At 62.9% G+C, this 55961-nt stretch carries 56 protein-coding genes and 1 pseudogene (1 of these 57 running past the window's edge); 20 read left to right on the top strand and 37 right to left on the bottom strand.

Annotated elements, in window-relative coordinates; translation table 11 throughout:
* The 3 genes in view from RA29_RS06410 to RA29_RS06400 are tightly spaced (at most 12 nt apart) and all read right to left on the bottom strand, a layout consistent with a single transcriptional unit that may run on beyond the window.
* Nucleotides 1-433: the 5' end (the start) of a F0F1 ATP synthase subunit gamma gene (locus tag RA29_RS06410; protein WP_039684185.1), read on the bottom strand. 440 nt of this gene lie to the left of the window's left edge; the window shows 433 of its 873 coding nt (coding positions 1-433); it begins with the start codon at nucleotides 431-433; the stop codon falls past the left edge of the window.
* A 12-nt stretch (nucleotides 434-445) separates the two neighbouring features.
* Entirely contained in the window at nucleotides 446-1987 is a 1542-nt protein-coding gene (gene atpA, locus RA29_RS06405; RefSeq protein WP_039684183.1) for a F0F1 ATP synthase subunit alpha, read from the bottom strand.
* Complete coding sequence (locus tag RA29_RS06400) at nucleotides 1988-2548, bottom strand: F0F1 ATP synthase subunit delta (protein ID WP_039684521.1); 561 nt, start codon at nucleotides 2546-2548, stop codon at nucleotides 1988-1990.
* Between the two features lie 427 nt (nucleotides 2549-2975).
* Between RA29_RS06400 and RA29_RS06395 the strand changes: the two genes are divergently transcribed.
* Nucleotides 2976-4520, top strand: coding sequence for a calcium-binding protein (locus tag RA29_RS06395; RefSeq protein WP_039684181.1), 1545 nt, complete (start codon nucleotides 2976-2978; stop codon nucleotides 4518-4520).
* Here RA29_RS06395 and RA29_RS06390 read toward each other — a convergent pair whose 3' ends face one another.
* A complete protein-coding gene (locus RA29_RS06390; protein WP_039684179.1) occupies nucleotides 4521-5264 on the bottom strand; it encodes an ATP synthase in 744 nt (247 codons plus the stop codon).
* 73 nt (nucleotides 5265-5337) lie between these two features.
* Here RA29_RS06390 and gloB point away from each other — a divergent pair, with 73 nt between their 5' ends.
* From gloB to RA29_RS06375, 3 genes are all read left to right on the top strand, one after another.
* Nucleotides 5338-6105 carry a hydroxyacylglutathione hydrolase gene (gene gloB / locus RA29_RS06385; RefSeq protein ID WP_039684177.1) on the top strand — a complete coding sequence of 256 codons (768 nt, stop codon included), beginning with the start codon at nucleotides 5338-5340 and terminating at the stop codon, nucleotides 6103-6105.
* 195 nt (nucleotides 6106-6300) lie between these two features.
* Nucleotides 6301-8622, top strand: coding sequence for an ATP-dependent Clp protease ATP-binding subunit ClpA (gene clpA, locus RA29_RS06380; RefSeq protein WP_039684519.1), 2322 nt, complete (start codon nucleotides 6301-6303; stop codon nucleotides 8620-8622).
* On the top strand, nucleotides 8622-9587 hold the full coding sequence (locus RA29_RS06375; RefSeq protein WP_039684175.1) for a M23 family metallopeptidase: 966 nt from the start codon (nucleotides 8622-8624) through the stop codon (nucleotides 9585-9587). Before clpA ends, RA29_RS06375 begins: the two co-directional genes overlap by 1 nt.
* Before the next feature lie 24 nt (nucleotides 9588-9611).
* On the opposite strand, the gene RA29_RS06370 is transcribed toward RA29_RS06375, so the two are convergent.
* The 3 genes from RA29_RS06370 to RA29_RS06360 all read right to left on the bottom strand — a co-directional run bounded on the left by RA29_RS06370 (nucleotide 9612) and on the right by RA29_RS06360 (nucleotide 13371).
* Nucleotides 9612-11558: a peptidoglycan -binding protein gene (locus RA29_RS06370; RefSeq protein WP_039684173.1), complete on the bottom strand. Its 1947-nt coding sequence runs from the start codon at nucleotides 11556-11558 to the stop codon at nucleotides 9612-9614.
* A gap of 2 nt (nucleotides 11559-11560) precedes the next feature.
* Nucleotides 11561-12766, bottom strand: coding sequence for a biopolymer transporter ExbB (locus RA29_RS06365; protein ID WP_052249509.1), 1206 nt, complete (start codon nucleotides 12764-12766; stop codon nucleotides 11561-11563).
* 74 nt (nucleotides 12767-12840) lie between these two features.
* Nucleotides 12841-13371 (bottom strand): gamma-glutamylcyclotransferase, encoded by a 531-nt coding sequence (locus tag RA29_RS06360; protein ID WP_039684172.1) that lies wholly within the window; start codon nucleotides 13369-13371, stop codon nucleotides 12841-12843.
* A 67-nt stretch (nucleotides 13372-13438) separates the two neighbouring features.
* Between RA29_RS06360 and RA29_RS06355 the strand changes: the two genes are divergently transcribed.
* Nucleotides 13439-14437 (top strand): DUF2125 domain-containing protein, encoded by a 999-nt coding sequence (locus RA29_RS06355; protein ID WP_039684170.1) that lies wholly within the window; start codon nucleotides 13439-13441, stop codon nucleotides 14435-14437.
* Nucleotides 14438-14494: 57 nt separating this feature from the next.
* Here the strand turns inward: RA29_RS06355 and RA29_RS06350 are convergent, their stop codons facing one another.
* The 4 genes from RA29_RS06350 to RA29_RS06335 form a co-directional block, all read right to left on the bottom strand.
* Nucleotides 14495-15262: an extensin family protein gene (locus tag RA29_RS06350; RefSeq protein WP_039684167.1), complete on the bottom strand. Its 768-nt coding sequence runs from the start codon at nucleotides 15260-15262 to the stop codon at nucleotides 14495-14497.
* Nucleotides 15259-16179, bottom strand: a complete 921-nt coding sequence (locus tag RA29_RS06345) for a prephenate/arogenate dehydrogenase family protein (RefSeq protein WP_039684515.1) — start codon at nucleotides 16177-16179, stop codon at nucleotides 15259-15261. Before RA29_RS06345 ends, RA29_RS06350 begins: the two co-directional genes overlap by 4 nt.
* Nucleotides 16173-17255, bottom strand: a complete 1083-nt coding sequence (hisC, locus tag RA29_RS06340; protein WP_039684165.1) for a histidinol-phosphate transaminase — start codon at nucleotides 17253-17255, stop codon at nucleotides 16173-16175. The genes RA29_RS06345 and hisC overlap by 7 nt, the downstream gene beginning before the upstream one ends.
* Nucleotides 17256-17499: 244 nt before the next feature.
* The gene (locus RA29_RS06335; protein ID WP_039684163.1) at nucleotides 17500-18537 is read right to left on the bottom strand and encodes an endonuclease/exonuclease/phosphatase family protein; all 1038 of its coding nucleotides are present in this window, start codon (nucleotides 18535-18537) and stop codon (nucleotides 17500-17502) included.
* A gap of 358 nt (nucleotides 18538-18895) precedes the next feature.
* Here RA29_RS06335 and RA29_RS21765 point away from each other — a divergent pair, with 358 nt between their 5' ends.
* Nucleotides 18896-19990 carry a Hint domain-containing protein gene (locus RA29_RS21765; protein WP_052249508.1) on the top strand — a complete coding sequence of 365 codons (1095 nt, stop codon included), beginning with the start codon at nucleotides 18896-18898 and terminating at the stop codon, nucleotides 19988-19990.
* Nucleotides 19991-20017: 27 nt separating this feature from the next.
* On the opposite strand, the gene RA29_RS06325 is transcribed toward RA29_RS21765, so the two are convergent.
* Nucleotides 20018-20500: a DUF2867 domain-containing protein gene (locus RA29_RS06325; protein ID WP_039684161.1), complete on the bottom strand. Its 483-nt coding sequence runs from the start codon at nucleotides 20498-20500 to the stop codon at nucleotides 20018-20020.
* Between the two features lie 131 nt (nucleotides 20501-20631).
* Here RA29_RS06325 and RA29_RS06320 point away from each other — a divergent pair, with 131 nt between their 5' ends.
* Entirely contained in the window at nucleotides 20632-21090 is a 459-nt protein-coding gene (locus RA29_RS06320; RefSeq protein ID WP_039684160.1) for a phage tail protein, read from the top strand.
* Nucleotides 21091-21156: 66 nt separating this feature from the next.
* On the opposite strand, the gene rpsD is transcribed toward RA29_RS06320, so the two are convergent.
* Nucleotides 21157-21777 carry a 30S ribosomal protein S4 gene (gene rpsD, locus RA29_RS06315; RefSeq protein WP_039684158.1) on the bottom strand — a complete coding sequence of 207 codons (621 nt, stop codon included), beginning with the start codon at nucleotides 21775-21777 and terminating at the stop codon, nucleotides 21157-21159.
* Nucleotides 21778-21966: 189 nt separating this feature from the next.
* Nucleotides 21967-22539, bottom strand: a complete 573-nt coding sequence (locus tag RA29_RS06310; RefSeq protein WP_152612951.1) for a DNA-3-methyladenine glycosylase I — start codon at nucleotides 22537-22539, stop codon at nucleotides 21967-21969.
* Nucleotides 22540-22660: 121 nt separating this feature from the next.
* Between RA29_RS06310 and RA29_RS06305 the strand changes: the two genes are divergently transcribed.
* The 5 genes from RA29_RS06305 to RA29_RS06285 all read left to right on the top strand — a co-directional run bounded on the left by RA29_RS06305 (nucleotide 22661) and on the right by RA29_RS06285 (nucleotide 27928).
* Entirely contained in the window at nucleotides 22661-23509 is an 849-nt protein-coding gene (locus RA29_RS06305) for an EAL domain-containing protein (RefSeq protein WP_039684156.1), read from the top strand.
* Between the two features lie 148 nt (nucleotides 23510-23657).
* The gene (locus tag RA29_RS06300) at nucleotides 23658-24833 is read left to right on the top strand and encodes an acetyl-CoA C-acetyltransferase (protein ID WP_039684153.1); all 1176 of its coding nucleotides are present in this window, start codon (nucleotides 23658-23660) and stop codon (nucleotides 24831-24833) included.
* A gap of 162 nt (nucleotides 24834-24995) precedes the next feature.
* On the top strand, nucleotides 24996-25718 hold the full coding sequence (phbB, locus tag RA29_RS06295) for an acetoacetyl-CoA reductase (RefSeq protein ID WP_039684151.1): 723 nt from the start codon (nucleotides 24996-24998) through the stop codon (nucleotides 25716-25718).
* Nucleotides 25719-26096: 378 nt separating this feature from the next.
* The gene (locus RA29_RS06290) at nucleotides 26097-27047 is read left to right on the top strand and encodes a transcriptional regulator GcvA (protein WP_052249507.1); all 951 of its coding nucleotides are present in this window, start codon (nucleotides 26097-26099) and stop codon (nucleotides 27045-27047) included.
* Nucleotides 27044-27928, top strand: coding sequence for an EamA family transporter (locus tag RA29_RS06285; RefSeq protein ID WP_039684149.1), 885 nt, complete (start codon nucleotides 27044-27046; stop codon nucleotides 27926-27928). The genes RA29_RS06290 and RA29_RS06285 overlap by 4 nt, the downstream gene beginning before the upstream one ends.
* On the opposite strand, the gene RA29_RS22365 is transcribed toward RA29_RS06285, so the two are convergent.
* The 3 genes from RA29_RS22365 to RA29_RS06275 form a co-directional block, all read right to left on the bottom strand.
* Nucleotides 27909-28073, bottom strand: a complete 165-nt coding sequence (locus tag RA29_RS22365) for a DUF465 domain-containing protein (protein WP_082029457.1) — start codon at nucleotides 28071-28073, stop codon at nucleotides 27909-27911. The two genes, RA29_RS06285 and RA29_RS22365, sit on opposite strands and share 20 nt — an antisense overlap.
* 114 nt (nucleotides 28074-28187) lie before the next feature.
* Nucleotides 28188-28931: a methyltransferase gene (locus RA29_RS06280; protein WP_039684147.1), complete on the bottom strand. Its 744-nt coding sequence runs from the start codon at nucleotides 28929-28931 to the stop codon at nucleotides 28188-28190.
* Nucleotides 28909-29124 (bottom strand): DUF2007 domain-containing protein, encoded by a 216-nt coding sequence (locus RA29_RS06275; protein ID WP_039684145.1) that lies wholly within the window; start codon nucleotides 29122-29124, stop codon nucleotides 28909-28911. The genes RA29_RS06280 and RA29_RS06275 overlap by 23 nt, the downstream gene beginning before the upstream one ends.
* Before the next feature lie 56 nt (nucleotides 29125-29180).
* On the opposite strand from RA29_RS06275, the gene RA29_RS06270 reads away from it, so the two are divergent.
* Nucleotides 29181-30179, top strand: a complete 999-nt coding sequence (locus RA29_RS06270; protein WP_039684507.1) for a polyprenyl synthetase family protein — start codon at nucleotides 29181-29183, stop codon at nucleotides 30177-30179.
* A 169-nt stretch (nucleotides 30180-30348) separates the two neighbouring features.
* Here the strand turns inward: RA29_RS06270 and RA29_RS06265 are convergent, their stop codons facing one another.
* The 4 genes from RA29_RS06265 to soxR all read right to left on the bottom strand — a co-directional run bounded on the left by RA29_RS06265 (nucleotide 30349) and on the right by soxR (nucleotide 35246).
* Nucleotides 30349-31149, bottom strand: a complete 801-nt coding sequence (locus RA29_RS06265; RefSeq protein WP_039684143.1) for a 4-(cytidine 5'-diphospho)-2-C-methyl-D-erythritol kinase — start codon at nucleotides 31147-31149, stop codon at nucleotides 30349-30351.
* Nucleotides 31139-32848, bottom strand: coding sequence for a tetratricopeptide repeat protein (locus RA29_RS06260; protein ID WP_039684505.1), 1710 nt, complete (start codon nucleotides 32846-32848; stop codon nucleotides 31139-31141). The genes RA29_RS06265 and RA29_RS06260 overlap by 11 nt, the downstream gene beginning before the upstream one ends.
* A 136-nt stretch (nucleotides 32849-32984) precedes the next feature.
* Entirely contained in the window at nucleotides 32985-34634 is a 1650-nt protein-coding gene (locus tag RA29_RS06255) for an electron transfer flavoprotein-ubiquinone oxidoreductase (RefSeq protein WP_039684503.1), read from the bottom strand.
* A gap of 147 nt (nucleotides 34635-34781) precedes the next feature.
* Nucleotides 34782-35246 (bottom strand): redox-sensitive transcriptional activator SoxR, encoded by a 465-nt coding sequence (gene soxR / locus RA29_RS06250; protein ID WP_039684141.1) that lies wholly within the window; start codon nucleotides 35244-35246, stop codon nucleotides 34782-34784.
* Nucleotides 35247-35339: 93 nt separating this feature from the next.
* Between soxR and RA29_RS06245 the strand changes: the two genes are divergently transcribed.
* The 3 genes from RA29_RS06245 to RA29_RS06235 all read left to right on the top strand — a co-directional run bounded on the left by RA29_RS06245 (nucleotide 35340) and on the right by RA29_RS06235 (nucleotide 37382).
* Entirely contained in the window at nucleotides 35340-35720 is a 381-nt protein-coding gene (locus RA29_RS06245; RefSeq protein ID WP_039684139.1) for a VOC family protein, read from the top strand.
* A gap of 176 nt (nucleotides 35721-35896) precedes the next feature.
* Nucleotides 35897-36367 (top strand): transcription elongation factor GreA, encoded by a 471-nt coding sequence (greA, locus tag RA29_RS06240; protein ID WP_039684136.1) that lies wholly within the window; start codon nucleotides 35897-35899, stop codon nucleotides 36365-36367.
* Nucleotides 36368-36371: 4 nt separating this feature from the next.
* Nucleotides 36372-37382 carry a hypothetical protein gene (locus RA29_RS06235; RefSeq protein ID WP_082029456.1) on the top strand — a complete coding sequence of 337 codons (1011 nt, stop codon included), beginning with the start codon at nucleotides 36372-36374 and terminating at the stop codon, nucleotides 37380-37382.
* Here the strand turns inward: RA29_RS06235 and RA29_RS06230 are convergent, their stop codons facing one another.
* From RA29_RS06230 to RA29_RS06205, 6 genes are read right to left on the bottom strand one after another with little or no spacing between them, the layout of a single operon-like run.
* Nucleotides 37383-37976, bottom strand: coding sequence for a chemotaxis protein CheB (locus tag RA29_RS06230; RefSeq protein WP_039684132.1), 594 nt, complete (start codon nucleotides 37974-37976; stop codon nucleotides 37383-37385).
* 39 nt (nucleotides 37977-38015) lie between these two features.
* Nucleotides 38016-39260 carry a gephyrin-like molybdotransferase Glp gene (gene glp / locus RA29_RS23820; protein ID WP_342666389.1) on the bottom strand — a complete coding sequence of 415 codons (1245 nt, stop codon included), beginning with the start codon at nucleotides 39258-39260 and terminating at the stop codon, nucleotides 38016-38018.
* Nucleotides 39247-40158 (bottom strand): hypothetical protein, encoded by a 912-nt coding sequence (locus tag RA29_RS23815; protein WP_052249506.1) that lies wholly within the window; start codon nucleotides 40156-40158, stop codon nucleotides 39247-39249. Before RA29_RS23815 ends, glp begins: the two co-directional genes overlap by 14 nt.
* A complete protein-coding gene (mobB, locus tag RA29_RS06215) occupies nucleotides 40155-40646 on the bottom strand; it encodes a molybdopterin-guanine dinucleotide biosynthesis protein B (RefSeq protein WP_039684129.1) in 492 nt (163 codons plus the stop codon). Before mobB ends, RA29_RS23815 begins: the two co-directional genes overlap by 4 nt.
* The gene (gene mobA / locus RA29_RS06210) at nucleotides 40643-41257 is read right to left on the bottom strand and encodes a molybdenum cofactor guanylyltransferase MobA (RefSeq protein WP_039684126.1); all 615 of its coding nucleotides are present in this window, start codon (nucleotides 41255-41257) and stop codon (nucleotides 40643-40645) included. The genes mobB and mobA overlap by 4 nt, the downstream gene beginning before the upstream one ends.
* Nucleotides 41254-42141 carry a formate dehydrogenase accessory sulfurtransferase FdhD gene (locus tag RA29_RS06205; protein WP_039684125.1) on the bottom strand — a complete coding sequence of 296 codons (888 nt, stop codon included), beginning with the start codon at nucleotides 42139-42141 and terminating at the stop codon, nucleotides 41254-41256. The genes mobA and RA29_RS06205 overlap by 4 nt, the downstream gene beginning before the upstream one ends.
* Before the next feature lie 49 nt (nucleotides 42142-42190).
* On the opposite strand from RA29_RS06205, the gene RA29_RS06200 reads away from it, so the two are divergent.
* The gene (locus RA29_RS06200) at nucleotides 42191-42901 is read left to right on the top strand and encodes an AzlC family ABC transporter permease (protein ID WP_039684123.1); all 711 of its coding nucleotides are present in this window, start codon (nucleotides 42191-42193) and stop codon (nucleotides 42899-42901) included.
* The gene (locus RA29_RS06195) at nucleotides 42898-43218 is read left to right on the top strand and encodes an AzlD domain-containing protein (protein WP_039684120.1); all 321 of its coding nucleotides are present in this window, start codon (nucleotides 42898-42900) and stop codon (nucleotides 43216-43218) included. Before RA29_RS06200 ends, RA29_RS06195 begins: the two co-directional genes overlap by 4 nt.
* Nucleotides 43219-43269: 51 nt before the next feature.
* Here the strand turns inward: RA29_RS06195 and RA29_RS06190 are convergent, their stop codons facing one another.
* The 5 genes from RA29_RS06190 to RA29_RS06170 form a co-directional block, all read right to left on the bottom strand.
* The gene (locus RA29_RS06190) at nucleotides 43270-43875 is read right to left on the bottom strand and encodes a hypothetical protein (RefSeq protein ID WP_039684118.1); all 606 of its coding nucleotides are present in this window, start codon (nucleotides 43873-43875) and stop codon (nucleotides 43270-43272) included.
* 57 nt (nucleotides 43876-43932) lie between these two features.
* On the bottom strand, nucleotides 43933-44067 hold the full coding sequence (locus tag RA29_RS06185) for an aa3-type cytochrome c oxidase subunit IV (RefSeq protein ID WP_039684116.1): 135 nt from the start codon (nucleotides 44065-44067) through the stop codon (nucleotides 43933-43935).
* A gap of 81 nt (nucleotides 44068-44148) precedes the next feature.
* Nucleotides 44149-44607, bottom strand: a complete 459-nt coding sequence (locus RA29_RS06180) for a DUF6173 family protein (protein WP_039684499.1) — start codon at nucleotides 44605-44607, stop codon at nucleotides 44149-44151.
* A gap of 23 nt (nucleotides 44608-44630) precedes the next feature.
* On the bottom strand, nucleotides 44631-45677 hold the full coding sequence (locus RA29_RS06175; protein ID WP_039684115.1) for an MBL fold metallo-hydrolase: 1047 nt from the start codon (nucleotides 45675-45677) through the stop codon (nucleotides 44631-44633).
* Nucleotides 45677-47383 carry an acyl-CoA dehydrogenase gene (locus RA29_RS06170; RefSeq protein WP_039684113.1) on the bottom strand — a complete coding sequence of 569 codons (1707 nt, stop codon included), beginning with the start codon at nucleotides 47381-47383 and terminating at the stop codon, nucleotides 45677-45679. Before RA29_RS06170 ends, RA29_RS06175 begins: the two co-directional genes overlap by 1 nt.
* Before the next feature lie 136 nt (nucleotides 47384-47519).
* On the opposite strand from RA29_RS06170, the gene RA29_RS06165 reads away from it, so the two are divergent.
* Nucleotides 47520-48455 carry an L-threonylcarbamoyladenylate synthase gene (locus RA29_RS06165; protein ID WP_039684498.1) on the top strand — a complete coding sequence of 312 codons (936 nt, stop codon included), beginning with the start codon at nucleotides 47520-47522 and terminating at the stop codon, nucleotides 48453-48455.
* Here RA29_RS06165 and RA29_RS06160 read toward each other — a convergent pair.
* Complete coding sequence (locus RA29_RS06160; protein ID WP_039684496.1) at nucleotides 48452-49003, bottom strand: YqgE/AlgH family protein; 552 nt, start codon at nucleotides 49001-49003, stop codon at nucleotides 48452-48454. The genes RA29_RS06165 and RA29_RS06160 overlap by 4 nt on opposite strands.
* A gap of 175 nt (nucleotides 49004-49178) precedes the next feature.
* On the opposite strand from RA29_RS06160, the gene RA29_RS06155 reads away from it, so the two are divergent.
* On the top strand, nucleotides 49179-49991 hold the full coding sequence (locus tag RA29_RS06155) for a protein-disulfide reductase DsbD domain-containing protein (RefSeq protein ID WP_039684111.1): 813 nt from the start codon (nucleotides 49179-49181) through the stop codon (nucleotides 49989-49991).
* On the opposite strand, the gene RA29_RS06150 is transcribed toward RA29_RS06155, so the two are convergent.
* The 4 genes and pseudogenes from RA29_RS06150 to RA29_RS23160 form a co-directional block, all read right to left on the bottom strand.
* Nucleotides 49988-53605 (bottom strand): efflux RND transporter permease subunit, encoded by a 3618-nt coding sequence (locus RA29_RS06150; protein WP_039684109.1) that lies wholly within the window; start codon nucleotides 53603-53605, stop codon nucleotides 49988-49990. The genes RA29_RS06155 and RA29_RS06150 overlap by 4 nt on opposite strands.
* The gene (locus RA29_RS06145) at nucleotides 53606-55072 is read right to left on the bottom strand and encodes an HlyD family efflux transporter periplasmic adaptor subunit (RefSeq protein ID WP_039684107.1); all 1467 of its coding nucleotides are present in this window, start codon (nucleotides 55070-55072) and stop codon (nucleotides 53606-53608) included. It abuts the gene before it with no gap.
* A gap of 96 nt (nucleotides 55073-55168) precedes the next feature.
* On the bottom strand, nucleotides 55169-55711 hold the full coding sequence (gene moaB, locus RA29_RS06140; RefSeq protein ID WP_039684105.1) for a molybdenum cofactor biosynthesis protein B: 543 nt from the start codon (nucleotides 55709-55711) through the stop codon (nucleotides 55169-55171).
* Nucleotides 55708-55961, bottom strand: a pseudogene (locus RA29_RS23160) (LysE family translocator); the annotation flags it as partial. The gene moaB and the pseudogene RA29_RS23160, both read right to left, overlap by 4 nt.

Genomic DNA, 55961 nt, shown 5'->3' with positions numbered 1-55961 from the left:
CGGTCATGTCGACGTGACCGACGAAGTGGTCCTCGTAGTCGCGTTTCAGCTGGTCGCGGCCCTTCTTGCCGACCGTCAGGATTTTGACCGTCTTGCCAGCGGCGATCAGTTCCGCCGCCTTGGCCTTGGCCAGCTTGGCGATGTTGGTGTTGAACCCACCGCAGAGACCGCGTTCGGCTGTCATCACCACCAGAAGGTGGGTCTGGTCCGAGCCTGTGCCCGACAACAGCTTCGGCGCGGTTTCAGAGCCCGCCGCAGAGGATGCCAGCCCTGCCATCACGGCATTGAACCGTTCGGCATAGGGGCGCGACATCTCGGCCGCTTCCTGTGCCCGCCGCAGTTTCGCGGCGGCCACCATCTGCATGGCCTTGGTGATCTTCCGCGTGGATTTCACGCTTTCGATCCTGTTTTTCAGGTCCTTGAGATTTGGCATTGCCCGATCTCCTTATGCGAAGGTCGAAGCGAACTCGTCGAGGACCGCCTTCATCTTGTCGACATTCTCGCCGCCCTTGAACTTGGGATCTTCGTCGGCGATCCACTTCAGGAAGTCGGCTTTCTGCGAGCGCAGGAAGGCCAGAAGGCCCGTTTCAAACTTGCCCACTTCGCTGACGTCGATGTTGTCGAGGTAGCCGTTGGTGCCCGCAAAGATCACGCAGACGATTTCCGCGTTGGTCAGCGGCGCGTATTGCGCTTGCTTCATCAGTTCCGTCAGGCGTGCGCCACGGTTCAGAAGCTGCTGGGTGGCCGCATCGAGGTCGGAGCCAAACTGGGCGAAGGCCGCCATTTCGCGGTACTGGGCCAGCGACAGTTTCACCGGACCCGCAACCGACGACATCGCGTCCGTTTGCGCCGAGGAGCCCACGCGGGACACCGACAGACCGGTGTTCACGGCGGGGCGGATGCCCTGGTAGAAGAGTTCCGTTTCAAGGAAGATCTGGCCGTCGGTGATCGAGATCACGTTGGTCGGGATAAAGGCCGACACGTCGCCGCCCTGGGTTTCGATGATCGGCAGGGCCGTCAGCGAACCTGCGCCGTTGTCTTCGTTCAGCTTGGCCGAACGTTCCAGCAGGCGCGAGTGGAGGTAGAACACGTCGCCAGGGTAGGCTTCGCGGCCCGGCGGGCGACGCAGCAGGAGCGACATCTGACGGTAGGACACGGCCTGTTTGGACAGGTCATCATAGATGATCAGCGCGTGGCGGCCGTTGTCGCGGAAGTATTCCGCCATTGCGGTCGCGGCGTAGGGTGCCAGAAACTGCATGGGCGCCGGGTCGGACGCGGTGGCTGCCACGACGATCGAGTAGTCGATCGCACCGGATTCTTCGAGCTTCTTCACCAGCTGCGCCACGGTGGACCGCTTTTGGCCGACGGCGACGTAGATGCAGTAGAGCTTTTTGCTCTCATCATCGCCGGCTGCGTCGTTGTAGGATTTCTGGTTCAGGATCGCGTCAAGCGCCACGGCGGTTTTGCCGGTCTGACGGTCGCCGATGATCAGTTCGCGCTGACCGCGGCCAATCGGGATCATCGCGTCCACGGCCTTGAGACCGGTCGCCATCGGCTCGTGCACCGATTTACGTGGGATGATGCCGGGCGCTTTGACGTCAGCCACGCGACGCTCGGACGCCTTGATCGGGCCCTTGCCGTCGAGCGGGTTGCCCAGACCGTCCACAACGCGGCCCAAGAGTTCGTCACCGGCGGGCACGTCCACGATGGAGTTGGTGCGCTTGACGGTGTCACCTTCTTTAATGTCGCGGTCGGAGCCGAAGATCACGACGCCGACGTTGTCGTTTTCGAGGTTCAGGGCCATGCCCTGAATGCCGCCGGGGAATTCAACCATCTCACCGGCTTGTACGTTGTCGAGGCCGTAGACGCGGGCGATCCCGTCGCCCACCGACAAAACGCGGCCCACTTCGGCCACTTCTGCTTCCTGACCAAAGTTCTTGATCTGGTCTTTCAGGATCGCAGAAATTTCTGCTGCTTGGATACCCATTTATCCGACCTCTTTCATTGCATTCTGGAGTGAAGCGAGCTTGGAGCGGATCGACGTGTCGATCATCTTCGAGCCCACTTTAACGATCAAACCGCCGATGAGGCTTTCATCGACGGAGGCATTGATGGTGACGTCCTTGCCCATGCGGGCCTTGAGCGTCTTGGCGAGTTTTTCGCTTTGCGTCTTGGTCAGCGCCTTGGCCGAGGTGACGTCGGCGGTCAGCTCGCCCTTGTCTTCGGCAATCACGTCGCGCAGCGCCTGCACCAGTTGCGGCAGCACAAACAGGCGGCGCTTTTCGGCCATGAGTGCCAGCGTGTTGGCCATCAGGTCCGTCAGCTTGGCTTTCTTGGCGATCGCGGTGATGGCGGCGGCCTGCTCTTCCCGGCTGTAGACGGGCGAGTGGATCAGGGCATTGAAGTCGCCGCTGTCGGCCATGGCGGCTGTCAGGGTATCAATGTCGCCTTCGAGGGATTTTACGGCTTTGCCATCCTTGGCAAGTTCGTAGACAGCAGTGGCATAGCGCGCGGCGATGCCTGTGGAGATCGAAGCTGGTTCGGACACGTCCACCCTTTCGATGTCTTGGCCCGGTTTGCTGCACACGGATGCGTGGCCCGGGGTGTTGGACCGCCCTGATTGTGGCCAAGGCGAGAAAATCAGGGGGGATGTAGCAGAGGGTTTGTCACCCCGCAACATGTGTTCGTGAGCATCGGTCTGGGTGCTTCTTGAGACTTTTCAATTGGTTAACAAAACTGCGACCTATTGGCTCGCAGGAATTGTAATAATTCAGTCACAAAACGTGCGTCTTTGCGGGCGATTCCTCCCAATTTGCAGGCAGAACAGCGACGATTTACGGCGCGTGCCCCAATTTAGGCCGTTGACCCCGATCGTTTCTGCATACGCAACAGTTTGGCCATTCTGTTGACTTGCGCCGGGATCGCATGCTGAAGTTTCCGGCATCGTAAAAGGATATTTTTTAGGGGGATTGGTTATGGGTGCATTGGCTTTGCTCGCCTTGATGAGCGGCGCGTTGATGCTGACCGCAGCGCATGACAATGACGCGCACGATGTTTCGGATTCGCAGACACCTGAGACCGATCCAACAGCCCCCCCTGAACCTGGCACCGGTGACCCCGTGCCCCCCGAGCCGGAAGACACCGGCGCAACCTTTGATTTCGACGACGCCGCGGGCACGATCACATTGGATGTCGGTGCGGATGAAACAGGCACCCTTGCCAGCATCTTTTACGTCGATAGCGAAGATAACCCCGACAATTTCTACGAGACGTATGAGGCCCGGTTCTATCTGGTACCCGAAGGCACGGACCTGTCGGACGCAGACTATGAACGACGCGGCGACATTCCCGGCCAACAGGCGTTTGGCGGGTCGCCGCTGGCCTATGAACTGGAGGATTTTGAACAGGTTCTTGGTCTACAGCTTTTGGGGACGGTCCAATTGGAGTTGCCAGACGACGGCGTCCCCCTGCCCGATCCAGGCAACATGCGGGATGTTTTGCCCGACATTCAGTCCAACGCCCCGGTCGCCGTTCACTATCTGGAAGCCAACACGGATGGTGATGAACTGGTCACCTTTCTGAACGAAGACTACGTCGTGACACGACAAGGCGTGACCGAACAGGTGGTTACGGAGAGCACGACGGGGACCAACGGTACGGACTGGTTGACAACGGGCACCGAAGGGCTCGCGTTGGATGGTGGGGATGGCGACGACATCCTGTTTGCCGATCATGCAGACACAACTCTGACAGGCGGTGCAGGTGATGATCTGCTGCAGGGTGTTTTCGTGGAACGCAGCCAAGGATCGTTCAGCATCAACGGCACTGAGCCGGCCATCGTCATCGACGGTGGCGACGGTAACGACACAATAACCTCTTCAAACGCGACCATCGACGCAGGCACGGGCGACGACAGTGTGAGGCTGTTCGGGGGCGAGGTGCGCGGTGGTGAGGGCGACGACCGTTTGAGCGCGCAAGGCGACGGCGTCGCTACGCTTCTGGGGGAAGCGGGCAATGACCGTTTGACCATTGGCGGCGCGGGATCCGAAGCCTATGGCGACGATGGGGACGACTTTGTGAGCGTGGACACCGGCGCGCTTGGCTCTGGTGGTGCCGGCAATGACAGGCTTAACATCAGCGCGGGCGCAACCGGCCTGGGCGGTGCTGGCGATGACGAGATCACCGTCTTTGACTTCTTCAACAATGAAGACGGTCCCGCGACGGTCACCGGCGGCGAAGGCGCCGATACGATCGAAGCCCTGATACGAAATCCGTTCGGCGATACCGAGGTTCTGTTTTTTCAGATCACTGATTTCGATCCCAGCGAAGATGTCCTGCAAATCAGCTCGTTCAACGGCGCCGAAGTCGAGGATATCGAAATCGTAGAGGACCCCGGTGGTGCCTTCACTGATGTGCGTGTGACCTTTCCACCCCTGAATGGCGTTGAAACAGGTATCACCGTGGTCCGGCTTGAGGGCACGCCCGGAATCACCGAGGATCAAATCGTCCTGACGGCGTGACTAGACCCGTCCCGCGACCGGGGCTGTGACGCCCTGCGGCACGGTTTGCCGCTTGGCCTTGGAGCGGGCGACCTTGCCCTTGGGCGGGTAGACCAGTTTCGAGGCTTCGACCATGAATGCGCCGCCTGCGACCATGCCCGGCATGAGCCGCCCCACCTTTTCGAACATAGCGGCCGATTTCATCCACACCCGCCGCCCCGAGGGCATCTGGTACAGCGCGCCCACATGCCGTTCGGGCAGGAACTGGTGTTTGCGCAACTGGGTTTCGAGCTGACTTGCGGAATAGGGTCGCCCGTAGCCAAAGGGCGTGCGGTCCCGGCGGCTCCAGAACCCGGCGCGGTTGGGCACGATGAACAGCGCCTTGCCCCCCGGCCCCAGCACGCGCCACGCCTCTTCCAGCAGGTCGTAGGCCCGTTCGGATGTTTCCAGCCCGTGCAGCATCACCAGCTTGTCCACGTGACCGGTTTCAATGGGCCAGAGGGTTTCTTCGGTCAGGACCGAGACGTTGTTCATGTCCGCAGGCCACGGCATCACCCCTTGAGGGCCCGGCATCAGCGCAATCACCCGCCGCGCATCGGCCATGTAGGGACGCAAGAGCGGCGCGGCAAAACCGAAGCCCGCCACCGTCTGCCCCTTGGCCTCGGGCCACAATTCCACCAGCCTGCGCCGCAGCGAGGCCTGCGCCGCCCGCCCCAGCGCACTGCGATAGTAGAAGTTGCGCAGGTCCTGCACGTCGAGATGCATGATCGTCCCTTGTCCATCTGGCCCTTTGGGACCACCTTGAACCCTAACAGTAAGCACAAAGAGCCGAATTGCCATGCCCCTCGACATCCGCACGATCCCCTGCCTGAGCGACAATTACGCCTTTCTCGCCCATGATGCGGCAACTGAATCCACCGCGCTGATTGATGCGCCCGAGGCGGCACCCATCCTTGAGGTGCTGGACGAGACCGGCTGGCGGCTGACCGACGTGCTGCTGACCCATCACCACTACGACCATGTGGACGGGCTGGCCGCGATCCTGGCCGCCCACCCTGCCCGCGTTGTCGGTGCCGCTGCGGATGCGGAGCGTTTGCCTGCGCTGGATGTGAAGGTGGTCGAAGGTGATACGATTTCAGTCGGCGACGAGGTGGGAACGGTCATCGACGTCTCTGGCCACACGGTCGGGCATATCGCCTTTCATTTCGCAGGATCGAAGGCCGTTTTCACCGCCGACAGCCTGATGGCCCTGGGCTGTGGCCGCGTGTTTGAGGGCACCAAGCCGCAGATGCATGAGAGCCTGCAGAAGCTGGCCGCCCTGCCCGGCGACACGGTGGTTTACTCGGGCCACGAATACACCGCCGCCAACGGGAAATTCGCCCTGACCATTGATCCCGAAAATCCCGATCTTATATATCGGGTCCGCGAGGTGGCCGAAAAACGCGCATCGGGCACCCCGACCGTTCCATCGCTTTTGTCCGAAGAACTGGCCACAAATCCATTTCTGCGCGCCCATGATCCCGCCATTCAGGCCCATTTGGGCATGAAAGGTGCCAACGCCGCCGACGTGTTTGCCGAAATCCGCACCCGGAAGGACAACTTCTGAGACGGACAGGTCCACCAACACGCCCAAAACGACACCATCGTAACGTCACTCACGGACATTGTGAGGGTCAAGGCGTAAAAAGTCCTTGAAGCCGCGCGATCTTCAACCAAACTTAAACACATGAGGCCATGGTTGGTACGGGGCCTCGACATTCCTTGGCGCCCCCACCCGACCCCGATCGAAAGGAGCACGCTCGTGCCTTCATTCTCGACGACACTCGAAAAAGCCATCCACCAGGCGCTTGCGCTGGCCAACGAACGCCGGCACGAATTCGCAACGCTCGAGCACCTATTGCTGTCTTTGATCGACGAACCCGATGCACGCCGTGTCATGCAGGCCTGTTCGGTCGATATTGATGAACTGCGCGGCACGCTTGAGGAGTTTGTGGACGACGATCTGTCGAACCTGGTCACAGACATTGACGGCTCCGAAGCGGTGCCGACTGCTGCCTTCCAGCGCGTGATCCAGCGCGCGGCGATCCACGTGCAATCGTCGGGCCGCACAGAGGTCACCGGCGCCAACGTGCTGGTCGCTATTTTTGCCGAGCGCGAATCGAACGCGGCCTATTTCCTGCAGGAGCAGGACATGACCCGCTATGATGCCGTGAACTTTATTGCACATGGCGTGGCGAAGGACCCCGCCTTTGGCGAAAGCCGCCCTGTTTCCGGTGCGCCGGAGGCCGAGGAAGAGCCGCAGGGCGTGACCGAGGGCGAGAAGAAAGAAAGCGCGCTGGCCAAGTATTGCGTGGACCTGAACGAGAAGTCGCGCGAGGGAGATATTGACCCGCTGATCGGCCGGTCCGACGAGGTCGAGCGCTGCATTCAGGTGCTGTGCCGCCGCCGGAAGAACAACCCGCTGCTGGTGGGTGATCCCGGTGTGGGCAAGACAGCCATCGCCGAGGGTTTGGCGCGCAAGATCGTGGCGGGTGAGACGCCGGAAGTGCTGTCTGGCACGACCATCTATTCGCTCGACATGGGCGCGCTGCTTGCTGGTACGCGGTATCGCGGTGATTTTGAGGAGCGCCTGAAAGCCGTTGTGACCGAGTTGGAAGAGCACAAGGATGCTGTTCTGTTCATCGACGAGATCCACACCGTGATCGGTGCTGGTGCCACCTCGGGTGGTGCGATGGATGCATCGAACCTGCTGAAACCGGCCTTGCAGGGCGGCAAGCTGCGGACCATGGGCTCGACCACCTACAAAGAGTTCCGCCAGCATTTCGAGAAGGACCGCGCGCTGAGCCGTCGCTTCCAGAAGATCGATGTGAATGAGCCTTCGGTGGAAGATGCCACCAAGATCCTCAAGGGCCTCAAGCCCTATTTCGAGGATCACCACGGCGTCAAATACACCTCGGATGCGATCAAGACCTCTGTCGAACTGGCAAGCCGCTACATCAATGACCGCAAGCTACCCGACAGCGCGATTGACGTGATCGACGAAGCGGGTGCGGCCCAGCATCTGGTCGCCGCCGCCAAGCGTCGCAAGACCATCGGCACCAAGGAGATCGAGAATGTTGTGGCCAAGATCGCCCGCATTCCTCCGAAAAACGTGTCCAAGGACGATGCCGAGACCCTCAAGGACCTCGAAGTGTCATTGAAACGCGTGGTGTTCGGTCAGGACCCGGCGATCGAGGCGCTGTCCTCGGCCATCAAACTGGCGCGCGCAGGGCTGCGTGAGCCTGAAAAGCCCATCGGCAACTACCTCTTTGCCGGGCCGACGGGCGTGGGGAAGACCGAAGTGGCCAAGCAACTGGCGGACACCCTGGGTGTGGAAATGCTGCGCTTCGACATGTCGGAATACATGGAGAAGCATGCTGTTTCGCGCCTGATCGGTGCCCCTCCGGGCTATGTCGGCTTTGACCAGGGTGGTCTGCTGACCGATGGCGTCGATCAGCATCCGCATTGCGTGCTGCTGCTGGACGAGATCGAAAAGGCGCACCCAGATGTCTACAATATCCTGTTGCAGGTCATGGACAACGGCCAGCTGACCGACCACAATGGGCGCACGGTGGATTTCCGCAACGTGATCCTGATCATGACGTCGAACGCCGGTGCCTCGGACATGGCGAAGGCCGCTGTCGGCTTTGGCCGCGAGCGGCGCGAGGGCGAGGATACCGCCGCCATCGAGCGCACGTTCACGCCGGAGTTCCGCAACCGTCTGGACGCGGTGATCAGCTTTGCACCGCTGAGCAAGGATGTGATCCTGTCCGTGGTCGAGAAGTTCGTGCTGCAACTGGAAGCGCAGCTGATGGACCGCAACGTGACCATCGAATTGACGAAGCCTGCTGCCGAATGGCTGGCCGACAAGGGCTATGACGACAAGATGGGCGCGCGCCCCTTGGGCCGCGTGATCCAGGAACATATCAAGAAGCCGCTGGCCGAAGAATTGCTCTTTGGCAAGTTGATGAAGGGCGGCGTTGTCCGCGTGGGCGTCAAGAATGGCGAGTTGGACCTGAAACTTTCTGGTCCGGACAACCCGCGCATTTCGGGCGACAAGCCCCCGCTTCTGACGGCGGATTGATGCGCGCAGCCCTTGCTGCACTGATCCTGTCCCTCGCTGCGCCAGTCGCTGCGGGGGATATTTCTTTGAGCCTGCCCATTGACTGCGATCTGGGGCGCGACTGCTTTATCCAGCAGTATGTAGACCACGATCCGTCGCGCGGAGCGATGGATTACCGCTGCTCCAGCCTGAGCTACGACACGCACCAGGGTACCGATTTTGCCCTGCGGTCACTGGACCAGATGCGGCGCGGTGTTGATGTGATCGCGGTAGCCCCGGGCGTTGTTGCTGGCACACGGAACGGGATGCAGGACCGGCTCTACCGCAAAGGTGACGAAAACCGCGTCGATGGGCGCGAATGCGGCAACGGTGTCCGGATTGAACATGAGGGCGGGTGGAGCACGCAGTATTGTCACCTCAAACGCGGCAGTGTGACTGTCAGGAAAGGAGACCGTGTCGAAACCGGAACCGTGCTTGGGCAGATTGGCCTGTCGGGGCGGACGCAGTTTCCCCATGTCCACATGACGCTGCGCAAGGATAATCTGGTCGTCGATCCCTTTGATCCCGACGGACAGATTGAATGCGGCGCGCCCAGCACCGCGACCCTATGGACGACACCGCCCGCCTATCGCCCCGGCGGGATATTGGAGGTCGGGTTTGCAGACGCGGTCCCCGAATATGATGACATCAAGGCAGGCGCGGCGGCCGCGCCCCAGATGCCGGTGGATGCCCCGGCTATCGTGGTTTTTGGCTATGCCTTTGGCGGCAAGGCGGGTGACAGGATGCAGTTGCGCATTGATGGGCCCGGCGGTGAATTGATTGAGCAAACTGTTGAGCTTGATCGCAATCAGGCGCAGTTTTTCCGTGCGGTGGGCAAGAGGCTAACGACGGCAAGCTGGCCCACGGGCCGCTATACTGGCACGGTGATCCTGCGCCGCGATGGGCGCGAGATTGATCGCGTGCAGGGGACCACGACGGTGCGCTGATCGTAAGGCGCACCCTGGTGCGCCCTATTTCTCGGTGAATTTCAACTCAATCCGGCGGTTCTGGGCGCGTGCATCGGGCGAATTGCCCGCCGCGATGGGCTGGTATTGCCCAAACCCGTTGGCCGACAGCCGGTTCGGCGGCAGGCCGAGGGCGCTGACCATATAGCGCACGACCGACAAGGCCCGCGCCTGGCTGAGTTCCCAGTTGTCCGCAAATTCTCCAAATCCGGACAGTGGCACGTTGTCGGTGTGCCCGTCCACCTGAAGCACCCAGTCGATCCCTTGCGGGATGTCGTCGGCCACCCCGCGCAGAATGTCGGCGATCTTGGCGATTTCGCCGCGCCCCTCGGCCGACAGGTCCGCGCCACCGGGCGGGAACAGAACCTCGGACGAGAACACAAAGCGGTCGCCCACGATCCGCACGCCTTCCTGTGCGCCGAGCACGTCACGCAACTCGCCGAAGAACTCGGACCGGTAGCGTTCCAGATCCTGCGCCTCGGCTTCGAGCCGCTTGCGCTCTTCCTCTTCCAATTCGCGCCTGCGCCGCTCTTCGAGCGCTGCGCGGGCGAGTGCGGTGTTCAGGTCGCGCCCGAGCGTGCTGAGTTGCACGTCCTTGGCCGCATCGCGCGACACCGCATCATCCAGCAGGGCCTGAAGCTGGCCCAGCTGGGTGCGGAGGCTGGCGACCTGCTGGTTCAGGAGTTCCGTCTGGCGCTGCGCATCTTGCGTCGCAGCTTCCTCTGCGCTCAGGGCCTCGCGCGCGGCGGCCAGGAGGGCGGCGCGCTCTTCGGTGGCGGAGGTCTGGGTGGCCAGTGCGTCTTCGGCCTGCGTCTTTTCGGCCAGTGCCGCCGCGAGTGCTGCGCGCAATTCTTGCGTGTCGGCACCGAGGCTTTCCAGATCGGTCTCTGCCGCCAGTTTGGCTGCGAGGGCCGCCGCCAATTGATCGCGCACCTCGGCATTGGTGCTGCCTGCCGCCTCTGCATCCGCGAGGGCCGCATCCCGTTCCACAAGGGCAGCGGCAAGTTGCGCGCGCAGGTCGGCCAGGTCGGTGCCCTGTTCTGCCAATTGCGCTTCCGCCGCCTCGGCCGCTTCCGCAGCAAGCAGCGCCACGGCAAGGCGGTCGGTCAGATCCTCTTCCGCTGCGCGTGCTGCGGCCAGCAGGGTGAGCGTGTCTTCGGCCTCTTGCCGCTGGGCTTCGAGTGCCAGCGTCATCGCGGTCAGTTCCGCATCCGCGTTTTCCAGCCGGTCGCGCAGCGCCTGTGCGGCGGCGGCCTCGGCGAGGCGCGCGGCCTCTTCTTCGGTCAGTGCCTCACGCGCGGCATTCAGATCGGCCTGCAGCGCTGCCGTCTGGTCGGCGTTTTCGGCGTTGCGATTGCGCAGGTCCGTGATCAGCGCCTGCAATGCCTCTGTGCGGGCCGCTGCGAGGCGCGCCGTTTCTTCCTGTGCGCTGACCTCGTCGCGCGCGGCGGCAAGGGCGAGGTTCAGCGCCTCTTGCTCGGACAAAAGCCGTGTCTGTTCGGCCTCGAGCCCCGCCACGGTGTCGAGCGCTGCGTCGCGATCCGCGATCAGGGCGGCCACCTGAGCCTCAAAGCTGGTGATGCGCGTTTCGGCCTGCGCGAGAGCTGTGGCCTGCGCATCGCGCTCTGCCGTCAGGGCAGCAATTGTGGCTGATTGCTGGTCAAGCTGTGCCCTTGTGTCCGTCAGCGTCGTGTTCAGTTCCAGAAGGCGCGCATCAAGCTCGTTCGCGCGCCGTTCCTCAAGCCCCAGAGCCTGGGCCAGTGCCGCCACCTCGCCCGCAAGCTGATCCAGTTCGTTTTCCTGGCCCGAGATCGTCTCGCGCAGCACGAACTGCACGATCATGAAAATCGTGAGTACGAACATCAGCACCAGCAAGAGGCCTGTCATCGCATCGACAAAGCCCGGCCAGATCGAGGCCTGGAACCGTTGTCCTGTGCGACGGGACAGCGCCATGATCAGCTATCCCCTGCCGGTTGATCCTGCCGGTTGCGGCCCCCGCCTGCCCTGCGGTTTTGCCCACGCGGCTGGCTAAGGGCTGTGGCCAGCGCCGAGATGTCGGTGCGCAGCTCGGCCATGCTTTCCTGCCGGCCCGCGCTGATTTCCTCAAGGATGCGCAGCATCTGCACGTCGATGGAGCGCAGGCGCATTCGGCTTTCGGCATCGATCCCCTCGCCCGTGCCCTGCCGTTCGATCACCTCGATCAGCCGGTCCTGCCCTTCGGCCACGCGCATCAGGGCGTCATTGCCGCCCCCCTGCGCCTCCAGCCGCGTGGTCATCCGGTCCACCGCATCGGCCAGCGTGCCCAGCTTTTCATCGACCATGGCGCGGCTGATGTCGGACTGCGTGAACATGGTTTGCAGGCTTTCCATCTGCTCCGCCAGATGGTCAATCACACCCGCCATGGCACTTTGATCGGTGCCGCCCTCAGCATCGGTGAGCCCGACGCGGGTGATCGAACTCAACCACTCCTCAAGCTCGCGATAGAACCGGTTCTGGCCGCGGCCCGCGAACAACTCCAACAGCCCCACGATCAGGGACCCGGCCAGACCCAACAGGGACGAGGCGAAGGCGACACCCATGCCACCCAACTGCGTTTCCAGGCCGGTCATCAGCCGGTTGAACACCTCGACCCCGCCTTCGCCCTCTTGCGGCGCGAGGCTGCGGATCGTGTCGACCACGGCGGGCACGGTGGTGGCGAGGCCATAGAATGTGCCCAGAAGACCCAGGAAAATCAGCATGTTGACGATGTAGCGCGTGATGTCCCGCACCTCGTCAATCCGTGTGGCCACTGAGTCCAGAATGGAGCGTGTGGAGGTCGCCGACAGCTGCATCCGCGCGCCACGCGACCGCAAGAGCGAGGCGAGTGAGGCCAGAAGCTGCGGCGCCTGCGTCTGAGCGTCCGCCCTGTCGCTCGCAAACTCCTCGATCCAACGTACGGAAGAGATCAGCGAAAACACCTGCCAGAAACAGGCGATCACGCCGATGAAAAAGACCACGAGGATGAACCCGTTCAGATAGGGGTTCGCCTCGAACACAGGCAGGACGCGCGGCAATGCGATGATCGCGCCAAAAAGCGATAGGCCCAGCACAAAGACCATCGCGAAAATCTGTTGAACGGGCTGGGAAAAATGCGGCTGCGCGTCGGGTGTGGTCCGTGCCATGCGGTGGCTCCTGACCCCTGCTCTGTTTTGCTTTCGCAGCAGCCTATCGGCTTTTGTGCAAAAGCGCCAAGGATTTATCCCAGGATTGCTGCAACGCGGCGCGACAGCCAGTCAAGGTCGGGGTCGGCCACGCCCAGTGCGCTCAGATGCTGGGCGGTATTGTAAAGATATTCGCTGTTGGGACCGCGCCCGCCACGGGCATGGGCGATGATCTGCGCCTGCTCTTCCAGCGGCAGGCCGCCGCAATATTGCACGTGATCCGGGTCGATGACGTAGGTCACCGCCGTGACCTGCCGCCCATCGCTCAGCCCGACCTGCAACATCCGCTCAAGATAAGCCGACGAAATCAGCTCGCGTTCACGCAGGTAGTCCAATGTCGCATCTTCGGTCCCCGGTGCGACGCGCAGGGCCACGCCGTCACACGCCGCCTGCGCGGCGGCATCAAGCGCCAGCACGAGGCCCGGCTCGGTTTCAGATCCGCGGTGGTGGATTGACCGCATGCAGAATGACCGCGCCCAGCCCGGCAGGGTCCCGCGCACCGACTCCGCAACCTCGAAGCCGGGGTTCCAAAGCAGGCTACCATAGCCGAACACCCACATGGTCATTGTTTACTGGTCCTCTCGTTGCCGGGTGGGGTAGACCCGATTTGACCGCAAAGGGAAAGGGGCGCGTATGCGCAAGCTGATGTGGATCGTTGCACTGGCTGTTCTGGCCTGGTGCGGATGGTGGTGGGCCGCATCCTCCGGCCTGCGCGGCGGCCTTGCCGCGTGGTTCGATGCCCGCGCTGCCGAAGGCTGGCAGGCCGAGGTGCAGGACGTGACCGGCGGCGGCTTTCCCATCACGCTGAAGGCAGGTCTGCGCGATGTAGCCCTCGCCGACCCGGACGCGGGCCTCGCGATGCGCACGCGCGCGCTGGACATTTCCGCGCCTGCCTATTGGCCCGGCGACGTGTCAGTGGCGCTGGACAGTGAGCCGATCCTGATCGCCTCGCCCTTTGGCCGGTCCATGCTGACCATGGCCGACGGCGTCATGGCCCTGAACCTGCATCCCGGTACCGCGCTTGAACTTGAGGCGCTGGGATGGACGGCGGGCGCGTGGCAGGTGGACGATGCTGAGGGTATCGTGGCGCAGGCCGATGATCTGACCCTAACCATGGTGCAGACCGAAGGGGCCACATATGCCCTGACCACGACCGCCAATGCCTTTGCCCCCGGCAGCGCCGCCCGGCGTAACTTGCGCCTGCCCGACACGTTCCCCAGCGCCTTTGACAGCCTGCAAATGCGCGCCGACATCACGTTCGACAAACCGTGGGATCGGCGCGCGCTGGACCAGCGCCGCCCGCAACCGCGCGTCATCGACCTGCGTCTGGCCGAGGCGATCTGGGGCGATCTGCAATTCAACCTGAGCGCAGATCTGACGGTCGATGCCCAAGGGATGCCCGCGGGGACAATCGCTGTTCAGGCCGAGAACTGGCGCACGATGCTGGATCTGGCCCAGAATGTCGGTGCCCTGCCCGTTCAACTGCGGGGTCAGGTGGAGAGCGTGTTTCAGGCTTTGGCCGAGGCCTCCGGAAATGAGGATACACTGGATGTGGAATTGACCGTCCGCGATGGTGCTGTTCGGCTGGGCTTTATCCCGCTGGCCCCGGCCCCGCGCCTGATCCTGCGCTGATCCCCTTCATCTTGCCGGATAAACTCCGGGGTCTGGGGCAGCGCCCCAGTCCATCGTCTATCGGCAATACGCACCGCTGCGATACCGCGCCGTATCGAAATGGAAGTGGTCCCGATGGAACCGGTCCGACTCTGGCCCAAGCACGGTACCAAACGGGCCGCATGCCGCCTTGTGCATCTTCCGCATCGCGCGGCGGTGGCGTGAGTTCCAGTCGTTCAGGACCGTCAGGCTGGTGCCGTCCTTCAACTGAAAGCCCGAGATGTCGATGGCCCGCCCCTTGCCATGTTCCGAAATCCGCGCGCCGGGCCGGTTGTTGCGGGTGCGGCACGCGTAATGCGCCGCCACGCGGTAGCCGACCAGCCCGCCGCCCGTTCCGCGCAGGGCGGGCTTTGCCCCCTTTTCCGTCCACTGTTTCAACGCCTTGGCGGTGGTGCAGTCCATCAAAGCCGACTGGCTAAGCGTTACGCCCGAAACGGAACGGAGCCGCACAGCCTCTTGAATACCGCAGCCACTGATGCGACCCGGGACATAGCCCACCACGTCCCCCTGCAGGTCCGGGTCACCGCAGACTTGTCCGCGCCGCCGCTCCGCCCGGCGGGCCATGGCCCGTTCAATGATCGCCTTGGGGCGCAGAAACGGGCGCAGGGATATGGCCGGTTCCGGCAGGGTCGCGGCAAAGGCCATGGAGGGGCCTGCCGGGATCACAGTCGCAATATCCGCCGTGCCCGCATCGGCACTCGCGCGCGCGACGGGTCGCTTCGACGTCTCCGGCGCGGCAGAGGCGACGCCGGCAAACAGCATCAAGCCCAGCGCCAGCCCTCTCATCGTGCGGCCCCACGGCCGAAGTCTGGCGCGTCGGTGTCCTGCCCCGCCTCGATGATGCCGCGTCGGATCGCGCGGGTACGGGTGAAATAGTCGAACAGATGGTCGCCATCGCCGGTGCGAATGGCGCGTTGCAGGGCAAAGAGCTCTTCGGTGAAGCGGCCCAGGATTTCGAGCGTCGCGTCCTTGTTCGTCAAGAACACGTCGCGCCACATGGTTGGATCGCTGGCCGCAATCCGGGTGAAATCCCGAAAACCCGCGGCAGAGAATTTGATGACCTCGCTGTCCGTCACGCGGCGCAGGTCGTCGGCCACGCCGACCATCGTGTAGGCAATGAGGTGGGGGATGTGGCTGACCACGGCGCAGACGCGGTCATGGTGTTGCACGTCCATCTGGTCCGTCATCGCTCCAAGGGCCGCCCAGTATTGCTCAACCTTGTCGACAACGCTTGCATCCGCGCCCTCTAGCTTGACGATCAACGTCCAGCGGTTGTCGTAGAGCTCGGCAAAGCCAGCCTCGGGTCCGCTGTGTTCGGTCCCCGCCATGGGGTGCGTGCCGACAAAATGCACGTTATCCGGCACGTGCGGCATGACCTCATCAAAGACGGACTGCTTGACCGAACCGACGTCGATCACGGTCGCCCCGGGTTTGAGCGCGCCCTTGATCTCGGCCATCACCCCGCCCATCGCGCCGACCGGGACGGCCAGAACGACAAGGTCTGCGTCCGCCACAGCCTCTGCCGCGGTATCGGTGACCACATCGCAAAAGCCGAGACGCCGGGTCGTTTCGCGCGTCGCATCAGACCGCGCATAACCGCTGATCGTAGTTGCCGCCCCGGCACGCTTGGTGGCCCAGGCCATGGACCCGGCAATCAGGCCCAGCCCGATAAAGGCGATCTTGTCGTAGATGAGACTCACGATGCGTTCCGCCATTCTGTCAGCGCCGCGATCACACGCTCGGTCTGTTCAGCATTGCCCACGGTGATGCGGATGCCCTCAGGAAAGCCGTAGCCCGCAACCCGGCGCACGAGGATACCATCGGCGTTCAGCGCCGCCTCTGCCGCGTCAGCCTCAGCCACCGATGCTGCGCGGGCCAGCACGAAATTCGTGTCGCTGTCATCGCAGGCCAGACCCAACTGACGCAGGGCCCCGGTCAGACGCGCCCGTTGATCGGCATTGAGTGCGGCACACTCCTCAACCCATTGGATGTCGCGCACCGCCGCCTCGGCGGCTGCAAGCGCAACGGTCGACAGGTTGAAGGGCTGGCGGATGCGCGTCATCACGTCGATCATGTCCTTGGGACCGTAACCCCATCCGACGCGCAGCCCACCCAGACCGTAGATCTTGGAAAAGGTGCGTGTCATCAACACGTTGGGCCGGGTTTCAGCCAGCGACAGCCCGCCATCATACCCTTCGGCATATTCGGTATAGGCCCCGTCGATTACAAGGATCACGTGTTCCGGCAAGTTGTCGGCAAGGCGCACAATCTCTTCATCCGGCAGACGTGTACCCGTCGGGTTGCCCGGGTTGGTGAGCAACACGATACGGGTGCGTTCGGTCACGGCATTCAGGATCGCATCGACGTCTACAACCCGGTCGGCCTCCGGCACGCAAACCGGCGTGGCCCCCGCCATGTTGGCGAGGATCGGGTACATGGAAAAGCCATGGGCGGTGTGGATGATCTCGTCCCCCGGACCGGAGAAGGCTTGGGTTACGAACTGCAACACCTCGTCACTGCCGACGCCGCAGATCACGCGGTCGGCGTCCACGTTCCAGACCTCGGCAATGGCCGTGCGCAGGGCGGCGTGGTCGGTGGAGGGATAGAGGTGCATGTCGCGGGCCGCCTGGCTCAGCGCATCAATGGCGGCGGGCGGCGGACCGGCGGGGTTCTCGTTGGATGACAGTTTCAGAACTTCGCTCACACCGGCCAGATGCGACGCCCCGCCCTGGTAGAGCGCGATGTCCATGATACCGGGTTGCGGTGTGATGCGTGTCATTGGTCCTCTCCATATGTCAGAGAGGTTTTAGGGCTGCAGCGCCGGAGTGGCTAGGGGCAAAAGCGCGCGTGTCCCCAGCCGGTCCAGCGGCGGACCGTGGGCTGGCGCTCCAACGCTGAAACAGTGCGGTTTATTGTGGTCATTTGCCTAAGACGCCAATGTTGCGCACAAACGGCAATGTAGCGGCAGCCCGCCGGGACGGTCCGCCGCTGGACCGGCGCCTTCGGCTTGATTCCGGTCCGGTCTAGCTGGTCGCCCCCGACGCAGGCTTCCATTTGAACCCCACCCGGATCACACCGTGATCGTTCGTGCCGCTTTCCTTATGGTCATCAAAATTCAGGTGGTCGTTCTGCACCACCATCTCGTCAAATGCCCACTTCCGGCGCTTGGAATTGTCATAGAACTCCTGACTGAACAGGATGTGATCCAGGCTCTCGCGCTGCCCCTGGAACACATGGGTGTAGTATACATCCCGGACCGACCGGTATTCCTGTATTGTCTGCGCAGTATACAGCGCGTTGTCCCCACCACCCGAGGACAAGGGCGACAGGTAGGTGGGCTGTTCCGACAGGATGTTCAGCGTATTGCTGTTCTTGCCGTCGTTCATGTCGCCGATGACGACAACCGGCGTATCGGTCTTTTTCGTCAGCTTGGTGATGATCACTCGTAGGGCAGCCGCCTCTGCCGTGCGGCGCACGGTCGATATGGCGTAGCCAAGGGCCGTGGCGTGGGGCCCGTGCACCTCCTTTTCGTACCAGCTCCGCTCGCGCCAGATCTGCGTCGGGCGGCGCGATTTGAAATGGCACACAAAGACGTGGATGACGGGCGTGCGGTCGTCGGGCTGGACCTGAAAGTGCAGCACGGGGCGGGAAAAGGTGCTGAGGTTGACCTCAAGATAATCCTGTTGTGGATCGTCGCCGCCGGTCTTCAGCACGTATTCATCGGGGAAATCGACGATCCACTCCGGTTCGCCGACCAGCATCCCCTTGCGTACCGCAGCGGCACAGACGATCCCGTTGCCGTTATGATCGGGTGGCACGAGGGGATCGAAATCGGCGGTCATCCCCGCCTCCTCCAGCACGTGGTCCAGCGCCTCGGTCGCCCACAGCTCTTGCAGGCCCACCACATCGGCATCAAGCCGTCCCATCACGCTGGCGGTAAAATCGACCTTGCGCTGGTAGATGACCGGGTCCCAGCCGTCAGTATCGCCGTAAATGGCATCACCGGGGGTTTGCAGATTCAGCAGGTTGAAGCTCGCAAATGAAATGTCGCGGGCGCCCATGGCAGTCTCCAATTCTCATCAATCAATGCAGAGAGGCTACCACAGGTTGTCGAAGATACAGGTGAAATCTTCGCAACAAGTCATTGATACGCATAGAGCCGCAGGGCAGAGCCAAGCCGTTCGGCGGGTTACCTCTGACGACAGGCTGACCGCGCTACTGGCCATGCATAGCGCCAAGCCTGCCCTGAACTGCCCTTGAAACGAGCAAAAAACAGCCATACTGCGCGGTCAAACGCATTTTCCGAGCGGAAACGGTGTGTTTCCAGACTAGAGTGCCGGTCGCGTAGGTAAATTCCCGCTCCGCGTGTATTATTCAACTTCATCCTGCAGAATGCAGTCCTCATTGGGAGTGGCGCACATGCCAAATGGTGGATCCATCACCGGGTTCCTGTTTCAGGACTTCACCTTTGTGAATGACAACAATCAGTTGACCCCGGGCCAGAACGGGCCGTTTTCCCTGCCTAGCAACGCACAGGCGACGCTGGCGAGCGGGGCGACGACCATCGACATCAACGTAACCGACGATGACGCGGAATTCGATGACGGCTTTCAGGACGATCCGAACGGGACAGCCCTGAACCAGATCCTGCGGGACGACATCAACACGACCGATGCGTCCGGAAACCCGATCCAGATCGGTGCGGGTGCGGTGCTTGAGGTTGAATTCACCCTGACCGCCACGCCCGTGGGCGGGGGTACCCCCATCGACCTGCTGTTCGTTGCGGCAGGTCCGGGCGAAAACCAGGGCAATCTGACGCTGGTGGTGTCCACGGCACCGCTGGTCCCGGGCGCGACCTACGACATCGCCTTCAAGAATGACGGGGGCGGCACCCCTTATGGCGAGATTGTGTGTTTTGCCCGCGGCACCCTGATCCGGACACCGGCGGGTGATGTGCCGGTGGAGACCTTGCGCGTCGGCTCTCGCGTGCTGACGCTGGACGAAGGGGCGCAACGCATCACCTGGGCCGCCCAACGGATGATCCTGTTTCCCAAGGGGGACGATGTGCCCGTCTGGGTCGCGCCGGACACATTTGGTCCGGACAAGCCCTATGCACCGACGGCGCTGTCCCCGCGCCACTGCCTGCTGCGCACGGATCCGGCCTTCCAACTGATGTTCGACACATCCGAGATCCTCGTTGCCGCACGGGACTGTATAGATGGCGACGCCATCACGCAGGACCTTGATGGCAAGGCGATCGAGTATTTTCACTTCATGGTCGATGGCCACGGGTTGATCTGGGCCAACGGCATGGTGGCCGAGACCTTCTATCCCGGTCCCGTGGCCCGCAAGAGCCTCGATCCCATGGCCCGCGCGCGGCTGGTCGCGAAATACCCGAGCCTGGCCGACCCGGATGCGCCGGCACCCTTCCCGCGCGCGCGCAGGCGTGTGCGCGGATATGAATTGCGTGCAAGCGGACCATCGCGCAGCCAGGCAACGCTGACCGCGCTGTGATCAGGCCCCAGTGACCAGACAGAGTGATCAGACAGGATGCGGCGGTGTCTGCGGTGCTCGCGCCACACGCGCCAGTGCATTGCGCGCGATCAGGATGTGAAACGGCATGATGGCCGCCAGGTAGATCCGCCCACCCACATTGTGCGGATGCACCCATGTGGCCAGTGACACGGTCCCGTTCTCCGAGCGCACCGACACCCGAAAGTCGAGATGCTTGTCGTCAAACCCGGCGATCAGCTCGGTCCCGGTGTCGCTTTCCACCGGGAACGGGCCCAGCTTGTCCGCCGCCTCCGGCCCGTCCTGCGACAAACCGAAGGGGGATGTGATCAGCCCCCGCAGCTTGACCAGAACCTGCGCCCAGCCGGGAAAGGCCGTGATGATCTGGGCCGCCGTGCGTGGGCTGGCGGCGTTGGCCACGGAATAGCAATCCAGAAAATCGCCCCGCCCCATTCTGTTATGCAGAACGCTGTCGGACGACAAACGGGTGGCGGTGACACGCGGTGCGGACATGGGACACGCTCCTTTGGCAATGCGGTATCAGCTTAGTGGCGCGCGCGGCGCCTGCCCCTGTGACATGAAATCACAAGCGGGGGTCAAACCCTGCTATACTCGTACATAACCACCTTTGCAGGAGCCGCGACATGGCAGACGACAATTCCCCCGCATCACAGGCCGTATGGCCCGTTCCTGCATTCGCGTTTCGCGTAACAATCGCGGGCGAAGAGGTTACGTTTCAGGAGGTCAGCGGGTTGGACATCGAAACGGAGGTCATCGAGTATCGCGCTGGCAATTCCAAAGTGTTCTCGACCATCAAAATGCCCGGCATGGTCAGCTCTGGACACGTCACGCTCAAACATGGCGTGTTCGCGAGGCAAGGCGCATTCTGGGACTGGTTCAGCGGCATCAAGATGAACACAATGAAGCGCACGGATGTGGCTATCGCGCTGGTGGACACGACCGGCGCGCCGACCATGCAATGGACACTCAAGAATGCGTTTCCGACCAAGATCACCGGCACAGACCTGAAAGCCGAAGGCAACGAGATCGCTGTCGAGACTGTCGAACTGGCCTACGAAGGGATCACCATCGACAACGCATAGAAAAAGGCCGCCCCGGATCGGAGCGGCCCTGTAACGTCTGGTGCGCGGGCCCGAAGGCCCCCGGCTTTAGTTCTTGGCGTAGAATTCGACGACCAGGTTCGGTTCCATCATCACCGGGTACGGCACATCGCCCAGCGTGGGGGTGCGGGTGAAGGTGGCGGTCATTTTCGAGTGGTCGGCGTCGATGTAGTCGGGCACGTCACGCTCGGGCAGTTGCGTGGCTTCCAGCAGGACAGCCAGTTGCTTCGACCGGTCGCGGACCTCGATCACGTCGCCTTCCTTCACGCGGTAGGAGGGGATGTTGACCTTTTTGCCGTTCACTTTGACGTGGCCATGGTTCACGAACTGACGGGCGGCAAAGACGGTCGGCACGAACTTCGCGCGGTAGACGACGGCGTCCAGGCGACGCTCTAGCAGGCCGATCAGGTTTTCACCGGTATCGCCCTTGACCCGCTCCGCTTCGGCATAGATGCGGCGGAACTGCTTTTCGGTCAGATCGCCGTAGTAGCCCTTGAGCTTCTGCTTGGCGCGCAGCTGGATTCCGAAGTCGGACAACTTGCCCTTGCGGCGCTGCCCGTGCTGGCCGGGGCCATATTCACGACGGTTGACGGGGGATTTGGGGCGGCCCCAAATGTTTTCGCCCATGCGGCGATCAATCTTGTACTTGGCAGACGTGCGTTTGGTCACGGCTGATCTCCTTCGGTTTGAACGGCTCGTCAGGCTCGGTTGAGCCTTCCTCGCCATGTTGAAGGGCGTTGTCCTTTGCCGATGGCGATGCAAGCTCAGAGAGCTTGAAGAGCCATGGCCGACAGGCGTCCGCTCGCGCGGGCCACCAACACCAATGAAGCCGCGCTTATACGCCGGGATTCGCCAGAGTCAACGACCCATCGCTGCACATTCCGTATGGCGGAAGCAGGGCGTGATATGATCGTTGACCAGCCCCGTCGCCTCCATGAAGGCATAGACAATCGTGGGGCCCACAAACTTGAACCCCCGCGCACGCAGATCCTTGGACACCTGTTCGCTCAGTTTCGTCTTGGGCGGCACCTGATCCCGACTGGAAAAATTCGTCTGAAGCGGCTGGCCATCCACATAGTTCCATAAGAATTTATCGAACCCGATGGCCTCGTTAACCTCGAGATAGGCGCGGGCGTTGGTAATCGTCGCCTCGATCTTGCCCCGGTGGCGGATGATGCCCGGGTCGGCCAGCAGCCGCTGCACATCCGCCTCGCCCCAAGTGGCGACGACCGCAGGATCAAACTCGGCAAAGGCCGCGCGAAAGGCGTCACGCTTCCTCAGGATCGTGATCCAGCTCAATCCCGCTTGAAACCCATCCAGGATCAGCTTTTCCCACAAGGCGCGCGGATCATATTCCGGCACACCCCATTCGGTGTCGTGATAGGCCACGTAGTCGGGCGCATCGCCCTCCCATCCGCACCTGTGCACCATGCGAAATCCCCCGTTTTGGTTAACAGATAAAATTGGAACAAAATGCAAACATTAAGACTGCTTTTACGGCTTTAACGCAAAGGTGACCATAGATTTCGAACACAAGGGTCGCTGCCAGCCCATGAAGAATAAAAGGTTCCAAAACGTGCCCGCGGGCGCTGACAATCCTTTGAATGCCGCCGTCTCAGCCCGCGACCGAAGCACGCTGCAGATGGTGGAACAGGCCGTCAAACATCAACAGACGCTGCTGGCATTCCAGCCAGTCGTGATCGCGAACGATCCCAAGCGCGTCGGCTTTTACGAGGGGCTCATTCGCGTCATGGACGACACCGGCCGCATCATCCCGGCCAAGGATTTCATGCCCGTCGTCGAACGGGCAGAACTGGGGCGCGAGATTGATGTGGTGGCGCTCAATATGGGGATGCGTACGCTCTACGAGCATTCCAATATCCGCCTCTCTATCAACATGTCTGCCCGCTCCATCGGGTATCAGCGCTGGATGCAGACCATGAACCGCTGGCTGAAGAAGGATGCCAACATCGGCGAACGGCTGATCCTTGAGATCACCGAGGGGTCCGCCATGGACCAGCCCGAACTGGTTGTCGATTTCATGGACCGGCTCAGCAACCGCGGCATCTGCTTTGCCCTTGATGACTTTGGCGCGGGCTACACGGCGCTGCGCTACTTCAAGGATTTCTTCTTCGACGTGCTCAAGATCGACATGGAGTTTTGCCATGGCATCGCAGACGACCCCGATACCCAGGCGCTGACGTCGGCCATCATCCAGATCGGGCATCATTTCGACATGCTCGTCGTCGCGGAAGGCGTCGAACGGCAGGAGGATGTCCGCATGCTGACGCAGATGGGGGCCGACTGCCTGCAAGGCTTCTATTTCCAGGCCCCGCAAGTCAGGCCGACATGGTTGATGGACAAAAGCAAGACGGCAAAACGGGCAGGCCAGCGGGCCTGAGACATAACGTCAGTTGCCGCACAGCAGCGAATCCGGTACGCCACACGCGACGCGGGACCATTCTGAGGCCCGCACAGGCGTGCAGCGCCTTTAGACGTGCGAAGTCTCGGAGTGGTCCTCAAGGTAACTGACAGAGGACCCGACCCCCATGACCAACATCGTCATCGCTTCGGCCGCCCGGACTGCCGTCGGCAGCTTTGGTGGCTCTTTCGCCAACACCCCCGCCCATGACCTTGGCGCAACCGTGCTCGAAGCGGTGGTGGGGCGCGCAGGGATCGACAAATCTGACGTATCCGAAACCATTCTCGGCCAGGTGCTGACCGCGGCACAGGGCCAGAACCCCGCCCGTCAGGCGCACATTAACGCCGGTCTGCCCAAAGAATCTGCCGCCTGGTCCATCAACCAGGTCTGCGGTTCCGGCCTGCGCGCCGTGGCCCTCGGCGCACAGCACATCGCCCTTGGTGACGCCGACATCGTCGCCGCCGGTGGCCAGGAAAACATGACGCTCTCGCCCCACGCCGCAGCCCTGCGCGCCGGTCACAAGATGGGCGACCTCAAATACATCGACACGATGATCCGCGACGGGCTGTGGGACGCCTTCAACGGCTACCACATGGGCCAGACGGCAGAGAATGTTGCCGATCAGTGGCAGATCACTCGCGACATGCAGGACGAATTCGCCGTGGCCAGCCAGAACAAGGCCGAAGCCGCCCAGAAGGACGGCAAGTTCGCCGACGAAATCACCGCCTTCACCGTGAAAACCCGCAAGGGTGACATCGTGGTCGACAGTGACGAATACATCCGCCACGGCGCCAACATGGAAGCCATGCAGAAACTGCGCCCCGCCTTCACCAAGGACGGGTCGGTCACGGCCGCCAACGCCTCCGGCCTGAACGACGGCGCTGCCGCCGCTCTGCTGATGAGCGCCGAGAACGCCGAAAAGCGCGGGATCGAACCGCTCGCACGCATCGCCAGCTACGCCACCGTCGGCCTTGACCCGTCGATCATGGGCGTCGGTCCGATCTATGCCAGCCGCAAGGCATTGGAAAAAGCCGGTTGGAAGCCCGAAGACCTCGACCTCGTCGAAGCCAACGAAGCCTTCGCCGCCCAAGCCTGCGCGGTGAACAAGGACATGGGTTGGGACCCGGCAATCGTGAACGTCAACGGCGGCGCCATCGCCATCGGCCACCCCATCGGTGCCTCGGGCGCGCGCATCCTCAACACCCTGCTGTTCGAAATGAAGCGCCGCGACGCCAAGAAAGGTCTCGCCACGCTCTGCATCGGTGGCGGCATGGGCGTTGCCATGTGCCTCGAACGCGACTGATCGGTCCCAGCGTCTGACACATATCAAGGCGGCGCATCCCAGCGCCGCCTATCTTTTTTCCACCAGACCAAAGACAGCACCAAAGTAGGCGCGTAATAATGTTGCGCTCTGACCGCATTTAAGCGAAACAATGCGAAACATACCCCAGAAGGAGTCTCCCCCATGTCCCGTGTAGCCCTCGTCACCGGCGGTAGCCGTGGTATCGGTGAAGCCATTTCCAAAGCCCTGAAAGACGCAGGCTATACCGTCGCCGCCACATATGCGGGCAATGACGAAGCTGCGGCCAAGTTCACGGACGAAACCGGCATCAAAACCTACAAGTGGAACGTCGCTGACTACGACGAATCGAAAGCGGGTCTGGCACAGGTCGAGGCTGACCTCGGCCCCATCGACGTGGTCGTCGCCAACGCGGGCATCACCCGCGACGCCCCCTTCCACAAGATGACGCCGGAGCAATGGCACCAGGTCATCGACACGAACCTCACGGGCGTGTTCAACACCGTCCACCCGCTCTGGCCCGGCATGCGCGAGCGCAAGTTCGGCCGCGTCATCGTGATCTCGTCCATCAACGGCCAGAAGGGCCAGTTTGCGCAAGTGAACTATGCCGCGACCAAGGCTGGCGATCTGGGCATCGTCAAATCGCTGGCCCAGGAAGGCGCACGCGCAGGCATTACTGCCAACGCGATCTGCCCCGGCTACATTGCCACCGAAATGGTCATGGCCGTGCCGGAAAAAGTGCGCGAGTCGATCATCGGCCAGATCCCCACGGGCCGTTTGGGTGAGCCGGAAGAGATTGCACGCTGCGTCGTCTTCCTCGCATCCGACGATTCGGGCTTCATCAACGGCTCGACCATCTCGGCCAACGGCGCTCAGTTCTTCGTCTAAGCACCTGAAATTGCTCAGGGGGTGCACACCCGGTGTACGGGGGGTGCACAAGGGGTGTACGGATGTCACCCCCCTGTTTCGAACAAAAAGGGCCGGTGCGTTGCTGCACCGGCCCTTCCTTTATCCCGTAAGATGGCGCGCGCCCATCAGCGGGAAGTCTTGCTCCCAAACAGCCAGGTCCAGGCGCCAGCAAGTGCTGCGCCGCGCTCTGCGTGGGCGCGTTCCAAACCCTGGCGGATGGCGGGATTTGCGGATGTCTCGAACATATGCGGTATCCTCTTGGATCAGTGTTTCTGGATTGACCCAAATATGCACCTTTGCATGGCAGCCAACAAACGAGACTTTCCAAGCCTTCACTTAAGCTGTACTTAAGTGACCATGCCAGACCGCCTACCGCCCCTCACCGCCTTGCGCGCCTTTGACGCCGCTGCCCGGCACATGTCCTTCGCCAAGGCGGCAGAGGAACTGCACGTCACCCCCGCCGCCCTCAGCTTCCAGATCAAATCACTGGAAGAACACTTGGGCACACAAGTCTTCCGCCGCCTCAACCGCGCCGTGGAACTCACCGAGGCAGGCCGCGCCATGGCGCCCGGCATGGCCGACGGCTTCCAAACGCTCGCCGCCGCGTGGCGCGCAGCAGAGCGCACTTTGGACAATGAAACACTAACGGTGACGGCAGGTCCGGCCTTCACCGCCAAATGGCTGGCACCACGCCTTTACGAGTTTGCGCAGGCGCATCCAGAGATCGAATTGCGCTTTTCGGCGACCCTGAAACTGGTGGACCTGACACGCGACGGGATTGATGTCGCCATCCGCTTCGGGACCGGCACGGACGAAGGCGTCTACTCCTATCCGCTGCCCGCCGATGAATGGGTCTGTCCGGTGATGACACCCGAAATGGCCGCACGTTTTCCAACGCCGGACAGCCTGCGTGACGCAACACTGATCTTTGACGACAGTATCGCTTTCCTGAAACCACCGGCCAATTGGGACACATGGTTCCGCATGATGGACATCGACTTCGCGCCCAAGGCCGGGCCCCGCTTCAGCCAGGCGGATCACGCCATCGACGCTGCCCTGGCGGGGGTTGGCGTGGCGCTGGGACGGCGCTCTGTGGTGATCAAGGATCTGGACGACGGCCGCCTTATCGCGCCCTTCCCCCATGCACTCGACACCGGCGTGCGCTTCCGTTTTCTGTGCAACCAGGGCGCCGAAATGCGCCCCCAGATCGTGGCCTTCCGCGACTGGATCCTGACCGAAATCGCCAAGACCGAACACATCACTGACCGCATGATCCGCCAACCCTCATCGGACTTTCAGCCCGAATGACACGCCGCACAGCCACCCTGATCGGCTTTGTCGCCGTACTGCTGTGGGGCGTGCTGGCCTTGCTGACGGTGGGGTCCGCGCCGACGCCGCCCTTTCTGCTCAATGCGCTGTGCTTTGCCATCGGCGGCACGTTGGGGCTGATCTGGACGGCGTTGAGCGGCGGGCTGGGACAGCTGCGCACCGTGCCGGTGCACGTCTATGTCATGGGAACGCTGGGGCTCTTTGGCTACCACGCGCTGTATTTCTCGGCCCTGCGCCTTGCGCCAGCGGCCGAGGCGAGCCTGATCGCCTATCTATGGCCCCTGCTGATCGTGCTGTTCTCCGGCCTCTTGCCGGGAGAGACCTTGCGGGCCGGTCACATCTTGGGCGCGTTGATCGGATTTGCGGGTGCGGCCCTGATCGTGACGGGCGGCTCGGCTGGATTTGATGGGGATGCGCTGCCCGGCTACCTGCTGGCCATGGCCTGTGCGCTCACGTGGTCCAGCTATTCCGTCCTGTCACGGCGCTTCGGCACTGTGCCCACCGCCTCTGTCGCGGTGTTTTGCGTGGCGAGCGCTGTGCTTTCGGTGCCATTACATATTGCATTAGAGGAAACGGTTTGGCCCGTGGGCCACCTGGCGTGGATCAGTGCGATCCTGCTGGGGCTTGGCCCTGTCGGCCTTGCGTTTTACGTCTGGGACATCGGCGTCAAACGCGGGGATATCCAGATGTTGGGCACCGCGTCCTACGCGGCGCCGCTCTTGTCGACTGTGGTATTGGTGGTGGCTGGCGTTGCCGTGCCGACATGGTCATTGGCCCTTGCGGCCCTGTTGATCACGGGCGGTGCGTTGCTGGCAGCCCGCGCCAGCCTGAGGGTCAGCCTCAACTCGAAAGTCGGGTAATTTCCTCTTTCAGCTTCAGCTTCTGCTTTTTCATGGTGGCCACTTCCATTTGATCGATGCCGGGCGATCGTTGGGCCATATCGACCTGATCACTCAGGCTCTGGTGCTTCTTTTTCAACTCTTCGAGATGGGCAATGACGCTCATTCGGGTCCTCCTTGCTGATAAAGTTGCAGCCACAGCCAAGCACAGCTTTGTGTACAAGTCACGCCGCAGGCGCAGCATGTGGATAAGCTAAATGTAGGAGCGGTTAATGGCCCATTAAAGGTGCAGAGCCGCTCCTTCGCGCAAAATCGCTTGGATTTCAGGCGTGTAGCTTTCGGCGTCCCGTTCATGTCGCGCACCTTCATGTAGAATAATCGGAAAATGCAGCCTAAAATCCGCCCGACCGTTCTTGCGCGCCCGGAAAATCACCAGCTCTGCCGGTTTTCCGACCCGTGGACAAAGCGGCCAGATCTCCGGGCTGCCCAACCGGCCCGATGCAGCCGACAGCAACTCTGGCACCCGTTCGGCCCGGTGAATGATGTGCAGATAGCCCTTGTGCCGCAACCGCCGTGCTGCCGCATCGATCCATGCGGCCACCGGGGTCTCTACCCCGCGCCCGGCCTCGCGCCCAATGTCGGACGCCACATGTCCCGCCCCGCGATCAAAGAAGGGCGGGTTCGCCAGCACATGATCAAAGCTGCGCGCCTTCAAAGCCTCGGGCAAGTCCGCCAGATCAGCGGCGAAAGTCTCCAGCCCGTTGCGTTGCGCCAGCGCCGCGTACTCGGCCTGCCGCTCTACGCCCACCAATTCCAGACCGGCCACCCGCGCCCCCAGACACAATGCCGCAGTGCCCACCCCACAACCCAAATCCAGCACGGATTGGCCAGGTTTCGCAGGCACCGACGCTGCCAACAGCACTGGGTCAACACCCGCGCGATACCCCAAACGGGGCTGCCATAGGTGCAACCGTCCGCCCAGAAAGGCATCGTGGGTCAGATCAGCGTCCAAGGTCGATATCATTGTCCGTCATCACCCGCAGGGCCGCATCATAATCATCCGTCCGCACCATCAGGCGACGGGGGAAAATTCCGATCCCACCTTCAAGGACGCTCATATTTACGTCCATCTGAAAGCAGTCTATATCCTCGCCTTTAAGAAGGGCAGAGGCAAAGGCGATGATCGTCGGGTCAGTCGTGCGCAAAAGTTCCTTCATATCATGGATGTAGGGGCACACCGGCCTACGTGTCGAGGGGTGCTATGGGGAAAGTGATGGACGCGTCCACAATCGCAAAACCGCATGACCGTCTGGCTGCCTATCTGGCAGAGGATCTGGAGGGCGTGAACGCCCTGATCCGCGAGCGCATGGCCTCAGAACACGCGCCCCGTATCCCCGAAGTGACACAGCACCTCGTGGAAGCAGGCGGCAAGCGGTTGCGCCCCATGCTCACCCTCGCCTCAGCGCAAATGTGCGGCTATCCGGGCCCCTATCACGTACATCTCGCCGCCACGGTCGAGTTCATCCACACCGCCACCCTGCTGCATGACGACGTGGTCGACGAAAGCGCCCAGCGGCGCGGGCGGCCCACGGCCAACCTGCTCTGGGACAACAAGTCGTCGGTGCTGGTGGGCGACTACCTCTTTGCCCGCTCGTTCCAGTTGATGACGGAGACCGGCAATATGGACGTCCTGCGCATCCTTTCGGACGCGGCTGCGACGATTGCCGAAGGTGAAGTCCTGCAAATGACCGCAGCCCAGGATCTGGCCACCAATGAGGCCATCTACCTACAGGTGGTGCGCGGCAAGACGGCGGCGCTGTTCTCCGCGGCGATGGAGGTCGGCGGTGTGATCGCAGGCAAGGATGCGGCGACGACGCAAGCGCTCTTCGACTACGGCGACGCGCTCGGCATCGCGTTCCAGATCGTGGACGACCTGCTCGACTACCAGGGCCAATCCTCGGCCACCGGCAAAAACGTTGGCGACGATTTCCGGGAACGCAAACTTACGCTCCCAGTGATCAAAGCCGTCGCGATGAGCAACAGCGAAGAGCGCGCCTTCTGGTCCCGCACCATCGAAAAGGGCCAGCAAAAGGACGCGGACCTCGACCACGCCCTGTCGCTCCTGCACAAACACGGCGCACTTGAAGCAACCAAGGCAGACGCCATCGGCTGGGCGAACAAGGCCAAGTCGTCTCTCGCCACACTGCCCGCACATGACCTGCGCGACATGCTGATTGACCTCGCCGACTACGTGGTCGAACGGATCAACTAACCGTGCCAGCGGCTGCCCGCGGGGGGCCGCACCGACACTCGTTCCAAGCGATTTATGCCTGTCATTTGCCTATGACGCTCGTGTGGCGCGCATTGGCTGGCGTAGCGGCCGCCCGGTGGGGCGGGCAGCCGCTGGCACGGCGGGCTGACGCCCTTGATTCCGTGCCGGGCTAGGCCCCGACCGTTTGCACCGCCCGAACCCACCAGCGCGGCTGGCTTGCGGCGATTTGGTCTGCTGCAGCCCGCGCAGCAGCAGCATCCGGATAGACACCAAAACACGTCGATCCCGAACCGGACATGCGCGACACCTCTGCGCCTTTCAAGGCAGTCAGCGCCGCAGAGATTGCCGGATTGCCAGATGCTGCGGGCGCTTGAAGATCGTTACGCTGTGCCCTCAACCAGTCCACGAAACCGGCGCGACCCGACCAGCCAAGCTTGCTGTCCATCCCGGAATTTTCTTTCTGCCGCAAACGCTTGAACACATCGGGCGTCGGTACGTGAACGCCCGGGTTGACCAACACCATGTCCAGCGCAGGTACACCACCCACAGGCGTCACATCCTCGCCAATCCCCCGCATTCGTTGCGGTAGATCCAGCAGGCACACAGGCACATCCGCACCCAGCGCAAGCGCATGCGCCTCCGCCCCCATCAGCCGCAGCACAGCCGCGGCATCTGACGATCCGCCCCCAATCCCAGCCCCATGGGGCAAATTCTTTTCAAGGGAAAACTGCCCCGTGACACCCGCCAGCACAGCGGCGCGCCAGATCAGATTTCGGTCATCGTCAGGAACCCCGACCGAGAATGGCCCGGACACTTCAATCTGCATCGATGGGGCCAGAACAAACCCGATCCGGTCGCCCACGTCGGCAAAAACCACAAGGGAATCAAGAAGATGATAGCCACCATCTCGCTGGCCAGTCACATGCAGGGTCAGGTTGATCTTGGCGGGCGCAAAGGCCTCAATTGTCATTCGCCACCTGCAGGGGCTCCGCACCTTCCTCGGCCAGCACAGCGTCCAAGCCCACTTCCAACTTGCGGCGCATCCGGTCAGGATCAGCCTCGCCATCCGTATCGGCCGGATCAACAAAGCTCAGCGCGCGCATCCACTGGAACCGCGCCTCTCGCTCGCGTCCCACGGCCCAATAGACGTCGCCAAGATGATCGTTCACAACCGGATCGACCGGCATCAACTCCACCGCGCGTTCCATATGCTCGACCGCTTCGTCATAGCGGCCAAGGCGGTACAGAACCCATCCGAGGCTATCGACAATGTAGCCGCTGTCCGGGCTGGCCGCGACGGCCTCTTCGATCATCTCAAGCGCTTCATCCAGCTTGATCTGCTTTTCAACCAGCGAATAGCCAAGGTAATTCAGCACCTGCGGCTGGCCGGGGTTCAGCTCAAGCGCACGCCGGAAATCAGCCTCCGCCTGCGGCCACTCCTTCAGCCGCTCATAGGAAATCGCGCGGGCGTAGTGCAGGAACCATGCCCCCCGCGCCTCCGGGTCCGTCAGCTCCAGCGCCCGATCATAGGCAGCAACGGCCGCTTCGAAGTCGCTTTGCTGACGCAAGACATCGCCAAGCGTAGAGTGCACAAGGGGCAGATCGCCAAAGCGCTTGGCCAATTGTTCCAAGACCTCGATCGCCGCGTCGGGCTTGCCGGATTCGCGCAACGCCGCCGCCCGGCCCAGTTCAGCTGCATGGAATGCCGGATGATCCGCGGGCACCTGCTTGTAGGTCGCATTGGCAAGATCATACTGCTCAAGCGTTTCCAAAAGATCCGCGTTCAACAGCAGCGCGTCTACGTGATCGGGCCGCAAGTGCTTTGCGAGGCGCCCGTAGAGCAGCGTGTAATCCGCCCCGGCATCCTGCCGCAACGCACCGGCCAGCGAATAGAACACCTCCGCCATCCCGTCCCGGGCCGACGTGATATGGGTAAAGGCCAGCGTCTCTCCCGCCTCTAGCGCCAGGTGCATGGCGTCAAGCTCCGGGTCCGTCACGGTGCCAAACGCAGCATCAAGCGACGCCGCCGCTTCCTCGTTCCGGCCAAGCTGCGACAGCACCTCAGCCCGTGCCATGGCGCCACGCCGTGTCTGTTGCAGGGGGCCGGAGCCATCGCTCTCGAAAATCTCGCTGGCCTCTTGGAACTGGCCCAGACCGGCCAGGGCCATCGCCTTGTGATACATGGCGAACCCGCGCACGCCGCGCTGTTCGGACACGGCATCGAACCCGGCCATCGCCTCATCCACGCGATCTGCGCCGACCAGTGCCCAGGCGTTCAGCAGCCCATCAACCAGCGGTCCGATGCCCTGGGTGTCCGCATCACGTTCAAGGTATCCGGCATAGTCTTCCTGCGCGAGCATGTCGGCGATGATGACCATATGCGCGGCCTGACTGCGGGCCTCACGCTCTTCAATGGCCTGCGCGATGGGCAGGGCTCGGTCAATACGACCCAGCGCCATTTGCGCGACGATGGCATCCTCCATCAATTCCACATTGCCGGGATCACGCGCCAGCGCTTGGGTGTAATAGCGGGCCGCCGCCTCGAAATCGCTGGTCATCGCGGCTTGCCGCGCGGCCAGGTACGACCCTGCAACCGACTGGGCTGCCGCGATATGCGGCGTTGCAGCCAACACGGCGGCCAAAGCGACACTGGACAAAAGCGATCGGATCACGGGATGCACTGCCTTCTTGCTGTTTGAACCAAAGGCTAGCACGTCTGGGCATATGTGCAATCCGACCTCGCGAAATGGTCAGCGATTGCGCGCCAGAAAAAACGCCGGGCTGCGTGGCCCGGCGTTTTGATGATCACATGTTCGGGTAGTTCGGACCGTCCCCGCCCTGCGGCGTGGTCCAGGTGATGTTCTGCGCGGGATCCTTGATGTCACAGGTCTTGCAGTGCACGCAGTTCTGGAAGTTGATGACAAAGCGCGTGTCCTTGCCCTCTTCTTCCACGAACTCATACACGCCTGCCGGACAATACCGCGCCGAGGGGCCTGCATATTTCGGCAGGTTCTGCGCCACCGGCACCGCAGCATCGGTCAGCTTGAGGTGCGCAGGCTGGCTTTCCTCGTGGTTGGTAAAGCTGAACGACACGTTGGTCAGCCTGTCAAAGGACAGCGTGCCATCGGGCTTGGGATAGTCGATGGGCTTGTGTTTGCTGGCCTCTTCCGTGGCGTCCGCATCGTTCTTACCATGCCCCACGGTGCCAAAAAGCGAAAAGCCCAGAGTGTTGGTCCACATGTCGAACCCGCCCAGCACCAGCGACGCCGTCAGTCCATACTTGGACCAAATCGGCTTCACGTTGCGCACTTTCTTGAGGTCCTTGCCGATGGCTCCTTCGCGCACCTCGGTCTCATAGGCGGTCAGCTCGTCACCCGACCGCTCCGCCTTGATCGCGTCAAAGGCCGCCTCGGCCGCCGCCTTACCCGACAGCATCGCGTTGTGATTGCCCTTGATCCGCGGCACGTTGACCATGCCCACAGAACAGCCCAGCAGCGCCACACCGGGGGCCACCATCTTCGGCATCGACTGGTAACCACCCTCGGAAATCGCCCGCGCGCCATAGGCCACGCGCTTCCCGCCCTTCAAAAGCTCAGCCACCATCGGGTGATGCTTGAAGCGCTGGAATTCCATGTAGGGGAACAGGTGCGGGTTCTTGTAGTTCAAGTGAACCACAAACCCGACATAAACCTGATTGTTATCAAGGTGATAGATGAAGGACCCACCGCCCGCATTGGATTCCAGCGGCCAGCCCATCGTGTGGGTGACAGACCCTTCCTTGTGCTTCTCGGGGTCAATCTCCCAGATCTCTTTCATGCCAAGGCCGTATTTCTGAGGCTCCTTGCCCTCGGCCAGATCGTACTTGGCGATGACTTCCTTCGACAGCGACCCGCGCACGCCTTCGGACAGGAACACATACTTGCCGTGCAGCTCCATCCCCGGCTCGGTGTTCTCGCCAATCGACCCATCTTCTTCTAGGCCAAAGACACCAGCAACAACGCCCTTCACCTCGCCATTGTCGCCATAGACCAGCTCGGAACACGCCATACCGGGGAAGATCTCAACCCCCATTTCCTCGGCCTGCTCCGCCATCCAGCGGCAGACATTGCCCATCGACACGATGTAGTTGCCGTGGTTGTTCATCAGCGGCGGCATGGGCGCGTTGGGGATGCGGATCTGCCCCGCCTCACCCAGCATGTAGAAGTTGTCGTCCTTGACGGGCACGTTCAGCGGCGCGCCCTTCTCCTTCCAGTCCGGGATCAGCGCATCCAGACCCACGGGATCCAGAACAGCACCCGACAGGATATGCGCACCAACCTCAGATCCCTTCTCAAGAACCACAACGTTCAGATCGGCATCCAACTGCTTGAGACGAATGGCGGCGGATAGACCAGCAGGGCCCGCCCCCACGATCACCACGTCATATTCCATCGCTTCGCGTTCAATCTCGGCCATCCGGTGGCTCCCCTCTTGCTCCCGGCGCATCTGCGCAAATTTGGTCGTCGCTACCTGTTAGATAGGGCTTCCGCAATGTGGTGAACTGTCCCCGTGAAAAAATCCACAAAAAATTCACGAAACGACGACACGTTACGCAAAATTACGCTACGACGTGACATCTGATGGGCGATCTCCCAGCAAATAGCGGGGGCCCTGCCCCTTTTCGGCCGCCGCATCGCGCGGATTGTAAAGCGCACAAGCCTCCAGACTCAGACACCCGCACCCGATACAGCCATCCAGCGTATCGCGCAGCTTTTCCAACCGCGCGATGCGGGCATCCAACCCCTCCCGAAACTCGGTGCTGATACGCGCCCAGTCGCGTTTGTTGGGCGCACGGTGGCGCGGCAGCAGGTCCAGCTCTGCCTTGATCTGCGCCAGCGTGAACCCGAACTGCTGCGCCACCATGATGAAACTCAGCCGCCGGATGTCGGCGCGCTGAAACCGCCGCCGCCCAGACGCATTGCGCAACGGGGCCACCAGCCCCTCGTCCTCGTAATAGCGGATGGCAGACACCGCCAAACCGGTCCGCTCCGCAATCTCGCCAATGCTCAACCCCTCGGATGGCGTCATGAAAAAAAACCTCTTGACCTCAAGTTGACTTGAGGTCGCAGGATGCCCTCACCCAACCGCAAAGGGAAGGTAAAATGACGAAAGGACCAAACCATGCCAGCCATGCTCGAACACACCAATCTGACCGTCTCGAACCCCGATACAACCGCCGCATGGATGTGCGACCTCTTTGGCTGGCACATCCGGTGGGCCGGCAACGCGATGGAGGACGGGCGCACCGTCCACGTCGGAACGGACAAGCATTATCTCGCGCTCTACACGCAGGCCACGGCGGCAAAGGGCAGTGAAAGCTCCTACGCCACCATCGGCGGGCTGAACCACATCGCCATCGTGACGGACGACCTTGAACAGATCGAAAACGGCGCGCGGGCCAAAGGGTTCCGCGTGGGCCAGCACCACGACTACGAACCAGGCCGCCGCTTCTACTTCCACGACGACGACAATATCGAATTCGAAGTGGTCCAATACGACTAGGCCAGCCTGCGCCAGTCTCTTTCTTCTGGCTGAAAATACTTCGGGGGAGTCGCGCAAGCGACCGGGGCTGGCCCCCATACCCCCTTGCATTCCCCCGCCCCATTGGGTCAGGTAACACCCATCGCAAACAACGGCGGCTCCAACGCGGGCCGCCGCAGTTTATTAGGACGACGCCGATGGAAAAGATCCCGATGACCCGCGCCGGTGCCACCGCACTGGAAACGGAACTCAAGCACCTCAAGACCGAGGAACGCCCCGCCATCATCAAGGCGATTGCCGAGGCGCGCGAACATGGTGACCTGTCGGAAAACGCCGAATACCACTCGGCCAAGGAAAAGCAGTCCTTTGTCGAGGGCCGGATCAAAGAACTCGAAGGCGTGATTTCGCTCGCCGACATCATCGACACGTCAAAGATGTCAGGCGCCATCAAGTTCGGCGCCACCGTCACGCTCGTGGACGAGGACACGGACGAGGAAAAGACCTACCAGATCGTAGGCGAATACGAGGCCAACATCGAAAAAGGCCTTTTGAACATAAAATCGCCCATCGCGCGGGCACTGATCGGCAAGGAAGAGGGCGACAGCGTCGAGGTGCGCACACCGGGCGGTGAAAAGTCCTATGAAGTCCTGAAAATCAGCTATAGCTGAGGCCATGGCCGAAAAGCCCGAACCACAGACGCGCCCGACACCGCTGGGAATCTACGACAAACCCAGCGCCGAAGGCATCACAGGCATCGAAGTCGCTGCCCTGATCCTGACAGCCGTCTGGCTCGTGGGGGCTGCCGCCTATTTCCTGCTTGCCGGTGATGATCCGGCGGGAACCGGCGAGGGGTTGCGCTTTCTGATCACGATGCTCGCCATCTTCATGCCGGTGGCGATGATCTGGGTCGCGGCCACGGCCGCCCGCTCCAGCAAGGTGATGCGCGAGGAAAGCCAGCGCCTGCAAACCGCCATCGATGCGATCCGGCAGGCCTATATTGCGCAAAACCAGGGCCGCAACGTGGCGGATGAGCCCTCGGTCGCCCGCAAGCTCGACGAGATCGCCGCCGCCACGCGCAAAACGGAAACCGCGCTCGCCACGTTCCAAAGCAGGCGCGAACAGGCCCCCGCACCCCAGCAGGTCGCACAGCCCGAGGTCACAGGCGATCAACCCGCCCTCGCCCTCGGCACCAGCGCCGAGGACATCGCCCCGCCCCTCGCCGCGGAGGATTTTATCCGCGCCCTCAACTTCCCCGAAACGGCGGAGGACGAGGAAGGGTTCGCGGCGCTGCGCAAGGCCATGCGCGACCGCACGACCGCGCAACTGGTTCAGGCCGCTCAGGACATCCTCACCCTGCTCAGCCAGGACGGCATCTACATGGACGATCTGCGCCCCGATCGCGCGCGCCCCGAGGTGTGGCGCCAGTTTGCCCAAGGTGCCCGTGGCCGCGCCGTGGCACCGCTCGGTGGTGTAAGGGATCGTTCATCCTTGGCCCTCTCGGCGGGTCGGATGAAGCAGGACCCGATTTTCCGCGACGCCGCGCACCACTTCCTGCGCCGCTTTGATCAGACGGTTTCGGCCTTCACAGAAACCGCCACGGATGCCGAGATTTCAGCCCTCAGCGACACCCGTACCGCGCGCGCGTTCATGCTGCTGGGCCGGGTGGCGGGCACGTTTGACTAGCTAGCTGGCCCGCACCAAACCGCGCGACCCCACAAGCTCAAGCAGCCGCCCTGCAATATCCTCGGCCTGAAGCACCGCGTCCGGGTGATCATGCAGCACAATGCTGGCTGGCATCGACGGATAGTCCGCCTCTGCCGGGGCCTGCACCAGCATCACCCCTCCCACAGCGTGGACGTCCTGCGCCCCTTCGGTGCCGTCATTGAGGTTGCCCGACAGAACAACCGCGACCGTGCCCGCGCCGTAATGTTCGGCCGCGCTGCGAAACAGCAGGTTGACCGAGGGCTGGAACCGCGCCGCATCGGGCAGACGCCCAAGGCGCAGCACACGCCCTTCGATCCGCGTGTGTTCCCCGCCAGGACAGACCGCGATCACACCCCGCTCCAGCGCCTGCCCGTCGGTGGCCTTGCGCACCGGCAACGATGCCGTCCGGGTCAGGACCTCGGTCAACTGGCTCAGCCGTCCACCGTGGATCGCCACCACAATGGGCGCATTAAGGTTGTGCGGCAGGACGCTCAGCACTTCGGTCATCGGCTTGAGACCGCCAGCGGACGCGCCGATGACGATGATGTGCTCTTGATTGTGTGATTGGGTCATGCGGCCAAAGCATAGGGTGCGGGCCGGGGATTGCCACGCCTAAGCGCCAAAGCCCGACCAAGGAATGAAGCGCACCGGATCGCCCGGCGCAACGCTCATCGCCTCATCGGGCAGCTCCACCAGCCCTTCGGCCCAACTGAGCCCGCTGATCCGGCCCGATCCTTCGGAGGCAAAAACGTCTACCCGACCGCCGCGCATCCGCGCCCGCAGAAACTCGCGCCGCCCCGCTTTCTTCGTTTTGGAAAACGCGGCGGGCACCATGAAACCTTCAGGCTGCAACCACTCCGCCCCGGCCAGAGTAGCCAGTGCAGGTGCGCCGAAAACGAGGGTGCACACCATGGCCGCCACCGGGTTGCCTGGCAGGCCAAAGACCGGCTTGCCCTGCCACATCCCCAGCGCCAAGGGCCGCCCCGGCTTGATCGCGATGCGCCACAGCGCCATCGCCCCCGCTTCGTTCAACAGGGCCGAGACATGGTCCGCATCCCCTGCCGACGCACCACCGCTGGTAAAGATCACGTCCACCTGCCTCGCCGCATCATCAAGCCGCGCACGCAAGGCATCGCGGTCATCGCGGACGTGACCGAGGTCAACGGCTGCACGTCCCAGCCGGGACATCAGGCCCATCAGCATGGGCCGGTTCGCATCATAGATCTGGCCCGGCCCGGCGTCATCACCGGGCTGCACCAATTCGTCACCTGTCGATAGGATACCCACCCGCAGCGGGCGGCGGGCGGTCACTTCGGACACACCGACGGCGGACAGCAAGGCAAGGTCGGCAGGCGTCAGCTTGCGCCCTGCACGCGCGATCACGTCGCCAGCTTTCACATCCTCGCCCGCCTTGCGCGTGTTGGCGCCTTGCTTGATCGGGCCGGTGAAGTGGATGGCGCTGTCTTTGACCTCGACATCCTCTTGCAAGATGACCGTGTCGACGCCAGGGGGAAGGGCGGCGCCGGTGAGGATGCGGATGGCTGTCCCCGCGGGGACACTTGTGTCGGGGGTCGCTCCGGCGGGCATATGTTGCGCGACGAGCGAGATGTGGTGGCCACCCTCCCCGCGTCCGTTAAGGAAACCGTAACCATCTACGGCGGTGTTCGGCAGTGGAGGATGCGCGCGCGGGGCTGTGATGTCAGTTGCGAGGATGCGGTCGAGGGCGCCCGAGACGGGTACTGTTTCGGTACCCACCACGCAGGAGAGCCGGGTGCGGAGGTCGGCGAGCGCCTCGTCCACGGGGGTCCAGTGGACACCGGGCGGCAAGGCAAAACAGTCGTTCTTAAGCGGCGGCATCGGTGTCCTCGGCATGGGAAACAAGCTCGGCAGTGTGACCCGCGCCAAGTATCCAGGCTTCTTCGCGTGCGGCGTCCGGCAAGTCGGTCATCCATGCATGGAGCGTGGCGGCGGGCAGGCGTGACAGGGCGGTGGCGAGCAGGCGGACCTGCACTGCGTCGCGGATGTCGTCCGATTGTGTGGTCTTGACCGCTGGTTCGATAAGACCGGGCCAAATCTCGGCCAACACAACAGGCGCATAGGTAAAATCTTCAAAGGGCCAGACGGCGACGTCGGGGCGCTGGCGCAGCCGGTTCAATGTGGGCAGTCCCATCAGGATTTGTCCGCCTACAGTCGGCGGAAAGGCCAATTGAAAACAGCTTGAGGCGGCCTTGGCCGCCAGATCGCAGGTGCGCCGTTCGGGGATCGTGTCGTAGATGATCCCGGCTTTGCGGTAGGGCACGCCCGACCAGTCGGTCTGGTTGGGCTTGCCCCAGAACGGGCCCGGGCCTTCGAATTGCGCGTTCATCTCTTCGGCCACGGCGTAACGATTGTTCGTGCCGTCTGGCGTGTCAGTGATGCGCGTACTGATCCAGTCCCAAAGGGCGAAGGGATCGTCGCTGCCGGTGATGTGACGGGCGAGACCCTGCGGGTATCCGAAGGGAAAATCGAAACTGAGAAGAAGCCTGCGCCCTGCGGCTACTTCGGCGTCGATGATCTGCCTTATCTGTGCCTCGGCGTCCTGCCGCGACCGGCAGTAGATCGGGTCTTTGGCGACGCCGTGGCGCGCAATCCCCAGCCAGATCGCATCCTTGCTGGGCCGCGCGGGGCGGCGTTTGCCTGCGGACCAGTCGGCCACGACAATGGTGTCGAACACCGCGCCGGTGTCGCACACCGCGCCGGTGTCGCTGACATTCAAAGCCCGACCTCGGACAGGATGAAATCGGCAATCGACTTGGTGTCGTTCAGGTCGAAGACCGGGCGATCCATGTCGAGTGCCGTATCACTGGCGATCGCGCGGATCGTGGGGTCGTCAGGGGCGATAAGCGGATTGCCCGTCTCGGCCCTGTGCGCCTCGACCTTGGGGTGGGCGTCGCGCTTATAGCCCTCGACCAGCACCAGATCGACGGGGCTGAGCCGTTTGAGCAGGTGATCGAGCGTCGGTTCGTCTTGATCGCGCAGCTCCTGCATCAGCGCAACGCGGTTGCGGGAAGCCAGCAGAACCTCGGAGGCCCCCGCGACGCGGTGGCGGTGGCTGTCCTTGCCCGGGTGGTCCACGTCGAAGGTGTGGTGGGCATGCTTGACGGTCGAAACGGTGATGCCGCGCCCGGTGATTTCGGTCACGAGCCGTTCCATCAGGCCGGTTTTGCCTGCATTTTTCCAGCCAACGACGCCGTAAATCTTCATTGTAGTTCCTTGGCTATGGTCTTGGCCCGCTCCAGATCAGCGGGGGTGTTCACGTTGAAAAAGGCATCTTCGTCGGGGAAGAGTGCTGTGCGGCCATCGTGTTTATCGGTCCAGAGGACGACCTTGCGCAGACCGTCCTGAAGGGCCGCCCGCAGGTCGTCGCGGAGTGCCACGGGCCAGAGGCCGAAGGTGGGGTGCCGCGCCTTGCCCCGTTTCAGGTCGGGCGTGGCGGCGAGGGCGAGCGGGTGCTGCATCCCTTCGGTCGCGAGTTGCAGGCGTGGCACGAGATCGCAGGGGAAGAAGGGTGTATCGGCGGCGGCGGTGACGATGGTGTCAGCGCCTTGGGTTGCCGCCCAGTCGAGACCGGCCAGTACGCCCGCGAGGGGGCCTGCGAAACCGTTGATGCTGTCGGGGATGACAGGCATTTTCAGGTCGGCAAAGCGCGCCGGGTCGCCGTTGGCGTTGAGCGCGAGCCCGTCCACTTGGGGTGACAGCCGGTCGATGACGTGGTCGATCAGGCGCGTGTCGCCAGCACGCAGCAACCCTTTGTCGCCACCGCCCATGCGCGTGGCTTGCCCGCCCGCGAGGATCACGCCCAAAGGTGGTTTCATGCCGCGCCCTTGCGTCCTGCGCCCTTGGGTTCATCGCGGACGCTAGCGGGGTCAGTGTCGCGGATCAGCCGTTCTTCTCCGCTCAGGCAGACGAAGCGTTGGCCGCGCATGCGCCCGATGAGGGTGAGGCCCACCTCGCGTGCGATCTCAACGCCCCAGGCGGTGAAGCCGGAGCGGGAGGCGAGGACGGGGATACCCATGAGCGCCGTTTTTATGACCATTTCCGAGGTAAGGCGGCCAGTGGTGTAGAGGATCTTGTCCGCCGGGTCGGACCCGTTCTGCAGCATCCAGCCGGCCACTTTGTCGACGGCGTTGTGGCGGCCCACATCCTCCATGTAGACAAGCGGCTGGTCCTGCTGGCAGAGCACCGTGCCGTGGATCGCGCCCGCTTCGAGGTAGAGGGATGGGGTGCGGTTGATGGTGGCTGAGAGGGCATAGAGCCAGGAGGTGCGGACCTCGGCCTGTGGCAGCGTGGTGTCCTCCAGCCCCTCCATCATGTCACCGAAGACGGTGCCGACGGCGCAGCCGCTGGTGCGGGTTTTCTTCTTCAGCTTGTCTTCGTGGTTGGTGGGCGTGGCGGTGCGCACGACGACGGTTTCGAGTTCCTCGTCATAGTCCACGCGCGTAACGGTGTCGGCATCGGTCAGCATCCGTTGGTTGCGCAAGAAGCCGAGGGCCAGGTAATCAGGGTAGTCCCCGATGGTCATGGCCGTCACAATCTCCTGTGAATTCAGGTAGATGGTAAGGGGGCGTTCTTCGACCACGCTGATCTGCGTTTCGGCCCCGGTGTGGTCGTGGCCCGTCACCGCACGGGTGAGCCGCGCGGCCCCGGGATCGGGCGCGATCAGGTATCCAGTCGTGTCGCTGTCACGTGCCAATTGCATCCTCCCCGGGCAGCGCCTACATCTTGCCGGGTTACATTAAGGCCCCCTCATGCCCATCACCACCACCAAATCCGCTTTTTGGGCGGGCGTGCGCGACGGCGCACCGTTTATCTTCGTGGCTGGCCCCTTTGCGCTGCTCTTTGGTGTGTTGGCGACCGAGGCCGGGCTGAATGTGTTCGAGGTGATGACGTTTTCCCTGGTGGTGATTGCGGGGGCAGCGCAGTTTACCGCATTGCAGGTCATGGAGAATGATGCGCCGACCGTTATTGTGATCCTGTCGGCGTTGGCGGTGAACCTGCGGGTGGCGATGTATTCCGCCGCCTTGACCCCGTACTTGGGTCGCGCGCCGCTGTGGCAGCGGGTGTTTGCGGCGTATCTGCTGGTCGATCAAAGCTATGCCCTGAGCCACGCGAAGTTTGACGCGGAGCCGGAGCTGAGCGTGCCGCAGCGGATGGCGTACTACTTTGGCAGCTGCCTGCTGGTCATGATCGTCTGGTTCGGGATGAGCTATCTGGGCGCCGCTGTGGGCACGCAATTGCCGCAGGACCTGCCGCTCGACTTTGCCCTACCCATCGCGTTCCTGTCGATGGTCGCACCGATGGTCCGGACCCTGCCGCATCTTGTGGCGGCCGTGGTGGCGGTGATCGTGGGACTACTGGCTGTGCCGGTCCCCTACTCGCTGGGCCTGATCATCGCGGGGGCGGCGGGCATGATGGCGGGCGCGCAGGCCGAGGTGATGCTGAAGGGGCGCGGGGCATGATCGACAGTGCGACCCTCTGGACGGTGATCATTGGGCTGGGCGTGGGCAGCTTCTTGCTGCGCTTCACCTTTCTGGGTTTCGTGGGGGACAGGCCCCTGCCCGAATGGCTGTTGCGGCACCTGCGCTACACGGCGGTCGCAATCCTGCCAGCGCTTGTCGCTCCATTGGTGGTCTATTCTGGTGAGAACGGCAGTACGGACATCACGCGCGTGGTCGCTGCGCTGGCGACGCTCGGGGTGGGCATGTGGACACGAAATGTGTTTGCGGCCATTGGTGCGGGTGCTGTCACGCTGATCGTGCTGGTCTACGTCCTTTGACGGGACGGTGGGCGGGGCGGCTTTGACGCAGTCAAACAGCGTCCGGCCCCGTCAGTCGGCGATCACCAGCTTTTCGATGCCGTCGACGATGGTGCCTTCATCATCCTCGAAATACTTTTCCTCGACCACACCGGGATAGGAGGCCATCTGCTCCATCAGTTTGGTGGGAAAGAATGTGCTTTTGATGCTTTCGAATCCTGGCACCTGGCGCAGCAATGCGGTGTTGGCGCTGGTGCAGAAGGCACGGGGCACAGCACCATTGCTTTGCGCCAGACGCAAGGCGACTTCGGCCTGTTCGGGGGTCACTTCGACCGTCTGGCTGACCACGTGATAGGTGCTGCGGGCATGGGCGCTTTTGTAGCCCTTCAGCACGGCGGGCGACACGCCGTAAAGCACGTCTTCCTGTTCCGGCACACGGTCGTTCACGAAAGAGCCCGCGGGGTCAAAGATCACCCGCTGGCTGCCGTTGATCATCAGGGCCGAATGCCCGCCCGAGCCGTCGCGGTTTGACACCATCGTCAGAACGGTCAGCGTTGCGGGCCCCGGTTCGCGATAGGCGACAGAGGCAACGCGCGCGTCAGAGGCATAGGGGGCTTCGGGCGGTGCGGCACAGCCTGCAAGCACGCCGCACACCGCAAGGACTGCAAACCAACGCATTCCCGACACTCCCCAATGACTTTCTTAAATCACGTAGTTTGAAAAAACGCGCTTAGATCAGGAAATAAAGATCGCCATGCCGACCAGCAGGACGAGGATGATGACCACCGACCACGTCACCCAGGACATGAACCCGTCAAAGGTCTTTTCCTGCGCTTCGATGTCCATCTCACCGATTTTGTGTTCCGCCATGTTCCGGTTCCCTTCGAATTCAGCTTGGGCCGCGCTTTAAAGCATCACGCGCACCCTGTCACTGCGTCTTTGCAGCACGCCCTAGTCATCTTCCAGATCCTGCGCGAGCCGGAAGCCGATGCGGCGCGGTTCGGCCTGTTCCACGGCCTTTGGCAGGGCCCGCAGCATGACGTTGAGTTGGCTCACATGCTGGATCGCCTGCGTTTTGGCCCCTGCCCCGTCCATCCCGTAGAAGGTCACGATGTCTGGCGGGAAGTATCCCATGCCTTCGATTCGCAGCACGCCCGCATCGCCGCCCGTGAACCCCATCGCCATCTCGTGTTCGTTATCCAGGCTTTCCTCGAAGTTCTTGAGGTAGAGGATGATGCGTTCATAGGCCCATTGCGCGGGGCTTTTCTGTTCGGTGGGTGTCTTGGTGACGCCTTTGGGCACCGGCTGATCGGCCGCGTTGCGCGCACCGGGTTCGCAATGGACCTCGTGTGCGCGCGGCAGGGCCGCCGCCTCGACCGCTTCGGCGGCGGTGTTGATCTGGCTGGTGATGTCGTCGGTCATGGTTCTGCCCCCTATTCGGCGGCTTGGTAGACCCAGGCGCCGTCCTCGCGTTTGTGGCGGGTGGCCCGCCCTTCTTGGTAAAGGTGCGACAGATGCGCGACGGCTTCAACCAGGGCGAGGCCGTATTCACCGTCGCCGATGGTCCGCTTGAAGAGCGGGGCGAAACACTCGGAGGCAGCCTTGGGCGTGTCGATGTACTCTATGAGGCGTTTGAGCGCGCCATGATGGTTGTCGATCAGTTGCCGCATCCGCGTGGGCAGGCCGGTGAAGGGCAACTTGTGACCGCCGAGGACGAGGTGGTCGTCCTGCGCCAGCAGCCGCAGCCGTTCGCAGGCTTCCAGCCAGTCAGCGATGGGATCGGCCATGGGTTCGGTGGCGTAGACGCCGATGTTCGGGCTGATCGAGGGCAGAATCTGATCGCCCGACAGGACGATATTGTCATCCCGGCTCCAGAAGGTCGCATGTTCGGGGGCGTGACCGTTGCCGATATGGATGTCCCAGGTGCGCCCACCGATCCGGATCGTGTCGCCCTGTTTGATCCGTGTGTAGCCAAGCGGCATGGGGGCGACGATGTCGCCGAAGTTGAACGGGCGCTCTTTGGCCCTTTGGGCCAACATCGCAGGGTCCATGCCTGCACTGCGGTAGAAATTGAGTGACTCTTCGGTCGGGGTGTCCTGTACGTCCAGCGTCAGCATTCGGGCGAAGAGCCACGCGGTGCGCGTGGTGATGAGGTCCGCGCCGAAGTCGGATTGCAGCCAGCCTGCGAGGCCGACATGGTCGGGGTGATGGTGTGTGACGATGACCCGTGTGATCGGCTTGCCGCCGAGCGGGCCGTCCATCAGGGATTGCCAGATGGCTTTCGTTTTCTTCGATGCAAAGCCGGTGTCGATCACCGTCCAGCCGTCGCCGTCATCCAGCGCGTAGACGTTCACGTGGTCGAGCTTCATCGGCAGCGGTAGTCGCATCCACAGGATGCCGGGGGCCACTTCGATGGCCTGCCCATGCTCCGGCGGCTCCGCCCACGGGTATCTCAGTCCGGTGGGCGGGAGGTCTTTCATCAGGCGGCGAACTCTTCTGGCGTCAGTGCATAGACGTCGTAGTCGCCCGCCTGCGCCTGCGCAAGCAGGCTGTCATGCTCGGGCAGGAGCCGCTGGATGTAGAAGCGCGCCACCTTCTCGTGCGCACCGCCCTGGTCGTTGAGGGCGGAGGCGAGGTGGATGTGCCCGCCGAGCACCCGCGCGAAGGCGCGAAGGTAGGGCACGGCACCGGCAAAGCGGACGCGGTGGTTTTGTGCGATCATCCATTCGGTTGTTTCGCGCAGGGTTTCGCTGGCCTGCCAGACGGCTTCCGCCATCTTGGGGAAGGTCGCGCGGGCCTCTTCTGCCGCCGCTTCGATTTCGTCAAAGATGCGGGCGGCGGCTTCGCCCCCGTCCATCATCTTGCGGGCGACAAGGTCCATGGCCTGAATGCCATTGGTGCCTTCGTAAATCGTGGTCACACGCACGTCGCGGGCGTATTGAGCAGCGCCCGTTTCCTCGACAAAACCCATGCCGCCGTGGACCTGGATGCCCATGCCAGCCACTTCGTTGCCGATGTCGGTGCCGAAGGCTTTGGCGATTGGGGTCAGGAGTGCTGCGCGCGCCTTCCACGTGTCCTCATCCGTTGCCGTCGTCATGTCGATGGCCACCGCGCACATCAGTGCGATGCCACGGGCGGCGTAGGTTTCGGCCCGCATGGTCATCAGCATGCGGCGTACGTCGGCGTGATCGATGATGGTGCCGGTATCGCCCTCAGTCTTGCCCTGCTTGCGGTCGAGCGCGTAGCCCAGTGCGTGCTGGTAGGCGCCTTCGGCTGCCCCCACGCCCTGACCGCCCACACCAAGGCGCGCGTTGTTCATCATGGTGAACATGGCCGCCATGCCGCCGCCCTCGGGGCCGACAAGCCAGCCCTTGGCGCCATCGTACTGCATCACGCAGGTCGGCGAGCCGTGCAGGCCCATCTTGTGTTCGAGGCTGACGACCTTGAGCGAGTTGGCCACCCCCGCATTGCCGTTCTCGTCGGGGATGTTGCGCGGTACAAGAAACAGGCTGATGCCTTTGGTTCCGGCAGGTGCGCCCGGCAGGCGGGCGAGCACGAGGTGGCAGACGTTGTCGGTGATGTCGTTGTCACCCCAGGAGATGTAGATCTTTTGGCCGGTGACGGCGTAGGTGCCGTCGCCATTGTCTTCGGCCTTGGAACTCAGCGCACCCACGTCCGAGCCCGCCTGCGGCTCGGTCAGGTTCATGGTGCCCGTCCACTCGCCCGAGATCAGCTTGGGCAGGTAGAGGTCCTTGATCGCGTCCGAGGCGTGATGCTCCAGCGCCTCGATCTGGCCCTGGGTCATCAGGGGCGCGAGTTGCAGCGACAGGCAGGCTGCGCTCATCATCTCGTTCACCGCTGTCGTCACGGTCATGGGCAGGCCCATGCCGCCATATTCGGGATCCGCCGCGATACCGACCCAACCCCCTTCGGCGATGGCGCGGTAGCCTTCGGCAAAGCCGGGAGAGGTCCGTACGACACCGTTTTCGAGATGCGCGGGGTGCAGGTCACCGGCGCGTTGCAGGGGCGCGATCACGTCCTCGCAGAGCTTGCCCGCTTCGGTCACGATCGCAGTGGTGACATCCGGTGTCGCATCGGCAAAGCGCTCGGTCGCCACGACCTGGTCCAACCCGACGACGTGGTCAAAGAGAAAGGTGTAATCATCAACGGGGGCGCGGTACGGCATGGATCAGCTCCGGAGTAGCAAAGTCTTGGCAAGCGACACGAGGGCGCTTAAAGGGCCATGTTTGAAATCATAAATGCGACTGGTGTCGCGATATCGCAACTCAAACGCCGCGTCACGCGACGACAGGTCAACACCGATGCCCAACATTGAAACAGCCCTCCTCGCGCCCGACGCTGCCGGGATTGCCGAGGCCGCACGGCTGCTGAGCGCGGGTGGGCTTGTGTCGTTTCCGACGGAGACGGTCTATGGCCTGGGTGGGGATGCGCGGAACGGAACCGCCGTTGCGCGGATATTCGAGGCCAAAGGGCGGCCCAGTTTCAACCCGCTGATTGTGCATGTGCCGGATGTGGACACGGCGCGGCGCTATGCTGACATTTCAGGCACGCTGGAGACCCTCGCACGGCGGTTCTGGCCCGGTCCCCTGACGCTGGTGGCACCGCTGAAAGACGGGCACGGCTTGTCACCGCTGGTGACGGCGGGGCTTGAGACGCTTGCGATCCGGGTGCCGTCGCATCCCGTGGCACAGGATGTGCTGCGCGTGTTCGACGGGCCGGTCGCGGCACCATCGGCCAATCCGTCCGGGCGGATCAGCCCCACGACGGCAGCGCATGTGATGGCCGGGCTGCACGGTCGGATCGACGCGGTGGTGGATGCGGGCGCGTGTGATGTTGGCCTGGAATCCACCATCGTCGGAGGCGCGCCGCTTGCGCTTTTGCGCCCGGGTGGCCTGGCCAAAGAAGACATCGAAGCGGTCACCGGCCCCTTGGCACAAGCGGGCGAGGCGATCACGGCACCGGGGCAGCTGTCGTCACACTATGCACCCGATGCCATCGTCAGGTTGAATGCGAACATCGCTAATCCGGGCGAGCTGCTATTGGGCTTTGGCCCCATGCAGTCGGACCTGAACCTGTCTGTAGCGGGCGATCTGGTCGAGGCGGCGGCGAACCTGTTTGATCATCTGCATACGCTGGATGCCACGGGCAAACCCATCGCCGTGGCACCGATCCCGAATTGCGGGCTGGGTCAGGCCATCAATGACAGATTGCGTCGCGCAGCGGCGCCGCGCGGCTAGGCGCGCCCTGCCGCACCGGACAGGCCCAGCGGGTCGATCCCCAGCGCATTCAGCGCCTTTATCCATTTCGACGTATCACCGGTGCCGAACACAAGCTGCGGGGTGGCACCAACGGTCAGCCAGCCATTGCGGGCAATCTCACCCTCCAGCTGCCCCGGGCCCCATCCCGCATAGCCCAGCATGACAAGCGCACGCTCCGGACCGTCGCCGATGGCAATGTCTTCAAGCACGTCCTGCGTTGCCGTCATCCCGAATGCGCCAACCTCAAGCGTTTGCAGGCGCGAGGTGTAGTCAGCCCCGTGCAGGACAAAGCCGCGCTGGGTTTCGACCGGGCCACCGAAATGCACTGGGTGCTTGCGGGCCGGATCGCTGCCCGAAATCTCAAGCTGGTCCAGCAATTCGCCAAGGGTCATGTCAACCGCGGGCTTGTTCACGATCAGGCCCATGGCCCCATCGTCCGAATGCGCGCAGATAAAGACCACCGAACGGTCAAAGCGCGGATCGCCCATGCCCGGCATGGCGACCAGAAGCTGTCCGGTCAAATCCAGGGTCGTGGCCCCCGCTATCGCCTGTTCATGTGTCATTTGCACATAACATGACGTGAGGGCACGCCCGGCGCAACTGGAGGATGTGCCGCAGGCGAGCCATCGCGCACCGTTTCGTTACAGCGAGTTGACCGGGACGTGACTTGGCTTTGAACAGGTGACTCTGCATGTAGAGAGTATGAAAAAACGTGTTCTTTGCCTTGCTGCAGCCCTTGCTGCTGTGACCGCCCTGCCCAGCTTTGCACAGGGCCGGTTTGACGATGTCGTGCAGACCGAGGTTATTCAGGGCTGGGACCTGCCTAATGGTCAACGGCTCGCTGCCGTGCGGCTTGTGCTTGCTCCGGGGTGGAAGACGTACTGGCGCGCGCCGGGCGATGCCGGCATTCCGCCGCATTTCGACTGGTCCCGCGCCCGCAATATCGGCGCTGTCAGCCTGAGTTGGCCAACGCCGGAGGTTCATAAGCAGAACGGGATGCGTTCGATCGGGTATACCGATCAGGTGGTCATCCCCATGCACATTACCCCAGCCAAACCGGGTCAGCCCATGCGGTTGCGTACGACCCTTTCCATGGGCGTCTGTTCCGACGTGTGCATCCCGCATACGGTCAAGATTGACGAAATGCTGGACAGCCCCGATCTGACCCCCACGCCCAGCATCGTAGCAGCACTGGCAGACATGCCGTATTCGGCGTCTGAGGCCGAGGTGCAATCCGCCACGTGCCGTCTGCGTCCGACAGAGCACGGCATGCAGATTGAGGCTCATGTGGCCCTGCCCCACACCGGTGGGACGGAGGTGGCCGTGATCGAACCCGGCGTCCCCGATGTCTGGGTGAGCGAGGCGCGCACCTCGCGTTCCGGCAATACGGTTGTGGCTGTGTCCGACATGGTGCACGCCAGCGGCGGTGCCTTTGCCGTGGACCGGTCCGATGTGCGTATCACCATTCTGGGCGCAAACTATGCGGTGGATGTGCAGGGCTGCACCGCCGGTTAAACCGCGCTGCGCCACCGCGTGATCTGCAAGACAAGCGCGCCGACCACGTAACCCACAAAACCCAGCGTCAGAACCCCGGCTGCAAACACAATCAGCGCCGCACTCAATTCCGCCCGGTCTGCAAGGGCGGGCAGCGCCTCTGTCAGCGCGGGCAGCAAATCCCCCGTGATCAGCGTGTACCCCATGGTCGCGCCGAACCAACCCAGAACGATCGCCCAAAGTGCCACAAATCCCCAGCGCACGGCGGCTGCCGGGGCCGCCAACCCCCGCCGCATCGCCTTGATCTGGCGCGAGACATCGTGCTGCACGGCCACAAGCGCAGGCACCACCAAGAGCACCAGCACCATGCCGAAGCCCAGACCGTAGACCAGTGTGATGATTGTGGGTTTCAGGAACTGCGCCTGTTGCGATGTCTCGTACAGCAGCGGGGTCATGCCGAGCACGGTGGTCAGTGTCGTCAGCATCACGGGCCGCAGACGGTCCGCCGCGCCGTCAATGATCGACGGGACCAGCCCCCGATCCTTCGCGTAGTCGTCGATGGTCGTGACCAGCACGATACTGTCGTTGATGATGATCCCCGTCATACCCAGCAGGCCCACGACCGTGAACATGCTGAGCGGTACGTCCCACAAATGGTGGCCATAGATGGTACCCACAAGGCCGAAGGGGATGATCGCCATCACAACAATGGGCCGGGTCCAACTGGCAAAGACCCAGGCGAGGACGAGATAGATGCCTGTCAGGCACAGGACGAGGCCGGTCAGGCTGTCAGACAGGAATTCATCTTCCTGCTCGCTCAGTCCGGCCTTGCGGAACTCCACCTGCCGTTCGGCAGCGATGGTGGGCAAGATTTCTTCCTCAAGCGCGCGGTTGATCTCGGTCGCACGGGCCGGGTCGTCTTCGGAGATGTCGCCCGTGACGGAGATGAGGCGGATGCCGTTTTCACGCCGGACGGTCGAAAAGCCCGTGCGCTGCTCGACGCTCACGATGTCAGCGAGGGGGACGTAGCCGCCATCAGGCGTGCGCATTTGCGTGCGGTCCAGGAAGTCGGCGGTCAACTCGCCCTCGGGCAGTTCTACCCGGATGGTCGCACTGCGGGGGCCGTCGGGGAAGGTCGCCGCTTCGATCCCGTTCAGCCGGTCGCGCAGCGCGCTGCCCAGGGTGTCGATGGTGAAGCCCAGCGCCTGGCCTTGGGCGGTCAGATCAAGGATCAACTCCTCCTTGTCGAAGGCGAGATTGTCCTCGACCGCGCTCACCTCCGGGTACTGCAACAGCGCGCGCTTCAGATCCTCCGCTGCGGCCTTTAACGTGTCGGTGTCGTTGCCATAGAACTGCACGTCCAGCGCATCACCGCCTGGCCCTGACCGCCAACCGCGGAAGCTGATGGTTTCGACCAGTGGGTGGCGCACGACCGTGTCCTGCAACTCGGCCACGAAGGCGAAGGAAGAATAGGGGCGCAGGTCGGCGTCAATCAACTCGATGGAGATACCGCCCAGCAGATCGGCATCCTTCGCCTCGACCCCGCTTAGGCCACGGCCCGCATTCCCGCCAATCTCGGCGATCACGTAAACGAGCGGATTGCGGCCATAGCGCTCTTCATATTGCGCGCCCAGCGCCTCGGTCGCGCGCTGCATCTCGCGCATCATGGCGAGCGTGTCGGCGCGGGTTGCGCCTTCGACCATGGCGAAATTGCCGGTGACCGATCCACGCTCGGGCGCGTTGAAAAACCGCCATTGCACGTCGCGCTCTATGAACAGGGCCAGTTGGCTTGCCAACACAACGCACACGCCCGCCAGCACGACATAACGGGCGGCGATGACGCCCGCCATCATCGGGCGGAAGAGCCGCTCGCGCATCCATTCGAACCCGGCGTTCACGATAACTGACGGGGTATCGAGCCCTTTGGTGCCCATTGCCAGCACCCAACGCGCCTTGAGCCGACGCGGGGCCAGTAGGAAAGCCGCCGCCATAATGGTGGGCCCGGCCAACATATAAGGCCACGCATCAACGAAACCGGCGATGCTTTCGGACCAGATGACATAGCCGACGGCCCCCGACACGACGGCCGACAGAACGGCCACGCTCGCAAGGGCAACGGCCAGCTTCAAACGGCTGAAGCGCGGCTTGTCCGACGCGGCCAGTGCATGGCCCATATGGTGCGGCAGGATCAGGAAGCATTCGACAAGGGATGCCACCAGCACCGCAATCACGGTAAAAGGAATGTCGCGGATCAGATCACCAAAGCGCCCGCCGACAGCGATCAGACCAAAGAAGGCAATGACCGTCGTCAGGGTCGCAGCAAATACTGGCATCGCCATGCGCCGCGCCGCATTTTCCGCCGCGACGAGCGGCGGTTCGCCCCATGCGCGGTGGCGATGGTCGGCATGTTCGCCCACGACGATGGCGTCATCGACGACGATCCCCAGCGTAATGATCAACCCGAAAAGCGACACCATGTTGATGGTGATCCCACCCACATACATCAGAGCGATAGCGGCAAGCAGAGCCACCGGAATGCCTGCTGCGACCCAAAAGGCCGTGCGTGCGTTCAAAAAGAGGAAGAGCAAAGCGATGACGAGACCCAGACCCACCATCGCATTGTCGAGCAGGATATTCAGGCGCGCCGAAATTGCCTCTGCCCGCGTGCGGATCAATTCGACCGAGACGGAGGGCGGCAAAGTGGCCTGCAACTCGGCCGCGACCTCTGTCACTGTCGCCTGCATGGCAATGGCGTCGCCGTTGTTGGACCGGTCCACACGGATGGACACGGCGGGATCATCGCCCACGAAATAGCTGCGGTTCCGCGCCGCCCCAAGTTGCAGGACTGTCGCGACATCGCGCACCAGCAGCTTCGAACCATCGGGGTTCGAGCGCACGACAATGCCTCCAATCTCTTCGGGCGTGCGCTTTTGCGTACCGGTGCGCACACGGGCATTGGCGCCGGTCACATTACCGGCGGGGTCGGTATCAACCTCTGCGGCGATGGCGGCGGCAATCTCGGACATAGTGACTTCGTTCGCGATCAGCGAAAGCGACGGCACCTCGACCAGCACCTGCGGCGCGGCGAAACCGCGAATAGTGGTGCGGGTGACGCCCGCCGCAAAGAGGCGCACTACGAATTCATCGGCAAACAGGCCCAATTGCTGCGGGCCGACTGGCCCGGTGATCACAACATCCGTCACCCGGTCGCGCCATGCGCCGCGTCGGACGGTCGGCTCGTCCGCGTCGTCCGGCAGGGTCGTGACCGCATCCACCGCGGTCTGCACGTCATCCGCGGCACGGGCCATATCCCAGCCCGGCTCGAACTCCAGCGTGATGGTGGCCGACCCTTCGGTAGATCGGGATTCAGTGCTCTCAACCCCTTCGACCGCCAAAAGACCCGGTTCCAGCACCTGCACGATGCCTGCATCCACGTCCTCGGCCCCTGCCCCGTCCCAGGACACGTTCACGCGCACATTGTCGACGATCACATCGGGGAAAAACTGGGCCCGCATGTTGGGTACAGCGGCAACACCCGCGACCAGCATGACCAGCAGAAGCAGGTTGGCAACGGTCCGGTGACGGACAAAATAGCTGAGGATGCCCCCCGCTGCCTCTGGTATCTGCCGCGCCACCTAGCCCCCCATCCGGCTTTCCAGCCGGGCGACCATCTGCGCAGGCACGCGGGTTTCGGCAAGGCTTGCCAAAACCCGTTCCTTGGCGTCTGCTGGCATCCGCTGGTTCGCCTCGACAAAGGCGACGAGCCGGGCGCGTCGTTCCTCGGTCAACTCCACCATCTCGGGTTCGAGTGGCGCGTCGGAAGCCGCATCTGCCTCCGGACGCAGGGGCCGCACGGAGATACCCGCGCCCAGCAGGGGCGAGCGTGCCTCGACCACGTCGCGCCCCACGATGGCATCACCGCTAACCAGCACGTCGTCGCCCTGCCGACGCAGAAGCGTGACGTCTGCTTCCTCCAGACGGTTGTCCTCCCCCAGAACCAGAACCGTGTTTGCCGCATCGACCGCCGATGCGGGCAGGCGCACGACCGCATCCAGCGGCGGCTCTGCCACGGCAACGGTTACGAAATCGCCGGGCTTGAACCCCAGCCCGGTATCCAGCCGGGCAAAGACCAGACGACCCGTCTGCATATCCCCGCCACCGGCGCTGGCACGGCTGACCGTGCCGGTGGCCGCCAGATCAATGCCAACCACATCCAATGTCACCGTCACCGGTGCGCGGATCACGCCGCCCTCTTCATTCAACAGACGCGAGAACTGCGCGGTCGAGACGCGAAAGCGTACCTCAAGCGCACCGGGGTCGATCAGCGTGGCCAATTGTTCGTTGGCGGACACAAGACGCCCGGCCACGACGCTGGTGTCATTGAGCGTACCATCAAAAGGGGCCGTAACAGTCGTGTCATCCAGCGTCCGCTGCGCCTCGTCCAGCGCGATGCGGGCGCGGGCCAGTTGGGTTGCGGCCTGATCAATGCGCGCCTCTGCGCTGGTCACAACCTGCCGCCGTGCCAACACCGCCTGACGTGCGGAGGATGCGGCCAATTCCGCGCTTTCGACGGCTGCGGCGGTGCCGACACCGCGCGTTTGCAGGTCCTGTTGCCGCTGGAATGCACGTTCCTGCAGGTTGGCCTGCACTTGTGCGGCCTGTTCCTCGTCCCGGGCCAGCACCAGCGCGCGGTCTGCATCGCGCACCTCGGCCTCCGCATCCAGAAGGTCCGCTTCGGCCCGGGCAAAGGCTGCTTCGGCATTGGCAGGATCAATCCGCACAAGCACCTGACCCTCGGTCACATCCCCGCCATCCTCGAACCCGTCGGCCAGTTCGATCACGCGGCCCGCGGTTGCAGCGCGCAGTTCCAGCGTGCGGCGGCTCGCAATCTCGCCAAACGCTTCGAGCACGGGCGTCTCTGTCGCCGCCTCGGCCCGTACCACACCTACGGCAAAGACACGCTCGCGGGCGGGCGGTGTGCGCGGTTCCTCAGACAGCCGTGCCTGCACGGCGCTGCCCACGATGGACCCGGCATAGGCAAGCAGCCCCAGACTGAGCGCGGCCAACACCAGGCCGATCACGCTTTGCCTCAAAAATCTCATTTCGTTGTACGCCCTTAGTCGCCTCTACGGCATCGTATCATAATCTAGGAGCGCCCGGAAAATGTCCAAGCAACAAAGCTGTTACGCAGCGGCGCGCTATTTCCGTCGCTGATGTTCGTCCAAACGCGGTAAAATTTCGACGAAATTGCAGGGCCGGTGCCGATAATCGAGCTGGCGGCCCAGAATTTCGTCCCACGCATCCTTGCACGCCCCCGGACTGCCCGGCAGCGCAAAAAGGTAGGTGCCGTTGCACACGCCCCCTGTCGCGCGGCTTTGCACCGCGCTGGTCCCGATCTTTTGCATCGACACAATGGTGAAGACTGTGCCGAAGGCGTCGATCTCTTTTTCATAGACATCACGATGCGCTTCGACCGTCACATCGCGGCCCGTTAGACCGGTGCCACCGGTGGACAGAACCACGTCAATCTCCGGATCATCGCACCAGGCACGCAACTGCGCTGCAATCAGCGCCCGTTCATCCGGAAGCACCTTGCGATCGGCCAGCACATGCCCCGCATCCGTCAACCTGCCTACCAGCACGTCACCCGACCGGTCCTCGTCCAGCGACCGCGTGTCACTGACCGTCAGAACGGCGATCCGAATGGCAATGAAATCAAGGCTTTCGTCAATACGGCTCATGGGCGCGCTCCGGCAAAGGCGACGCGGGCAGCCAGGGCGCCAAAGCCCCCCGCCGTTACCCAGCGCAGCACACGTTCAATGATCGGGTTCCGGGCCAGCGCGCGACCCAGACCACCGGCGGTCATGCCCACGCCTGACTTCACGATGAAGCCCAACACCGCAATTGTGCCGCCGTAGATCAGGAATTGCGGCAGGATCGGCTGTGCCGGGTCCACGAACTGCGGAATGAACGCGAGGATAAACAGGATAA

The organism is Tateyamaria sp. ANG-S1 (genome assembly GCF_000814025.1).
Lineage (GTDB): Bacteria > Pseudomonadota > Alphaproteobacteria > Rhodobacterales > Rhodobacteraceae > Tateyamaria.
This window is presented reverse-complemented; position numbering and strand designations above follow the sequence as displayed.

Coding starts and splice junctions, on each gene's coding strand:
- RA29_RS06335 (WP_039684163.1), bottom strand. CDS start 18,537: ATGGGCGCCCGCGACATTTCATTTGCGAGCTTCAACCTGCTGAATCTG.
- RA29_RS06165 (WP_039684498.1), top strand. CDS start 47,520: ATGCCCAACATTGAAACAGCCCTCCTCGCGCCCGACGCTGCCGGGATT.
- RA29_RS22365 (WP_082029457.1), bottom strand. CDS start 28,073: ATGAGCGTCATTGCCCATCTCGAAGAGTTGAAAAAGAAGCACCAGAGC.
- greA (WP_039684136.1), top strand. CDS start 35,897: ATGGAAAAGATCCCGATGACCCGCGCCGGTGCCACCGCACTGGAAACG.
- RA29_RS06325 (WP_039684161.1), bottom strand. CDS start 20,500: ATGTCCGCACCGCGTGTCACCGCCACCCGTTTGTCGTCCGACAGCGTT.
- RA29_RS06265 (WP_039684143.1), bottom strand. CDS start 31,149: ATGACAATTGAGGCCTTTGCGCCCGCCAAGATCAACCTGACCCTGCAT.
- RA29_RS06290 (WP_052249507.1), top strand. CDS start 26,097: ATGCCAGACCGCCTACCGCCCCTCACCGCCTTGCGCGCCTTTGACGCC.
- RA29_RS06280 (WP_039684147.1), bottom strand. CDS start 28,931: ATGATATCGACCTTGGACGCTGATCTGACCCACGATGCCTTTCTGGGC.
- RA29_RS06375 (WP_039684175.1), top strand. CDS start 8,622: ATGCGCGCAGCCCTTGCTGCACTGATCCTGTCCCTCGCTGCGCCAGTC.
- glp (WP_342666389.1), bottom strand. CDS start 39,260: ATGCCGCCGCTTAAGAACGACTGTTTTGCCTTGCCGCCCGGTGTCCAC.
- RA29_RS06285 (WP_039684149.1), top strand. CDS start 27,044: ATGACACGCCGCACAGCCACCCTGATCGGCTTTGTCGCCGTACTGCTG.
- moaB (WP_039684105.1), bottom strand. CDS start 55,711: ATGAGCCGTATTGACGAAAGCCTTGATTTCATTGCCATTCGGATCGCC.
- RA29_RS06310 (WP_152612951.1), bottom strand. CDS start 22,539: ATGGTGCACAGGTGCGGATGGGAGGGCGATGCGCCCGACTACGTGGCC.
- RA29_RS06365 (WP_052249509.1), bottom strand. CDS start 12,766: ATGGCACGGACCACACCCGACGCGCAGCCGCATTTTTCCCAGCCCGTT.
- atpA (WP_039684183.1), bottom strand. CDS start 1,987: ATGGGTATCCAAGCAGCAGAAATTTCTGCGATCCTGAAAGACCAGATC.
- RA29_RS06145 (WP_039684107.1), bottom strand. CDS start 55,072: ATGAGATTTTTGAGGCAAAGCGTGATCGGCCTGGTGTTGGCCGCGCTC.
- phbB (WP_039684151.1), top strand. CDS start 24,996: ATGTCCCGTGTAGCCCTCGTCACCGGCGGTAGCCGTGGTATCGGTGAA.
- RA29_RS06205 (WP_039684125.1), bottom strand. CDS start 42,141: ATGCAATTGGCACGTGACAGCGACACGACTGGATACCTGATCGCGCCC.
- RA29_RS06390 (WP_039684179.1), bottom strand. CDS start 5,264: ATGCATCTCGACGTGCAGGACCTGCGCAACTTCTACTATCGCAGTGCG.
- RA29_RS06370 (WP_039684173.1), bottom strand. CDS start 11,558: ATGGCGCTGTCCCGTCGCACAGGACAACGGTTCCAGGCCTCGATCTGG.
- gloB (WP_039684177.1), top strand. CDS start 5,338: ATGCCCCTCGACATCCGCACGATCCCCTGCCTGAGCGACAATTACGCC.
- RA29_RS06235 (WP_082029456.1), top strand. CDS start 36,372: ATGGCCGAAAAGCCCGAACCACAGACGCGCCCGACACCGCTGGGAATC.
- mobA (WP_039684126.1), bottom strand. CDS start 41,257: ATGAAACCACCTTTGGGCGTGATCCTCGCGGGCGGGCAAGCCACGCGC.
- RA29_RS06360 (WP_039684172.1), bottom strand. CDS start 13,371: ATGACCATGTGGGTGTTCGGCTATGGTAGCCTGCTTTGGAACCCCGGC.
- RA29_RS06195 (WP_039684120.1), top strand. CDS start 42,898: ATGATCGACAGTGCGACCCTCTGGACGGTGATCATTGGGCTGGGCGTG.
- hisC (WP_039684165.1), bottom strand. CDS start 17,255: ATGACACGCATCACACCGCAACCCGGTATCATGGACATCGCGCTCTAC.
- RA29_RS06245 (WP_039684139.1), top strand. CDS start 35,340: ATGCCAGCCATGCTCGAACACACCAATCTGACCGTCTCGAACCCCGAT.
- RA29_RS06190 (WP_039684118.1), bottom strand. CDS start 43,875: ATGCGTTGGTTTGCAGTCCTTGCGGTGTGCGGCGTGCTTGCAGGCTGT.
- RA29_RS06170 (WP_039684113.1), bottom strand. CDS start 47,383: ATGCCGTACCGCGCCCCCGTTGATGATTACACCTTTCTCTTTGACCAC.
- RA29_RS06320 (WP_039684160.1), top strand. CDS start 20,632: ATGGCAGACGACAATTCCCCCGCATCACAGGCCGTATGGCCCGTTCCT.
- mobB (WP_039684129.1), bottom strand. CDS start 40,646: ATGAAGATTTACGGCGTCGTTGGCTGGAAAAATGCAGGCAAAACCGGC.
- RA29_RS06270 (WP_039684507.1), top strand. CDS start 29,181: ATGGACGCGTCCACAATCGCAAAACCGCATGACCGTCTGGCTGCCTAT.
- RA29_RS21765 (WP_052249508.1), top strand. CDS start 18,896: ATGCCAAATGGTGGATCCATCACCGGGTTCCTGTTTCAGGACTTCACC.
- RA29_RS06230 (WP_039684132.1), bottom strand. CDS start 37,976: ATGACCCAATCACACAATCAAGAGCACATCATCGTCATCGGCGCGTCC.
- RA29_RS06155 (WP_039684111.1), top strand. CDS start 49,179: ATGAAAAAACGTGTTCTTTGCCTTGCTGCAGCCCTTGCTGCTGTGACC.
- RA29_RS06200 (WP_039684123.1), top strand. CDS start 42,191: ATGCCCATCACCACCACCAAATCCGCTTTTTGGGCGGGCGTGCGCGAC.
- RA29_RS06185 (WP_039684116.1), bottom strand. CDS start 44,067: ATGGCGGAACACAAAATCGGTGAGATGGACATCGAAGCGCAGGAAAAG.
- RA29_RS06355 (WP_039684170.1), top strand. CDS start 13,439: ATGCGCAAGCTGATGTGGATCGTTGCACTGGCTGTTCTGGCCTGGTGC.
- RA29_RS06255 (WP_039684503.1), bottom strand. CDS start 34,634: ATGGCCGAGATTGAACGCGAAGCGATGGAATATGACGTGGTGATCGTG.
- RA29_RS06350 (WP_039684167.1), bottom strand. CDS start 15,262: ATGAGAGGGCTGGCGCTGGGCTTGATGCTGTTTGCCGGCGTCGCCTCT.
- RA29_RS06305 (WP_039684156.1), top strand. CDS start 22,661: ATGAAGAATAAAAGGTTCCAAAACGTGCCCGCGGGCGCTGACAATCCT.
- soxR (WP_039684141.1), bottom strand. CDS start 35,246: ATGACGCCATCCGAGGGGTTGAGCATTGGCGAGATTGCGGAGCGGACC.
- RA29_RS06300 (WP_039684153.1), top strand. CDS start 23,658: ATGACCAACATCGTCATCGCTTCGGCCGCCCGGACTGCCGTCGGCAGC.
- RA29_RS06275 (WP_039684145.1), bottom strand. CDS start 29,124: ATGAAGGAACTTTTGCGCACGACTGACCCGACGATCATCGCCTTTGCC.
- RA29_RS06175 (WP_039684115.1), bottom strand. CDS start 45,677: ATGAAAGACCTCCCGCCCACCGGACTGAGATACCCGTGGGCGGAGCCG.
- RA29_RS06395 (WP_039684181.1), top strand. CDS start 2,976: ATGGGTGCATTGGCTTTGCTCGCCTTGATGAGCGGCGCGTTGATGCTG.